Raw genomic sequence first — 57,671 nt, 5'->3', positions numbered from 1 at the left:
GATATTGTATTTTTGCCTGCATAAAACTTAAACCATTTCGTGATAGCACTCTCGTTTGTTAAATAAGTTAATAAGGATGATTAAAATGGCAATTGATCTGTTAAGAGGTGACGTCCAGAGTATGAATGGTCGATAAGGTTATATTAAAGTTTATTTAGTCAATAACGCTTCAATAGATAAATGAAAAATAATGTTAACCATTTTTTCACCTGTTAAAAATTAATTTTTATCAATAATATTATATATTAAATATACTATATTATTATCTAGCGTTAAATTTTATAAGTGTGTTAATAATAATTGATTGGAGGTTTGAATATGTGAGTTAAATATTAATTGTTAATAAAGACCAATGGTCATTATATAATATAAAGGAGTATAACAATGAAAATGCTCAAGGAAATTATTTTATTATGAACTTATTTAAAAATGAAAAAAATATAGAAGGCTTAACGCAAGACAACTTTCCAGGTGTAATGAAAGTAGTAAAAAAGGTCAGTTTGGCCGCCATGATCGGCAGCGCTCTCAGTTTATCTTCTATAGTTTCTGCCTCGCAAACATCACCAGAGATATCCCCTCCACAGAAAATGAACATTTTGTGGTTAGTCATGGAAGATACAAGCCCTAATGTATTGCCAGTTTATGGTGATAACACGATAGAAATGCCAACTATTAGTCAATTAGCGGCTGAGGGCATTAAGTATACTAACGTATACTCTACAGCAGGAGTTTGTGCGCCAAGCCGTGCTGGCTTGGCCACAGGTATACATCCTTCATCGTTTGGTGCTAGTCATATGCGTACTAATGCGCCTCCTAGACCTGCTGGTTTACCACTCTATGACGCTATACCACCTGCAGAAGCTAAAATGCTAAGTCAATATATGCGTGAGGACGGCTATTACACCACAAATAATTATAAAGAGGATTATCAATTTTCTGCGCCTAAAACGGCGTGGGATGAAAGTGGACGTTTCGCTCACTGGCGCAATCGTCCGGAAGGTCAGCCGTTTTATGCGGTATTTAATTTTACCACGCCTCATGAATCAGGTTTGTTTGACCCATATGGTATAAGAAAAGTAGAGTATCGACATTATTTTTCTGATGATAACGAACGTATTGCTAAATTACCTGAACATCAGATGGAAAAAACCACAGGGAGTGACACACCAATACATTTACCGCTAGATACTGTTTTTAATATTCCGCCATATCTGCCTGATACTGATGCTGTACGTCGTGATATGTGGAAAATGTATAACAATCTTGCCGAAACCGATAAGCAAATGGCTGCAGTTTTACAGCAGTTAAAAGATGATGGTTTGTATGATAATACTATTATCTTCTTCTATGCCGATCACGGCGGTCCTTTGCCTAGACAAAAACGTTTAATCTACGATAGTGGATTAAAAGCGCCGCTGATTATCCGTTATCCTGATGGGATGAATGCTGGCCTAGAAGACGATCAAATGATCAGTTTTGTTGACTTTGCACCTGCCACTATGGCGATTGCTGGTTTAACGAAGCCTGAATATATGCATGGTCGTGACTTTATTTATAATACAGAACCAAAGCGTAATTATATATATGCTGCAGCAGATCGTTTTGATGATCAGACTGATGCAATCCGCGCAGTAAAAGATAAGCGTTTTAAGTACATTCGTAACTATCGTCCAGAGCAAGGCTATTATTTACCAATTGCTTACCGTGAAAGAATCCCCACCATGCAAGAATTATTACGCTTGTTGAAGGTTGAGGGAGGATTAACATCCGCGCAAGCGCAATGGTTTAGAAAGACTAAAGATAAAGAAGAATTGTTTGACACACTAAATGATCCCCATGAATTGCATAACCTATCGGCCGATCTTAAATATAAAGCGACATTAGATAAGCTAAGTGCTCAGATGGATCGCTGGTTAGCAGATATTGGTGATCAGCCGAATTTACCAGAAAGAGAGTTGATTGCGGATTTATGGCAAGGTCAAGACAGTAAACCCAAAACGCAACCGCCAGCGGTCACTATTTCAGGTGGTGTTGCTCATATTAGTTCGGCAACGGAAGGTGCTAATATTGCGTATAAAGTTATCAGTAATGGGTATGAACCAAAAACTTGGTTGGTGTACAAAGCGCCAGTACAATTAAAAGCAGGTGAACAGTTAAAAGCTGTCGCTCATCGTATAGGGTATCAAGAGAGTGACGTAGTTAGTGAAAAACTTGTACCATAGCCAAAATACTTAGCAGATGCTGATATTTGCTATAGTAAATCCTGAACAAAACAGGGCGATTAAAGTGACGTAATTCGTACATAATGAGCACGGCTAAGGCATTGTAATCGCTGATTTTAACAGCACTGAATGATTTTTAACGTTCAGTGCTGTTATTGTCTTCGGCTTGACCAAATAGCGGGATTCGCACTATTTTGAAAGCTTATTCACCTATCGCTCTTAAGTTGGCTTAATTACGTTACATATCTCTGACTTTCTATTGCTTCTTTCTGCCCCTGCCGTTTGCCAGCAAGGCCCTTGTGTTTCGGATTCACTTCCCCTTAGCTGGGCGGATTTAGTTTTATAGATGTGGATAGTTTATGAGGTCTAGAGGTGTCCTAAGTTTATGACGCAAAATAAATCTATTTTATTCTACAGAATTGATGGTGCCTTTTTAGAGTTTTTGAAAAAATTAAATATAACAAATGAGTGTAAAGCAAATTAACACCATCAATACCTTTGAAAAAATGCATTGATAGCAAGCCGACCTTGTTTTTTCTTAAAGAACATTATGATTAAGTTAAAATAATTTAAAATGTAATTATAAATTAACTACAACAATTGGTTATGATTTTTTAGTTTTAAACTTAAGTGAAATTAAATTTATCAGTGGGAAACTAGTTTTTATCACGTGAAGGTTGTCACAATTAATACTTATGATAATAGATAAATGAAAAACAGTAACTATTGGTTTTATATTTATAGTTTACACTATTTTTGTATGGTTGATAGCAGTTATGGAATGTAAATAATTATATTAATGTAGCGAAAGGATTGAGTTTTTATGGAAAAATTAAGAATAAGAGAGAAAATCGCATATGGTGCTGGAGATGCGGGTTGCGCATTTGTTTGGCAGACGGTTATGCTTTTTTTGGCCTTTTTTTATACAGATGTATACGGTTTATCTCCAGCACATATGGGAACGATGTTCTTAATTGTAAGGATACTCGACGCAATAACAGATCCATTAATCGGTTCACTTGCTGATAGAACCAAGTCAAAGTTTGGTAGGTATCGACCTTACTTGCTTTGGGTTGCTATTCCATTTGCAATCTCCTGTATTCTTGTCTTTTATACTCCAGATTTTGGGGAAAGAGGTAAGTTGATATACGCGTATGCGTCTTACATTTTTCTTACGTTAATGTATACAATGATTAATGTACCTTATTGTGCAATGGCGAACACGCTTTCTAGCGATTCAAATGAAAGAACGAGTCTACAATCATATCGATTCACAATGACGTCCATTGCAGGATTAGTTATTGTGCTATTAGCAATGAAGCTTGTAGACTATATTGGTGGTGGGAATTTGCAATTAGGATATATCGGTGCTATGTCCGTTATGTCCAGTCTTTCGGTAATTCTTTTCTTGTTTTGCTTCTTTAATGTAAAAGAAAAAATTGATGTTCGACAGACAAAAAGTGGGAACTTGAAAAGTGACTTGAAACATTTATCAAAGAACCCGGCTTGGAGAGTATTATTCATACAGAACATCATAATGCTAGTTGGTTTTGTACTCAAAGATGCGGTTATTATTTATTATGTCGTAAGTATCTTGCAACGACCAGATCTAGTCGTTTTATTTATGGTTCTAGGTAAGCTAGCAGGTGTTTGTGGTGCAATGCTTGCTGTACCTCTCTTTGGAAAGCTTGATAAAGTAACAGCTTATCAGCTTATTAATTATGTCATGGGTATGTTTGCCATTTTGATATTCTTCATTCCGAGTAATCAGGTGAATTTGATAATTGTTCTAATGGTTATTGTTAACTTTCTTAAAATGGCGGCTAGCCCATTTTTATGGAGTATGATGTCGGATGTTGTTGACTATGAAAAGCACCTTTCAGGACGCTCTCTTGGTGGTGTCGTCTTTTCGACCAATCTTTTTTCTATTAAGTTTGGTGTGGCGTTAGGTGGTGCAATGCTAGGGTGGTTATTAGCTTTGGGTGGTTATGTTGGAGGTGCAGAGGTTCAGGCTCAAAGTGCTTTGACTATGATCAACGCACTATTTACCCTTATCCCGGGTGTTATTTTTATTGCTGTAGCAGCTATGGTTAATTTCTACCCACTGACTGAGCAACGTGTTAACGAAGTTAAAAAGAGTCTAGAGTCAGTTAATTAATCGTGTAATCTAAAGTTGAAAGACCAGGACGCGCTTGGGTTTATATTGTTAGCAAGTGAAAATGTTAACGTTAGAGTTATTTTTTGTTTTATGTATTATTTACTTTAAACTAGCTCGTGCGACGTCCTTGGTTGAAATTATAGTATAATATTAATTATTTTTTAGTTTTATAGTTAACGCAGGGTTAGTGATGAGAAATATATTGGGTAAAGGAGTTTGTGATCCACATATAAGAATCTTTGATGGGCGTGCTTATATGTACGCGTCTCATGATTTTTCAGATAATAATAACGACTTTGTCATGAAAGACTGGTGGGTTTGGTCCTCAAATAACTTGGTTGACTGGCAGTTAGAGAGTGTCATATCACCGGAAGATACCTATTTATGTGGACCAAGTAATGGATGCTGGGCAACAGACGCTGTTAGAAAAAATGATCTATATTATTGGTATTTTTCTGACGTCAGAGAAGGTATAAAGCAAATCGGTGTATTGGTTTCTGAAAATCCCACAAAAGATTGGAGGGATCCATTAAAAAAACCGTTAATTTCAAGTGATGATTTCGATGAAGGATATGATCCTGCTATTTTTCAAGAAGAGGACGGGTCATCATATTTGGTATTTGGTGCTTTTGATTACTACATATCAAAACTGTCAAATGATATGATTTCTTTAGCAGAGGAACCACGGAAGATAGAAATAATCAGTCCAAGAGGGCCATATGGTGAATCTACTGATGATAAAGCTTTTCTTCACAAACGCGGAAAATTTTATTATTTATCGTGGGGGTGTTTTTATGCAATGGCGGAGAATGTTTATGGTCCTTATGAATATAAAGGCGTTATAGTTAGAGAGGACTTGGTTGAAGAAGATTTTAAAAAGTATACTTGGCCCAATGGGTTAACTCAGGGTCGGCACGGATCGTTCTTTGAATGGAATAATCAGGAGTACTTTACTTATTGTGATATGAGTCAAGGTTTAGGTAATCGATACTATAGAGATAGTTGGATTAGTTATGTTAATTACAGAGAAAATGGGGAAATTGAACCTATAGTAATTAATAGCGTTGGCGTTGGTAGGTATGAACCTGATAGGGGTAAAATACTAGCTTGCAATTATTTTAAATCTACAAATACAAAGAAAGTGGAATGCCATAAAGGATTTGCAGTTCAACTGAACGACGGTGAATCATGTCTAGCATTTCCAAATATAACTAGCAATCAGTGTTTTAAAGGTTTAAAAATTGATGTTATTGTTGAATATGAACTTCATTGCAATATTACGATCAATGTTCACTCTAATAGCGGTTCTGAAACTATAATTAAAAGTATATGTATTGACGACTGCTTTGAAGGTGATATAGAGATTACTTTTGATAATCCTCTGAATATAGATAGTGTAGAGCTGAACTTTTCTGGTGAAAGCATGCTTGGTATGAAGATATTTTCTCTATCATTTATCTGAATTCTTATAGAAAAACAGAATTATGAGGAGACAATTTAGCTAAATTCCGGAGTGCCAAGACCATGAGTTAACAGTACCCGCCCTATGTTTACATGGGGAAGTATTAATGAGTGACGTTCTATGGAGGTAAAGAGTCGATGTCAGGCCCAGGTTGGGTTAACTCTTCCACGCACTTAACTGGTTAGTCGAACTGGATCGCCCCAGAACATGAAATGTTGCAGCCATCTACAGGATACTATCCTGATAATTTTCCTACTGATTACTTATCCTGCTTCGGTTTCTGCTGAAACAGATTACTTTGTCGGTGGTGGTGTTGGTTACCAAAATGATAGGTTAGATGGTGCAAGCTCAACAAATGGTGAGGATGCTTTTGTTCACCTGAATGCTGGCCTAACGATAGACTCGCAGCATAGAGTGATGGCAAACTATAGCTACAAGGATACGTTTTCACAAAGTCTATTTTATGCTTCATACGATTACCTTTATGATTTAAATAATAAAGTATCGCTGAATGGTGGCTTTTTAGTAGGGGTTGGTTATAACGATATTGCTGATGAAACGTCTTTAGACTTCGTTAGAGGGGTACAAGTTGGTGCATCGTATCATATTGATAGGAACTGGAGCGCCGATTTGACTTATCGCTACATTCACCAAGACTTTGATGAAGAGGATGTAAAAATAGAAAATACCCATCAAGTTGTTATTATAGCTAATTATCATTTTTAAGTTTGGCCAATAATTTATGACGCGGGTTGAAAACAGGGAAGGGTTATGGTTCATTACAAAGCTGTTCACGATATAGAAAATCAAACCTATTTTGTCGATCTTGTTGAGGGTTATAAAGCAAAAGTAAGTTATCAAATTTCCGGTAACGTTCTAACTCTCGATCACTCCTCGGTGCCTGAGGCTCTAAGAGGAAAAGGTTATGCAAGTGTAATGATGGAAGCGGTCTTGAGTAAAATTGAACAAGAAGGTTATACGGTTATCCCCGTATGCAGCTATGTTATTCACTATATGAAAAAACATAATGAATGGCAGCATTTGTTGGCAAAGAAGGAGCCTTGATATAAAGGTTGTTTTAAAAAGATGAAGCTGTCTTGTATAACACTTATGATGTACAAAAGCCCTGCTCAATCGAACAGGACTTTTGGTATAGGCCGTTTTCAGCCGGCGTTAGCTTGCTTGATACTCCGGGTAGTCAAGTAACCCTTTCTCTGCGCCACCAAACAGTGTTTCTGGATTGTGTGCTGCAAGTGGGTAGCCATTCATGATGCGGTTAGGCAGATCAGGGTTAGCAATGAATGGGCGACCGAAGCCAACCATATCAGCTAAGCCTTCATTGATCGCTTGCGCGGCTTTTTCAGTGTTGTAACGGCCTGCGTAGATGATCGTGCCTTTGTAAGCTTCGCGAATAGCATGCTTAAAAGCTTGCGGTGTATCGGGGGCATCGTCCCAGTCAACTTCGGCAATGTGGACGTAAACCACATTCAGTTTGTTCAATAATGCTGCGGCTGCGGTGTAAGTTTCAACGGGTGTATTATCAACTGTACCGTTAAGCGACGTAAACGGGGCAAGACGCACACCTACACGATCCGCTCCAATAGCATGGCTCATTGCTTCAACGACTTCACCTAAGAAACGCAGGCGGTTATCGATAGAGCCGCCGTACTCATCAGTACGGTTGTTGGCCTCTGAGTCAATAAACTGGTTCACAAGGTAGCCGTTTGCAGCATGCAGCTCAATACCGTCAAAGCCAGCTTCAATGGCATTGAGAGCCGCTTGGCGGTACTCACCAATCACATGTACTATATCGTCTTTTGTCATCTCGCGTGGTTCAACGACATCGACAAAACCCGGTGCGTTGTTACCGTCATCAATGAAGACTTTTACGTTCTCAGCTTTTAGGGCTGAAGATGAAATAGGTTGCTGACCACCGATGTTGGCGGGGTGGGTCACTCGGCCAACATGCCAAAGCTGCGCATAAATAACGCCGCCTTTTGCGTGAACGGCATCTGTGACTTTTTTCCAGCCAGCGATTTGCTCTTTGGTATAAATACCCGGTGTCCAAGCATAGCCTTGGCCCATTTCAGAAATCTGGGTACCTTCAGCAATAATTAGACCAGCATCGGCACGCTGAGCATAGTATGTTGCCATCATATCATTAGCGATATTACCCGGCTGAGTTGCACGCGAACGAGTCATCGGTGGCATAACGATACGGTTTTTAAGTGTTTCATTGCCAAGGCGCATTGGCTGAAATAGTGTATCTTTCATCTCTAGTACTCCAACCTGTATTTATTTGCTTGTCTGAATAAGTTCGATAGCGTAGCCATCTGGATCTTTTACGAAAGCGATGTGAGTCGTACCGCCAAGCATCGGACCTGGTTCTCGCGATACATTGCCTCCTTGGGCTTTGATCTTGTCACAGGCTGCGTAAATATCGTCAACACCTAAGGCTAGATGGCCGAATGCATTACCTAGTTCGTAAGCGTCGGTATCCCAGTTATAGGTCAGCTCAATAGTTGCGCCGTTTTCTTCATAGCCAACGAAAACCAGTGAGTAACGATATTCAGTATTTTCAAAACGATTCAATACCTTCATACCCAATATCTTGGTGTAGAACTCAATAGATTTATCAAGGTCGGTAACGCGGATCATGGTGTGGAGAAATTTCATATCGCACCCTCTGTAGTGACGCTGAACTAACTAGCATGTGTCGTTTGGTTTGAAAAACCAATTTTGATGCCGCTACTATAGCGAGGTGGAGAGAGGAAGTTAAATTATCATTGGTTATACTTTTGATAATTTAATTTTATTAAATTAGGTTTAACTATCAATAAAGGAGGATAATGCTGTTACCTGGGAAAAGAAATTATTGAAGTGGTTATGATTATCTGCAAAGGAAGTTGGGCGACAGACGCCACCCAACATTTAGCTACCCCTTCATCGTTTGAATGACCTTGTCAGGGAAGCCGAAATACTTTTGTGTACCATCATTGTCGAGCAATAGACAGCTGGTGGATGCTGCGATATAGGCTTTGTCATTGGTGGTATAGATCACCGTGGCATTGGCGAGCTTTTCAGTAAATAGCTTATTGATGTACTTGGTGTACTCTTTCTCCCCTCCGACGAAAGGCTCATCGATAATAATGATGCCCTGATCGTAGCTACCTAGGCCCAGAGCCATCCGTAGTAACTGCTGGACACCATTAGGCAACTGCTGAACAAATTCCGACGACATCTGTGTTTGCAATCCATCGGGTAGCCAGGGGTGCAAGTTAAAGAACTCGATGGTCTCCTCCATCTGTTCCTTGGAAATGACACCATCATGAATAATGAAGTTTGATTCCAACGTGCCATCGAAGATATGCAGTTCGAAAGGAATGTAATTGATGGCTTTTCTATAGCGAAAATTGTTGAATTGTTTGATGTTATAGCCATCCAGTAAGACATTTCCTTGATAGCGCTCTTCCAGCCCTGCCAAAATAGTCAGTAAGGTGGTTTTCCCTGAGCCAGAGCCCCCAGAAACCGATATTTTATCGCCGGGCTGAGCGGAGAAGGCCAAGTTGGTGAGCCCCGTTGCCGCTCCTTGATACCGGTGGGTCAGGCCGGAAATGCTGATGTTCCCTTTAAACCGACGGATTGGCGGGCTGCTTTCCAATGAATGACGATCATCGTTAAGTGACATTAACGCGTTTATCTGTGTGCTGGCAGATTTAATGGTTTTGAATTTGGTTATCGAATTGTAGATCCCCATTATTGGCCCCAGCGCCTTCCAGACCAATATGATGATTGCCAGCATGGCACCGGCATCGGTCTCTCCTGCCATAACGCCAATAACCGCAGTAACAATACTGGCTGTGCCAATAGCCTGTATTAACCCTTGGCCCATTGCTTGGATCTTGCCATTGGTTACCGATACGCCTTTGGCATCCTCCAAGCTTTGCTCATGAGCTGCTTGGAAGCGCGATCGGATCACCCTGATGAGCGGAAGCCCTTGAATGCTACTGATACTTCTTAGCAACTCATTCCACTGATAAGACACCATGGCGTTGGCTCGAGAGCTTTTTGAGGTGGCTTGAGTGTAGATGTAGCGAGCGTATACACAGAAAAACAGCATCAGTGCAATCCCTGCCAGCACGGTGAGCGCGGCTGTGCCCGAGATAATAGTGATGGCCATAATAAAGATGATCACAAATGGCATGTCGAAATAACTAAGCGAAGATTCTGCCGTGACCAGCTTTCTGAACTGGTCGATGTCTTTCAATCTTGCCAGCTGAGAAGAAACTCCAGCGGATGACGTCATAGAGTAGGGGAGCCATAACAACTTACTGATAACATTGCGTGATATATGGGTAGCGAGATCTTTGCCTGATGTTGCCAAAATATTCATTCGCATTCGTTTGAAGGCGTATTCAGACAATGCAAGAAAGACAGCAAACCCAGTTAGCCAGAATAACGTTGACTCTGAGCCCGAGCTTAAAGCAAAACTGTAAACCCCCATGATAAAGAACGGTTGCATTGCACCTAACACGTTAATGATTAAGCTCAATAGCAGCAGGCTTTTGATTTCACCGTTGTAGCGATAGAACGCGTATTTTATCCAGTTGGATTTGTCCTGAGACTCCGGTGGCGGTTCCCGAAATATTTTCGAGTAATTTGAAATTTCACACACTGTGCAGCTGTCGTTTGTCAACAGGTGTTCAATGACGACATTGTTGCGGTAATCAAACAGTTTGGCTTGACCATTTTCAATACCAAGGAAAATGGTGCAGACGTTATCGAACTGGACAAAAGCCGGTGTTGAGACACTCTCAAGCTGATGCATAGTGGTTAATTGCCGAACATTACACTCGTAATCAAGCCGTGACAGAGTGGCGGCAAAACTGTCGACATCTTGGCTTTTGGGAACGAAGGCATCACTGAGGATCTCGGGGGTACCTTCCCATTGAAGAGTCACTAGGGTATAGGCCAAACCAAGCAAAGTGGGTGATCCTTTGTAGCGTTCCTTGAACTTGGCAGAGCCAAAGTCGCCCAGCCGCTCATCGATATTGCTGAAATCAATTAATACACTCATGCGGCAACCCTAGAAACAAGTTTGTGGCGGACCAGGCGGGGATCGAGCTGCCCCAATTTATTGCTGACGATAATGCAGATGAAGTTGTTGGCTTTGGGAGTGATACAGGCGAGTAGCAAGCGTGCAAACTGTTCGTCATATACCATATCAATATCGTCGATTAGCAATACGGGTTTATTACTCAACAGCGCTCTCACGATGAGCAGAGCAAACAGGACTTGGCGTGAGAATGGCAGCTGGCTATGGCTTGAAATCTTGGTATAGAAACCGTTTTTAAGGCCATCAATTTTATGCTTTATGGCGAGGTTTTCACAGAGTGAAAAGGCTGCGCTATTAAGGTGAGGTTGGAAGCAGGTGAGATTGTCAATAATTGTCCCTTCGACTAACGCGGAGTTTTTATCTACCTTGATAACGTTGCTTCGCCATTCCCCGTAGTCAATGTCATCGGCTAGCTTGTCATTATTGATGATAAAAGACAGGTTATCATCGTGGCTATCACGGGTAAGGCATCGTAAGAGGTGACTTTTACCACTGCCGCTAGAACCGGTAAGTAGATTGATTTCGCCGGTTGTCAGTGACATTGCCGGGATACCCACCGTTATATCGTTTCCTGTTGGCGCGACAGATACCGTGCGGACAACGTCTTCGTTGTGTGAATAATGATTGAATGATTCCAGCTCGATCACCTCAGCAATGCGTTTAACATTGAGTTGATTGGTTCTCCAGCGGCTAAGTGTGCGCATCACTTGTTGGTAGGGAGCGAAGTAGCGGTTAGTCAGCAGAATGACGGCGGCCATTACCCCTTGGCTAATTTCCATGTTGATGACCGCTAATGCACAAAGAACGACGACAATGGCGACCGAAAGTTGCTGTATTACGTTGAGGGTGAGGTTGAACGACGACTCCAAGCGTTCATAGGTAATACTTTGGTTCTCCCGCTCACCGATCATTTCAACCATCACGCTTTCAATACGGTATTCCATGGTGCGGCTTTTAATATCCAATGGGTTTGATACTATCTCGATGATTTTAGAATTTGTCAGTCCCTCGATATCTGAACGTTGGGAAAGTACGTCGACGCGACGTTGTGACAAGTGGCGGGCAGCAAAAAACAGCACGGTTGATGCAGCAATGAGTGCTAATCCTGCCCAGAAATTGATCAGCAGAATAATCAATACCGTGATGGCGCTGGTACCAGCGTTGATCATGGCTTTTATCGTTTCACCGCCGAAAAACTGCTTAATATCGGAAATGGTGGCGATACGCTCTAAATATTCCCCCATTTCCAATCGGTTGAAGCGCTCAATATTGGCAGCACAAATGGCTAAGAAAACCCGGTTGGTCAATTGGCCTTCAAAGCGCTTCATGATTACGGAAACTAAATGCTCTTCTTGTCGCTTGAGTTGGTAATCGAGATAAATGGCGAACAAAATGATGGCAAATAGCAGCATCAGTGAATTGGTTGACTGATTTGGTAAGATGCGATCAAAAATGATCAAGATCGAAAAAGGCAGCACCAGGCCCAATAGGGTGGTCATTAAGGTTGAGAATAACAAGTATAACTTGTCTAATGGACTGATTTTACGAGTAAATGGTTGGCTTTTCATTACTTACTCCGTCATTGGACCATCAGGTGAAGTGGGATTGGCGATTGCGAGCTGTCATCATTCATTGGTGACATTTGCTCGGCTATCTTGCCGACCGTGGCCATATTGAGGTTACCGATCCGCTCGTTGAGTTGAATGAGGTTGATGACATAGTCATACCGGGCACTTTCATAATCTCGGATGCTGCTATACAACTTACTCTCAGCTGAGAGCAGGTCAGTAATGGTGCGGGTTCCTAATTTGTGAGCTTTTTGGATACCGATATACGAGGCGTAGTTGGCTTGAATTATGGTGGTCAGGCTGGTGAGCGATGCCGAAAAATCGTTGATGTTATATATAAACTCTTCAAACTGCTGTTGGCTGGCGTTTTTGCTATCTTGTAGATCGATTTCAGTTCGGTCGATATCAACTTTATTCTGTTGATAACGGTAGTAATCACGGCCACCATTTAAAATTGGTACATCTAGAGTGAGGGTGTATACCGTCTCTTCCGTTACTCCTTTGTCAGGATACAGCTTGGCTGATGCATCATTGGTATCGTCATAGGTATAGCCAATGCTGCCTTTAACGGAAGGAACGAAAGCTGCGCCAGTTTCTTTTAATACTTGCCGGCTTCTGGTGACGGCTTGCTTGGCAATTAACAAGCTGAGATCTGACGCGTACATAATATTGTTGAGCTCAGTCTGACGACTTGGAGGAATAGCTCCAAATTGTATGCTTGATTGCAGATCGAAATCCGGTTTGAGTGGCTGCTGAACAATATTGGCAAGGCTATTGAGTATGATGCGCTGATCTTTCTTAAGGGTGCGTAAACTGTCAGCGGTTCTTTCTTTTTGGGCTAATACTTCATAGCGTTCGGTGCCTGCGACATTTCCTAATTCAATGTTCCTGCTGATAAGCGTCAGCCGAGATTCAGATGATTCCAATTCAGCTTGAGTCGCTCGGATCTGGGCTCGGTTTTTCAAATATTCGAAATAGGTGGTAGCAGCTTCGCGGATAATTTGTTGACGAGTCTGTTCTGTCCTGAGCGATTCAATATCTATATCGGTCTGGGTATTTCTATGTGAGTAGATGTCCCCGAGATCAAACAGGCTTTGGGTTAAGGTTACATTCACGCCGTGATTGTTGTAGCTATTGTTGGCATTGCCACCATTGTATTGATGAGTGGTACCATCATTCCAGTTGGTATTGGCTGACACATTAAGCGAAGGCAAGAAGTTCCCTCTGCTAATATCCAGCTCATATTCAGTCGCAGACAAATTTGTTTGGGCGCTACTTAATGACAGATTACGCTGCAATGCTACATCGACCACATTGAGTAGATCGGCGGCGTGTGCCGAGACGCCCAGCGACGCACATACCGAGACTGCTAACAATGCACTGGCAGGATTAGCAGATTTTCTTAATAGCCATGTATTTTTTAATAACTTTGATAATTTCATCACTTTTATACGGCTTACTGATGACATAGTCCATTCCTGCTTCAATACATGACTTGTGTTCGCTGGCGCTGGTCAGTGCGGTGGCGCCAATAATTGTGGCGGGATTGAAGACGTCCAAGTCTTGCTCCCGTTGGCGGATAAGTTTTGTGGCTTCAATACCGCCCATACCGGGCATAATACAATCCATAAAGACGATATCTGCACCGTGCTCTTTCATGTATTCCACGGCTTGTGCACCATCACTCACGGTAAGGGCTTCATAACCTTGTTTGCTAAGCAGCTTTTTCAATAAAAACTGCTGAACTTTGTCATCTTCAACAATAAGGAAGGCATTTTGTGTTTGCTCGTTGGCTTCCTCAGTCGCTTGCATGGCCTCTGTGAGGTTGGGAACGAGTTCATGAGCAATGAAAGGGGTAAAGAAAACACGGTCAACATACTCATGAGTATCTTGTACAGTGCTTGATTCAGAAGCCGCTAAAAAGAGTTTGGTCTTGGTGCTCTTTTTTAGCCTGGAGTGCAAGGTTTTGCAGAAGGACTTCAGTTGAATGCCCTTGATGGTATCGGTAATGATGATCCCGTCGAAATCATTGATCCGAGATAAGGATTTAAAAATATCGTTCGCCGAACGGATAATTTCAATCGTTGCGCCATACTGCGATAGCATCTTAGACATAACGTCAATTTGCAGCTGGGAATCGGTACAGATCATCAAGTGTTTGTTTTCTAGTGATCGCTCAACCTGATGGAAGCTTTTGGGCGTTATATCGATGCCAATACGGAGCTTGTGCATACTGCTTTGTTGCTGAACGTGGTTATTATCCTGCAGTGGAAGGATCAAATTGGATGTCAGCCAAGTAGACTCAAAACGGGTCACTTTGGTGAGAATGGCTTTTGACCACTCATCATTAATCCCGCTTTTCTCGTCGACGAGTTGCCAATTGGCGCTTTTTATATCGTGGAGGTTTAATGTGTTCGTGGGCAGGAAAACGATTTCAAACACCAGCCTAGATTGCTCTACCTCATTGGCCGCTTCGGTATGAATGTGGAATAGAATATGCGGTTCATTCTGGGCTGAGATAGCATTGGAAAGCTGCAAAAAAAGTACCCAGAATAAACTCGTTGGGTTGCCTTCAATGTCACCGGGTAAGTGGCTGCCTAAATGGCATTCTAAATGACGCTGTGAGTGCTGGGTTTTAGCAGTGAGGTGAACCAGTAACTCCGACATCAAAGGGAGGAAGCTAACATTACTTGAAGTAGCGCTGTTACCTCCGGATATCAGGCGATTATAGTTATCCGCTAATTCAGATAATGTATTGGTGGCTAAGGTGATATCACGAGCTAATACTGCACCATTTTCTCCCGCCTCTTGGGCAATAAGTCTTACTCCTCCTTGGATTGTGTTGGTCATGCCGCGGATTTCGTAACCAATTAAGGCATACAGCTGACGATATAGGTCAGCATTGCGTTTTTGCTGTTCAACATCTTGATACATGGTTGAAAGATTTGCAAAAATTCGTCTCTGTTCGGGGGGAGTATTGATGTCGTTGAGCATTTGAGTGATCTCATTGGCTGAGATGTGCTCAAGTTGGCTTGCTAGCTCACTGACGCCTGATTGTGCCTGTTGAGATTGGGATCCTTTTCGCTTTGTTGTTGTCATCATGAGCAACAATAGAGCGCAAAGAACGAGGTTGAAACCGAGGAAAACAATCATTGAACGGAAGAAAAGGGTTTGCTGAGCTTGTTGAACGTCATTATTAATGGCGACTATCAAGTTTTGCTGTGACGCTTGAAGAGCAGGCAGCAGCTGAAGCAGCGTATTTTGAAATTGTTGGTAGTCGCTAGTTGCGTTGAACTTGGCAATAGCAAGCTCAAGCTGAGGGTAAAGCACATTACCGACCAAGCTGACTTTGATTTTCTCTGCTGAGGCTACCCGCTTAAAGTACGCAATATCTTTCTGCAATGTATCAACTTGCAGGTCAATCGCTGTACTTTCGGTACAAGATGCATATTGGCAGCCACTTATTGTCGTCAGTACTGTTTGGGTTGTTCGGATTAGTTGGTGGCTGCTACTAACCAAATCTGAATGTAACATGCTGTTATATTCAGATGCTTGGTTATGCCATTGCAGGCCAATGACCATTTGGCTAATAACACCTATTGCCATGAATGCGGCGATAAATCGAATTGTGGCCTTCCTCGATACTTTCACTACTGCTTACCTCTCGTCAAATGCATCTTCCATGGCGCTGACCACTGGCTTCAAGGCGTAATCAATCGCGTAGCGTGAGCCTGTTTTAATGTCGGCCGTAAATTCCATATAAGGTGACAAGGTGTATGTCGCCCCGCCGTTTTCCAGAAAGTCTTTCTCAATGGTAATTTGGGCAATGTAAAATTCGTTTTCTTCTTCTTTGTATGAAGAGCGGCTGATGGAATTGATTGTGCCGCTGATAAAGCCATATCTAGCAAAATTGTAGGTATCAAACTTGAGTTTGACTTCCTGCCCGACTTCGACGAATCCCAAGTCTTTCTTGGCGATCTTCGCTTCTGCATGCAAAGTATTATGAATAGGTGAAATATCGGCGATGCTCTCGTTTGCAGGGATCACAGCAGATTTAAAATTGAAATGAATCTTATCGACTATGCCATCAATAGGGGAGTAGACAGTCAGGCGCTCAACTTTATCAGTATACTGAGGAAGCTGGGCTTTCTTGAGGGAAAGATCTTTTTCAAGTTGGTTAATTTGGGCTTGATAACCGGCATTCCGACTCGCAATGGTGTCTTTCAATTGCTTTTCTAACCGATCAAACTGAAACTTCTCGTTCATGACGGCTTCTGATAAGTTTTCTATCTCCCTTACCATATTGGCCTCTTGTACTTGCATGTTAAGCACATCGATATAAGAAGCCATCTCTTCTTTGTAAAGGGTCTCTTTGATGTTTAACTGTTTTTCAATCAGACCAAGTTGCTTCCGCGAACTGGTTATGCGTTTTTGCATGGAATTAATCAGTTTTTGCTTATGTTCAATATCCAGTGCGATAAGCGCTTGGTTAGAGTTGTTTTTCTGAAATTCTTTTTGCCAAGACTCGTTGTATTGAGTGATCAGCTGTGGGAAAGTAGAGTAAGCAGAATAGTCTGGTTCGGCATGGTGAATGAGCGATAAGTAACGAATGATATCCATCTCAAGACTGGCAATATCCAGTGTTGCGGACTCAAGCTGGGTGTTTCTATCGACCGAACGTAATTGGGCAATAGGTTGTCCGGCAAAGACATAATCACCGGCTTTTACCAGCATCTTATCAAGGATCCCTCCTTCAAGGTGTTGGACCCGTTCAATATCAGAATCAAGAAGTACTTCCCCTCGAGAAGATACAACGATATCTATCTTCGCTTGGGCGGCCAATATAATGAGCAACAGTACAATCATAAATAGCAATAACAGCGACTTATGCATTGTTGTCATTGCACTTTGGATATATAAGCTATCGTCATTGTCAGCATCTTGACTGTACTTTGCCTCCACGAGCGCATGCTTGATATGCTTCTCTATTCCCATTGCATCGACTCCCTGAAGCATGGCTGGCTGTATTCAATAACAGTGTTAATTAGCTAGAGATAATGACTCGACTTGAGAGTTTACGTTGGCAACCTCAGCCAACACATTGTCTATAAGATCCTTGCTCGGCAGTTGTCCTTGCTTACAAAGTCGCTCAATCGTTTCTAGTTGTTGCGAAGCATTGTCTTCACACAAAGTTAACAATACGCCTTTTAAAGAGTGAACAGCTTGATATAACCCTTCAATATTTTTGCTAGCATATAATCCTGTTATAAGCTCAATATCCTCACCATGTTCTGCACCGTAGAGGTCTATAATCATAGACATCATCTCTTCGTCGCCATCCATAGCTTCGGTGAATGCGTTGTAATCTATCATTTCTTTTACCTATAGCTGTTGTTACACCCAAGTAACTGAAAAAACAAAGTTTGCTACTAATAATGTATGGTCTAGCTTGAGCAAGAATACAAGCTGATTTTGTTATTGAATGTTTGTTTTATTGATCAGTATCTCATCATATAAAATCAAGAAACTGAGATTAAGTGTGAGTTATCTCTCTATTTTTCTAAATAATTGAAAAGGATTTGTTAATGGCTTGCTGTTTCTACCTGATTGGATCTATTCATAGAGTTAGAAAACTCTTAATTGTATAGAATCACTGACACGGGTATGGAGGCAAGTCATGGCTCAGGACAATCAGCAACAGGACAAAAACAACCCTCTTAATGATGCGGTAGAGCATAATGCTACACCTGATGGTAATACCGATGAGCACCGTGCCCAAGATAGGCAAAATCAGCAAAATACCATGGCGGCAACAACGGCTACCGGCGCTGATGCCGCAGAACAGAATGATCAAGTTAGCAATGAGTCGGCTGAATCAAATCAAGGTAATACCGAAGATGCTGGCGGTCAGCCTAGTGCAGAAGCCTCCGGTACAGAGGGGAGCAGCGGGAGCCAAAGGCAATCTGGTAAAGTAGATTCAAGTGTTCAGGGTGGTGAGGCGCAGCAAGATGACGGTAATGTCGAGGGCAGTAGTGCTACTCAGTCGGTAGGAGGGGGGACACAGCAAGGGTCGCAATCGCAGTCTGATGGCGAGGGACAAAACAGAGCCAGTCAAGACTCAAACGAACAAAGCCCGCAACCTCAACAGGCTGGGGGTAGTGCTCCTATGGCCTCGGGCCAAAGTGTTGAGCCCACATCATTCGACACTGAAACAACCAGTGAAACTTTCCAAGTTGACGTTGCTAATGCAACCAGCAAAGAAATGGTGATTGATGGTGATTATGATACCGAGACAGTCTCTGAGACTTTTGAAATTAAAGTTGATAATGTCAATGATGAAGTGGAGATTGACGAGCAAGCCAAGCCCATTTTCGAGACCAGTGAAGATGGCCAGATTGTTATCAGTGAAGCAGAGCTACTTGCCAATGCCAGTGATGTAGATGGCGATGCTCTCAGTGTATTAAACCTCTCTATCGCCAATGCTTCATTTGAGATCCAAGTTGATCCGGATACCGGTGAAAGATCGTTCGTTGTTACTCCAGATGAAAACGTAAATGGAGAGCTGGCGATATCTTTCGATGTGACCGATGGACAAGGGAGTGAAGTTGCTTCATCAGCCATGCTGAATGTCGCTGCGGTAAACGATGCTGCCGTGGTTGGCGAAACCAATGTCGATGGCACTGAAGATACTGCCATTACTTTCACCCAGGCTATGCTGCTGCAAAACGCCAGCGATGTGGACAGTAGTGAACTGACCGCCGTTAATCTGCACATTGACCCGCAGTACGGCACCCTGGAAGACAACCAGGATGGTACTTTTACCTTCACACCAAAAGACGATTTTAACGGCGATGTGCCGTTCACCTTCGAAGTTGACGATAACGATGGGTCAGTGACACCCGCTTCGGGCACGTTGGATGTCGAAGCAGTCAATGATGTGCCGGTGTTTGCTGAGACGTCTTACACTATCGCTGAAGACGGTTCGATTACTCTTTCTGAAGCCTCATTGCTCGCCAATGTTACTGATGTCGATAACGATGTGTTGAGCATTAGTGATATCAGTGTTGAGGGTAACGGCACGGTGAGCCGTGATGAAGAAACCGGTGACTGGACCTACACCCCAGACGCTGACTACAGTGGTGATGCTGCACTGAAAATCACTGTCAACGATACCAAGGTGGATGCCGTATTTACCGCGCCGGTGACTATTACGCCAGAAGCCGATGAGCCTTCATTAACCGTGTCACTGACAGACATGAGCTTGATTGATTACGGTGTTGGGCAAGATACAGCCTTGACCGGTTGGTTTACGGATAACGCCAACAATCATATCGAAATCCACCAAGACACGGTTTATGGTGTGGGTGACAACCGCGGTGGGGTGATTGAGCTTGAAGCCAACACAGGTGATGAATCCAACCTCTATACCAATCTGGATGTTAAAGCTGGCGATGTGGTGACATTGGAATTTGATATGTCGGCACGTAAAAACGCCGAGGGCGAAGATTCACAAGTCGATATCTACTTCGAAGGTCAGCTGATAGATTCCTTGGCGCCAGAGGATATTGGTTGGAATCACCATAGCTACCAATTTACGGCAACCACTGATAATCCCAAGTTGGAGTTTGACTCCCCAGATGACAACAGCCTGGGTGGAGTTCTTGATGCCATAACTGTGGTCAAAGAGGTTGCAGAAGATCAACCTACTCCGCTCAATATCGAAGCGGCACTCAGTGATACCGACGGCTCTGAATCATTGGCTTCGCTGGTCGTCGATGGCTTACCTGAAGGTGCGATATTAACGGATGGCGATAAGATATTTATTGCCGATGATGACAACAACAGCGTGGATATCAGTGGCTGGGATGTCGGCCAGTTATCTTTCCAAGGGGGTGAAAACTTTCATGGACCAGTGTCACTGAATGTAACGGCAACGTCACTTGAAGACAGTACCGCGGATGATGATACGCCTGAAACAGCCTCGACCACGGCGACGCTCGACTTCACAGTGGTGCCGGTGAATGATCCGGTTGTTATTGATGAATCGAGTCCGCTGCAATTTAACACTGACGAAGATACTCAGATAGTGATCACCGAAGCGGCGTTGTTAGCTAATGCCAGTGATGTTGATGGCGATGATTTGTCGGTGGTGAACCTCAATATTACCAATGCAACTTTTACTACCGTGGTGGATCCTGAAACTGGCGAGAAGTCCTATCTAGTGACGCCAGATCAAGATGTTAACGGTGACTTGGCGATGAGTTTCAATGTGACCGACGGGGAAGGCAGTCAGGTCGCTTCAGGGGCAACACTACAGGTTGCAGCCGTGAATGATGCCGTGGTAGCGGAAGATGACAGTAGTCTTCCTGGTAGCGATGCGCCAAGCATTGCGACCTTCGGTGCTGATGTAGAGCCTAGTGCGATTGAAGTTGAAGAAGATGGTCAGCTGATTATCAGCCCGTCCGATTTATTGGCTAATGATACCGATGTTGATGGTGACGAGTTGACCATTACTGGTGTTGAAGCGACAGATGATACTCACGGCACGGTCGAGCTGGATGAAAACGGCAATGTGGTGTTTACACCTGATGCTGATTATAACGGCCCAGCCTCCTTCACTTATACCGTAACGGATGGTCACGATACCTTTGATACGGCCACTGTGACGGTGGATGTGCTTGCGGTCAATGATGCTGCCGTGGTTGGCGAAACCGATATCGATGGCACTGAAGATACTGCCATTACTTTCACCCAGGCTATGCTGCTGCAAAACGCCAGCGATGTGGATAGCAGTGACCTGACCGCCGTTAATCTGCACATTGACCCGCAGTACGGCACCCTGGAAGACAACCAAGATGGTACTTTTACCTTTACACCAAAAGCCGATTTTCACGGCGATGTGCCGTTCACCTTCGATGTTGATGATAACGATGGGTCAGTGACACCCGCCTCGGGATCCATCGCTGTTGATGCGGTTGCCGATGCGCCTGAACTATCAGTGACAGATGGAGATAATAATGCAATACCGGGTAATGTCGTAGACACTGACCCTGATGAAGTCATTGAGCTAAATATTGCCGCTAACTTAACTGATCAGGATTTGTCTGAAACGCTCAGTGTAACTATTGATGGCGTCCCTGAAGGTGGTGTGCTGAGGTATGACGGTCAAGCCGTTTTAGATTCGCAAGACAATGGATTGACCAGTTATGTCGATACCGAAGTGACGGTAACCTTCGCTGGAGAGGGGGCAGGCTTCAAAAACTCAGTGGGGTATTATCGTGTCGATGAAGACGGCAATATCTCTGATGTTGAATTGGTGTATGACAATGCCTCTCAGGTGAAAGGTGGTGGTGATTTGTTGCCTGGCGAGTCATCGTTCAGTTTTGAACTAGATCAAGGTGACAGCTTTAATATTTTTGTTATTCCGAACGGCTTCAACAAAAATGACTTTGATAATCTCGGAGAGGGGCATTTTGAGTTCCGTGACCAAGATGGTAACCCTGCTACTATGTCATCAACCGATCCGCAGTTAGTTTTTGCTGGCGATGATGGTTCAGAAACCGTGATTCGCAGCCAGTTTGGTGATGCTATCTTCCATGGTGGTAGTAGTGAAAACCTCAATCAGGATAATTTCCAACATACGCATACCACTCTGAATGATGATGGACAAATTGTCTACGGTATTGAAGACTGGTTAGGTGGCGGTGATCGTGATTACGATGACTTCATGTTCACTATTGATATGGGGGAAGAAAACAGCACTATTTTCCGTGGTGAAATACTCTCCGATGGTGAAACCCCGATTGTGTTGCCAACCGTTGCTTTGGAAGAGACTATCCAGTTGCAGTTGCCAGAAGACTTCAATGATGAGTTTGATCTGGTCGTTGAAGCAACAGCAACAGAAATTTCAAATGATGATTCGGCTTCGACGGCGCAAACTATCCATGTGGATGCGAGGGAGTTTGCACCTGAGGTGACAGGGCCTGCTAGTGCTTCGACAGATGAAGATACCACCATCACCATTACTCAGGATGCGTTGCTTGCTAATGCATCGGATGCTGATGGGGATGCAATGGTTGCCCAGAACGTAACAACCACCCACCCAGGTGTAGAAATTGTCGATAATGGGAATGGTACTTTCGATATTACGCCGCCGCAGGACTTTCATGGGGATATCATTCTTTCTTTTGATATCACCGACGGTGAATTCACTACGCCAACCCAGATGGAATTGACGGTCGACCCTGTCAATGATGCCGTGGTAGCGGAAGATGACAGTAGTCTTCCTGGTAGCGATGCGCCAAGCATTGCGACCTTCGGTGCTGATGTAGAGCCTAGTGCGATTGAAGTTGAAGAAGATGGTCAGCTGATTATCAGCCCGTCCGATTTATTGGCTAATGATACCGATGTCGATGGTGACGAGTTGACCATTACTGGTGTTGAAGCGACAGATGATACTCACGGCACGGTCGAGCTGGATGAAAACGGCAATGTGGTGTTTACACCTGATGCTGATTATAACGGCCCAGCCTCCTTCACTTATACCGTAACGGATGGTCACGATACCTTTGATACGGCCACTGTGACGGTGGATGTGCTTGCGGTCAATGATGCTGCCGTGGTTGGCGAAACCGATATCGATGGCACTGAAGATACTGCCATTACTTTCACCCAGGCTATGCTGCTGCAAAATGTATCAGATGTTGATAGTGCTAATTTCTTGGCGATAAACCTTCAAATCGAGCCTGAGTATGGGAGCCTTATAGACAATAAAGACGGTACATATACTTTCACACCAAAAGATAATTTGAATGGTGATGTGCCGTTTAGTTTTGAAGTCGATGATTGTGATGGGGCGATTACACCTGCATCTGGAACGCTAGATATTGGAGCTGTCAATGATGTGCCGGTGTTTGCTGAGACGTCTTACACCATCGCTGAAGACGGTTCGATTACTCTTTCTGAAGCCTCATTGCTCGCCAATGTTACTGATGTCGATAACGATGTGTTGAGCATTAGTGATATCAGCGTTGAAGGTAACGGCACGGTGAGCCGTGATGAAGAAACCGGTGACTGGACCTACACCCCAGACGCTGACTACAGTGGTGATGCTGCACTGAAAATCACTGTCAACGATACCAAGGTGGATGCCGTATTTACCGCGCCGGTGACTATTACGCCAGAAGCCGATGAGCCTTCATTAACCGTGTCACTGGCCGACATGAGCTTGATTGATTACGGTGTTGGGCAAGATACAGCCTTGACCGGTTGGTTTACGGATAACGCCAACAATCATATCGAAATCCACCAAGACACTGTTTATGGTGTGGGTGACAACCGCGGTGGGGTGATTGAGCTTGAAGCCAACACTGGTGATGAATCCAACCTCTATACCAATCTGGATGTTAAAGCTGGCGATGTGGTGACATTGGAATTTGATATGTCGGCACGTAAAAACGCCGAGGGCGAAGATTCACAAGTCGATATCTACTTCGAAGGTCAGCTGATAGATTCCTTGGCGCCAGAGGATATTGGTTGGAATCACCATAGCTACCAATTTACGGCAACCACTGATAATCCCAAGTTGGAGTTTGACTCCCCAGATGACAACAGCCTGGGTGGAGTTCTTGATGCCATAACTGTGGTCAAAGAGGTTGCAGAAGATCAACCCACTCCGCTCAATATCGAAGCGGCACTCAGTGATACCGACGGCTCTGAATCATTGGCTTCGCTGGTCGTCGATGGCTTACCTGAAGGTGCGATATTAACGGATGGCGATAAGATATTTATTGCCGATGATGACAACAACAGCGTGGATATCAGTGGCTGGGATGTCGGCCAGTTATCTTTCCAAGGGGGTGAAAACTTCCATGGACCAGTGTCACTGAATGTAACGGCAACGTCACTTGAAGACAGTACCGCGGATGATGATACGCCTGAAACAGCCTCGACCACGGCGACGCTCGACTTCACAGTGGTGCCGGTGAATGATCCGGTTGTTATTGATGAATCGAGTCCGCTGCAATTTAACACTGACGAAGATACCCAGATAGTGATCACCGAAGCGGCGTTGTTAGCTAATGCCAGTGATGTTGATGGCGATGATTTGTCGGTGGTGAACCTCAATATTACCAATGCAACTTTTACTACCGTGGTGGATCCTGAAACTGGCGAGAAGTCCTATCTAGTGACGCCAGATCAAGATGTTAACGGTGACTTGGCGATGAGTTTCAATGTGACCGACGGGGAAGGCAGTCAGGTCGCTTCAGGGGCAACACTACAGGTTGCAGCCGTGAATGATGGACCTGTAGTGAGCGAAAACCTCAGTTATACCATTGATGAAGATGGCACCATCACACTGAGTCAAGATCAGCTATTGGCCAATGCCACCGATGTTGACGGTGACAAACTGACGGCGGAAAACCTTCAGCTAGAGGGGGCGGGCGTTGTAGAAAGAAACGATGATGGCTCCTACACCATCACGCCTGATGAGAATTTCAATGGTGAACTCAACCTAACCTTTGATGTTACTGATGGCTTAGAGACCGTCTCGACTGGTTTGGATCTAACTATCAATGCGGTTAATGACGAGGTTGTTGCAGCGGATGACAGCAGCATGTCCGCGCAAGCACCGCAGATCCGCCTTGATGCTGCACCAGAACATGGTTCGGTGCAGTGTATTAATGCTGAGGGTGAGTGGGAAGATATGGTCGTTGGCCAAGAATACCCTGCTGATGCTCAAGTACAGTACGTACCTGATACCGATGAAGTGCAGTCAGGCACTCGTGATATACGGGTGGGGAGTTTTGATAACGATGCCTCGACCACCGTCTTTGATGGCACTGCCAACGTCGAAGATTGGGGAGTGGTAAATGGTGATAGCGCTGTTTTTCAGGAAGATGGTGTGACGATCACCACTCAGGTTAGCTCTGGAGAACTTGAGGCATGGAATGGCGCTGGAACGTCGGTGGGTGCGGGTATTGGCAATGATAGCCGTAATGGCCTTAGCAATGATGAAATACTGACCGTTACCGTTGAAGGGGAAGATGTAAACCAAATCACCTTCCAGCTCGATGGGCTTGGCGGTTATTTTGATGAGAACAGTAGTAAAGCGACTGAAGTTATCATCAAAGCGTACGATGCAGAAGGCAATTTGATTGACGCCCAAGGCGGATATCGTGATTCCGGTGAATTACAAGATACCTATGCTTTTACCACTGATGTGCCGGTCCATCATTTTACTCTGGGTACAGAAGGCGGAAGCGGGACATACGTTGTCCAGAACATGACTGTTTCCCGTACCATGTCTGAAGACATTCAGATGACCACCATACAAGGTGATGGTAGCGAGATAGCTAATACGCTTTCTCTGGATCTAAACCACAGTACTGCCGATCAGGCAATGGATGTCACCGAGCAGCTGGTAGAGGTACAAGAGGGCATTACAAGTCGTGCGATCGAGGTTGATGAAGATGGACAGCTAGTTATCAATCCAACAGATTTACTCGCCAATGATACAGATGCTGACGGCGATATATTGTCTATTACTGCCGTTGAGGCAACAGAGGATACACACGGCACTGTCGAATTGGATGAAGACGGCAACGTCGTTTTCACCCCTGATGCTGATTACAACGGCCCTGCGTCCTTTACCTACACGGTCACCGATGGCAATGGTTCATTTGATACGGCGACGGTTGCTGTTGATGTTAAGCCAGTTGAAGATTTGCCCGTTGCACCAACGCTGAAATTGGGTGTTGATGAAGATCAGGTGCTGGAAATTGACCCTGCGTTCATATTAAGTCAAGCGACTGATGCCGATGGCGATGACCTTACGCTCGAAAGTTTGTCATTGAAGCAGCCGCCAAATGGTAATTTGCAACTGCAGCAAGACGGTATGTATCACTTGATCACACCGCCTGATTTTAATGGCTTGATAGAGCTGGATTATTCAATTTCAGATGGTGAAAACATCGTAGATGGTGCCCTCAAGGTTGACGTTATGCCTGTCAACGATGCACCTTTTAATGGCGGTAATGCCCACCTAACGACATACGAAGACGGTGGCTTCACTTTCAGAGCAGAAGATATGCTGGACTTGTTCGGCGATGTTGATGGTGATGATCTGGTTGTCTCCCGCGTTATTACCGTTGACGGTGAAGATGCCGGCGAGGTTGAAGAAAACGAGGACGGAAGCTGGACCTATACGCCATCTGATGATTATTCCGGTATCGCTGAGCTGCAGGTCGAAGTGAGCGATCCTAGTGGTGCGACAACGGTTTTGGATATGCCTATCTATATCCGCCCGGTCGCCGATGGGGCTGTGATCACCACAGATCATGAGGGGCCACTAGTCTTCGATGAAGATACTACCGGATTGCTTGGTTTGAATGTTGATATGCTCGATGCTTCCGAGCAATTGAGTCACCTAGTAATTACTGGCTTCCCTGTCGGCTTTGTCGTAAGTGATGGTGAGAACACCATTACGATCACCGAGCCCGGTCAGGTCGTTGATGTGACAACCTGGAGTTTCGATGACTTGTCACTCACACCGCCAGCTGATTTTACCGGCAGTTTCTTCATTACTGTTTCTGCGACTACAGCAGACTATGGCGATGAGTCATCCAATGCGTTGCCTGAGTCAACAGAAGCCTATGCTGACTTTGATGCTACTCAGGGTGAAACCCTCGTGCTGACAATGGATGACTTGTTAGGCATGGCAGAGGGATTAGAAGCTGCTGATGGTGATGAAGTTCAAGGTGTCCATTTGATTGATCGCACCCAAGGCGAGTTGGTTGATAATGGCGATGGAACATGGTCATTTACCCCAGCCGAGAGCTTTGAAGGGCAGGTTGACTTTGCTTATCAGGTGGAGCAAAACGGTAGCTTGGTCGATGTGCAAAGTAGCATTGCTGTTGTTGCTGCAGATGCGGGTGAAAATGATGTCAACTCTGCACCCACGGTTGATGCCATTGTGACTACCGAGCTTGGTTCTGGCAATGATTTGACCTTCACCGATGCCGATATGCTTGCTCAGCTAACTGATGCTGATAATGACGAGCTAACCATTGAATCTGTTCAATTGGTTGGTGGACAAGGTGTGTTGGAAACTAATAGTGAGGGGCAGTATACTTTCTCACCAGCACAAGGATTCGTCGGGCAGACTCAAATTGCCTATGTTGCGACAGATGGTGAAAACAGTATTCAAACACACTTCAATGTTGATGTTGCTGAACCGGAAGCCTCTGATTTCGTGCTCGATGAAATGGGCTCACTGGAGCTGACACAAGCTGATTTATTAGCAGCCTTGAATTTAGGTGATGAATCGACAATCACTGGCGTTGATTACCATGGTGAACAAGGTACGGTAGTAGAAAATGGTGATGGTTGGTGGGTTTTCTGGAGTGATGATGACTTTACCGGCCAATTGCCACTTGAAGTCACATCAACTGACGGGGATGCAACTTCTGTTCATCAAATCACTCTTGATGTTAATGAGTACCAAGACCAAGAAGCGAGTCTTGAGTCGGCACAGCCTGATGTTGACTCACAACAGAATGTTGATACTCAAACTACGATTAATGAAGACGCTTCAGATAGCAATGACAGTTCGGACAGTGATGATGCTGGAGGTGAAAGTGATCTAACCGCAGCGCCGGGCAATAATGTGCATTTAGAAATCCCTGATGATGTGGCAGAAAACCCTGATGTGACTCAGGTCGAAATCAGTGAACTTCCTGATGGGGCAACTATTGCCAATGCATTACTGAACAGTGATGGTTCCTATACGGTTAGTGGTAATCTATCCAAGCCGCTTCTGATGAAGTTATCAGATGAGTTTGAAGGTGAGGCGACTATTCAGTTTGAGGGGCAAACCGATCTGGGGGCGGCTGTTGAAGGGGCATCGGCAACAGTGACGATTGATGTTGATGACGAGCATGCGATGCAAGCCAGTCAGGGCAAAAATGCCAACCAACCAGAGATGCAAGATGAGCAAGGACAAAATGGCGATTGGACTCAGGGGGATAATAGTAACCAAGGTGTTGATGTGATGGATGATAGTTCATCGTATGACAATGACACATCAGGCTCCCAGCAGGATGATTCAACTGTTTTGGATGAGAATGTTTAATGAAAGGCGGTTACACTTAAAGTCGATGAGTCATCTGACCTAAATGATCAAGCCAGCATGTATGCTGGCTTGTTTTTTATCGTAATGATTTATACCAATCTACATAAATATTTGCCTTGATAACAAGGATTTTTCCAGTGCAAATATTTGATCAACTACTTATCTAGATTAGTATTAAATACTTCAGTTTCAGGGTAAAAAGCATACCAAGCGAACCAATATAGCAAGGTACTGGGGAGATTCTGCCCTTGGCTGTCTGTTATATGAGCGGATAGATTGTGAACATCCCAGTGAATGGTGAGCATTTGCTCTTTAAAGCGATAGGTGAATTTGGCTTTTCCTTGCTTCTTAAGTTCTGCAAACGGAAAAGCAATGACTCCGTTTTTTCCTTTGTATCCCATCACGGTTTCCTTTGAACCGTAGATGGAGGGTGCTTGATTTGCAACAGGGAAGTAAAGGCGCGGTGAGCGGCTGTAACCGGCATAGGGATCGCGTTGGTAGTCGCGTTGATAACCTGTATTTGTCGATAACACGTCTGTGCCAGGGTGCAGTTGCTGCCATTTTCCCCAACGGGTCAAGGTGAGAGGGTACTGGGTTAAGTGTTTTCCAACGGACTGGCCGGACACCGCCATTCCTTTGATTTGTGACCACAATGAATCAGTTTGATGGTCATACAGGAGAACGTCAGAATTATAGAGTAAGCCTGACACGCCAAATGTTAGGTGCTGGCCATTAAGTGTGGCTGAAAACGCCATTCCCGAGCCACAGAGCGGGCAATAACTGACAATAAACCGTTTTTCATCTATTTGATCATTCACGACTTCATGCCAGTTAAGGATCTTAATAGGATAAGCACGGTATTTCCCGTTGATCTCAATGCCAAGTATAGGGTCTTTTGATGACATGAAACGGGCTTGTTTGGCTGAGACAAAATGGGGGCGGAGAATAGCTGGAATCCCGTCCTTCCCCGGCCCGCCAGACATAATCTCTTCTGTGGGAACAGATGAGTTAGATAAATTAAAGCCGTTAAGCGATGCTGCCTGCATGCTTAACGGTAGAGTGAAGATAAGTCCGTATAAAAGAAAAGCAATAAGCTGTTTCATTAACCCCTCCAATGCGCTTCAGATATAAAGACCGCACGGAAGAGAGATTCTTACAAGTCCCCAGGAATTTTATCCCTACAGCCTTTTGAAGTGTCTTGGGTACTATTCTTTAACGGCAAAAAAGCGTTGTCGGTATTGCTCTGGCGTGCATTGTGCGTGGCGCTTGAATAATGTGATAAATGGTGAAGCTTGGTGGTAACCTAACGTCAATGCGATCTCTTTGACAGATGAGCCCTTTCTCAGCAAATGCAAAGAAAATAAAAACTTCCTTCTCTGTCGCCATTCAGTAAAACTCATCCCTAGCTTGTCTTGGCAGTGTCTGGCCAATGTTCGTTCTGTGGTATGAAGAACTTGAGCCCAGTCCTTCAATGTCTTTTCTGACATCGGTTGGCGCTCTAGTTCATTAAGGATAGGCTTTAGGAGTTTGTGGTTACTTGTCGGGAGAAACTGCTCGTGCTCTTCAGCTTGATACACTTGGTCGAGTAGAACGTTGATGAGCCTTTTATCTTGATCGGACTTCGCGACGGTGAGCTGGCGGGCTTTCAGATCGTTGATGATCGCTTCCATGATCGGACTGACTTCCAGTAAGCATGGGTAATCTGGAAGTGGAGAAGCCAGCGGATGAGTGATATTCATCGAGCAATAATTCAGGCTGCGTCGCATAAAGCTCTCGTGCTCAATCCCCGCAGGAACCCATACCGCATACTGTGAAGGTGATAGAAAGCGTTTATTCTCAGCCCTAAGTTCTAAGATACCACCATTGATGATTTGTAGTTGCCCCCATGGGTGGTTGTGGTTTGGGGTGGTCGTGTTGGGCAAAAACACTTCATGGCCAAAAAAAATCTCTGCGGGTGGATTGTCGTTATCAAAAAGTGGCTGATAGATCGTTTTCATTTATTAGGGCTTAAGCAGGATCATTTGTGGGTATACAGTAAACGCCGTCGTTGTGGAAGGCAATGAATACATCATGCAGTGCGCTATTAAACGGTAAGTCTTAAAACCTAACTAAAATAGACTGTGTAGTGACTAGGTTTGTTGACACGAATTACACTCATTGATTGGGAGGTAGATGATGACAGCGACTATTGAGGCCTTTTTTCATAATCCAACATCAACATTAAGTTATGTCGTTTATGACAGGGCGGGTGGGCACTGCGCGGTGATTGATAGCGCTTTAGATTTTGATTTATCCTCTGGTGTGGTGAGTACAGGGTTTGCCGACCAAATTATTGATTTTATAAGGTCAAACCAACTTAGTCTCGACTGGATCTTAGAGACTCATGCCCATGCCGATCACTTAACGGCAGCCAGTTACATAAAATCTAAGTTAGGTGGAAAGATTGCTGCGGGGCATCATATTGATGATGTACAAGCTACCTTTGAATCAATACTTGAGATGGAGGACGACAAGGCTGACGGCGATCACTCTCGCACTCGCTTTGATCACCTATTTCAGGACAAAGAAGAATTTTCTATTGGTATGTTAACAGCTGCTGTTATCGAAACGCCAGGGCATACCAGTGACAGTGTCACTTATCTTGTGAATCAAAATGCGTTTATTGGTGATACCTTATTTATGCCTGATTTTGGTTCCGCACGCTGTGATTTTCCGGGAGGAGATGCGAAGCAATTGTTCGAGAGTATTCAGCGAATTTATGCGCTTCCTGACTCAACTCGATTGTGGGTTTGCCATGATTACCAACCTGGTGGCCGGGAATTGAAGTATCAAACGACGGTTGCCGAGAGTAAACAAGATAATATCCACATAAAGGGAGAGACCCTAGAAAGTGAGTTTGTTCAGTTTCGCTCTGAGCGTGATAAACAGTTAAATGTGCCTAAATTATTGTACCCCTCTGTGCAAGTTAATATTCGGGCTGGCCAACTGCCTGATGCTTTTATCAAAATCCCAATATCGAAGACATTTTGACGCTAGTAGAAGGTAGGGGGTCTAAGTATTTATACATTGAAGCGTGATTTTTTATTATGATGTTTGTATTTCAATTATAAGGGTTAAATATTTTGATCATTTATAATGAAAACGTTCAAATTGTTTTGTCAGTTAATTGTCAATTCAGCGTTGGTTTATTGAGTTGATAGTTGCTGACGCATAGAATCGCCTCCAGAAATGGAGAACATCATGTCAATTTTTAAAACCTTACCTGTACTAGCAGTGGCGACCTTGCTTTCTGCGTGTGGAAGTGACAGCAGTAACGATTCTACCCAGTATGCCAAAGTCTCTTTTAGCGTATCTGATGCACCCGTTGATACTATGTCTGAAGTGATGGTGGCCTTCGATAAAATCGAGCTTCAGCATGAAAATGGCAATAGATATATTATCGAAGTGGATGAGGATGATGATGGCTATGGTTATCAAGGGATTGATTTACTTGATTACCAAGGAAAAGATTCTGCATTGATTGTGACAGATGAAGAGATTCCTGTTGGTCAATACAAAAGCATGATTTTGCACATCCTTAGCGATGAGTCTGCATCATATAGTTGGGTTGTTGAATCCGGTGGCGGAAAGGAAAATCTTGGCGTACCAAGCTCAAAGTTGAAACTCGGTGGTTTTGATGTTTCAACTCAGGCAGTCCAAAGCTTTACACTTGAATTTGATCTTCGGCAAGCATTGGTTGAACGTGGTGGAAGTGGCAAAGGTTATCATCTGAAACCTAATGGCGTTAAAATTGTTGATAATGATGCGGCTTCTTCGCTGTGGGGTAGTGTCGACCTCAATCTATATGATGGCGATCTTTGCTTGATTAATGATGGTTTTGTTTATTTGTATCAAAATCATGGCTTATGGGGTAAGCAACTGAGTGATAATGCAGATTCTGAATATTTACCAGATGGTTATGTAGCTCCATATAGTTCAGCCCCTGTTGTATGGAATGATGAAACTAACCAATTGGAATATGGTTTTGGGTTTATTCCTGCTGGTGAATATACCGCTGCTTTCACATGTAATGCTGCGGATGATCATCCAGAAACATTTGATAATATTCAAATTGCTAACCCTGAAGAGCAAAGAGAAGAGGTCATCTTATATCAAACGAAAGAAACTCGTTTTGACTTCAAAATTTAAAAAAGGGCCAACAGGCCCTTTTTTCGTTCCAATCTCTCTATAGAGTACCCAGGGGGACCCTGCGGCCTTCTTCGGGATATGCCAACACGAGTTTGATCAGTGAAGCGCTGAAAACCGTCCAATTCTCGGGGACCGGTATTGGCCTGCCTGCGCTTCTATCAACTCCAGCCTTAGTGTGAAAATTTTCGCTACCAGTGTCCTTCAGACTGCGTATTTCTGGAGGCGAATTTGATACCCGTCGTTGATTGAACCTATGGGGCTTGCTAGATCTAGATTTTGTATTAAAACTATGGGAGTTTATCGAACGAACTACTTATAATACCGACCAATACCAGAAGTTGATCAGTCATTACTGCGTAATGAAAAGATCAATTACTTACCCAGATTGATATGAATTGATAAATAGGTGCGAAAAGAGGCGCTCATGCCAGAGAAGTTGTTGTCGGTTATTGATTTCTTTATAGAAAATAAAATGTTGCTCAGCCTACTGATCATCGCATTCGTTTTGATGTTCAGACGGTTAGTCTTGAAGCAAATACGCGGAGACATTGCGTTTGTTTCTGAGCATCAGCGTAAGTGGATGTCACGGACAAAAAACGGCACCTTCATCTTGATGGTGGTTGTGTTATTCATGCTTTGGCAATCTGAAATCAGCGAATTTGCTCTATCTGTGACAGCTATTGCGGTTGCGATAGTGGTTGCATCCAAAGAGATCATCCTTTGCTTTACTGGATCAATTCAACGAGCCAGTGCACGATCGTTCAGGATCGGGGACTGGATTGAAGTGGGCTCGCTGTGTGGTGAAGTGATCGAACACAATATGATGGCAACCGTGATTCAAGAAATCGATCTTCATCATGGTCAGTATCACTTTACGGGGAAAACGGCGACCCTACCAAACAGCATGTTTTTTACCTACCCAGTAAAGAACCTAAACTTTATGAAGCGGTATGTGTATCACAGCTTCAGTATTACGGTTAAAGAGTTCGTTAATCTTTTCGTGATGGTACCTGAGGTAATTGAACAGATTGAAATTCACTGCGAGGAGTTTATCGATGTTGCCAGGCGTTATAACGGGGTAATTGAAAAACACGCTGGTGTCGATCTTCCTGGCCCGGATCCGCATATCCATATCAGCACGACACCAACCGGTGAGCAGGTCGTGCATGTCATGTTGTTCTGTCCGACAGAAATGGCGACTCACCTTGAGCAGCAAATACGCGCAGACTTCATGCAGATCTACCAAGAAACCTTTGGCATGAATATGTTGAATGAACAGCGAAACCCAAAGGTGAGCTTTATGTAATCTGCTCAGATCGAGCTAATAGCTTCCTGAGCCCACTGTGCTTTTTATTATAAAATACCCTAGGCTATGACGGAAAGTTGTCTCTTGGTTACGGTGTTCGTGGTAAACTCCCGCGCTTCATGTAGAGGCGGCTCTACCATATTTAGTTAATGTACAATTAGAGGCGATTCATGCCATTCTCTAAACTTGGGCTCAGCGAGTCATTAACCCAAGCGGTTAATGAACTGGGCTACAGCAAGCCAACAACGATCCAGACCAAGGCTATCCCTGTTATTTTGCAGGGTAAAAACCTAATTGCAGCGGCGCAAACGGGTACAGGTAAAACTGCGGGCTTCGTATTGCCTATCCTTGAAAAATTAAGCCAAGGAAAGACGCAACGTAAAAAACGTATTCGCGCACTGATACTTGTACCTACCCGTGAATTGGCTATCCAGGTTGAAGAGAAAATCACCCTGTATTCTAAGCATTTAGGCCTAACGTCGCTGGCGATGTATGGTGGTGTGGATGAGAAGCAGCAAAAGCAAAGCCTGATTGATGGTGTTGATGTATTGGTTGCGACACCGGGTCGTTTGCTTGATATGTATGGTCAGCGTGCTGTTCACTTTGAAGAAGTGGAAACGTTAGTGCTTGATGAAGCTGACCGTATGCTGGATATGGGCTTCATCGAAGACATCAATAAAATTATTGATCGCCTGCCTGAGGAACTGCAATTCTTGCTGTTCTCAGCGACGCTTTCCAAGAAAGTACGTGACTTGGCAAAATCGGTGGTCGAAAACCCACATGAGATCAGTATCGCGGCGAATGAAGCGTCTAAATCTAATATCGAGCAGTGGTTAATCACAGTCGATAAAGATAAGAAGTCTGCGCTGCTTAGCCACTTGATCAATGAAAACCAGTGGGATCAGGCGTTGATCTTCATTGAGACCAAGCACGGTGCTGCAAAACTGGTTTCTCAGCTGGAGAAGCGAGGCATTGCTGCTGAAGCATTCCACAGTGGTCGTAGCCAAGCGATTCGTGTACAACTACTTGAAGATTTCAAAGCTGGTAAGATTAAATACCTTATCGCAACGGGTGTGGGTGCACGTGGTATTGATATTGAAGAGTTACCACGGGTGGTGAACTATGATTTGCCATTCCCAGCTGACGAATATGTCCACCGTATTGGCCGTACTGGTCGTGCTGACGCTTCAGGCGAAGCGATCTCGTTTGTGTCAAAAGACAACTTCAAGAACCTGTGTATGATTGAGAGCCGTTTGGGGCACTTGATTGAGCGACGTGAAGTTGAAGGCTTTGAACCTAGAAAACCCGTTCCGATTTCAATTTTGAATTACGTACCTAAAAACAAGCGTCAGAATAAAGATTAATTCAATCGCGGAATAGAATGACTAAGCCCTTGCCATTTGGTGAGGGCTTTTTTTTGCTTAGGGTTTTCATCAGTCACAGAAAATAACGCAGTCACCTGTCACACTAACATAAACTTAAAATAGTTTTTGCTGTTCGAAAGTGAAGGAGATAAGCATGAAAGGAAAATGTTTGTGCGGGGCTATTGAGCTAACAGCCGATGATCAAAAAGAGGGCGATGAGCCTGTTGCCTATCGATCGTCTAATTAGGCTGTAATACATGACAACTCAAAAGATCCCGATAAATACCTCGATTGTTTCAGGCGTCGCTTTGTCTGAAATCGATGGCGAAATGAAAATGCTGCTGATGAAGCGCGTAAAGGGGGGATATTGGTGCCATGTTGCTGGCTCTATCGAAGGGCAGGAAAAAGGGTGGCAGGCGATAGTGCGCGAGTGCTTTGAGGAAACACAAATCACGGTGTCTGAGCTCTACAATGCCCAGTTTCTTGAGCAGTTCTTTGAGGCTAATGTCAATGTCATTCAGATCATTCCGGTATTTGTGGTGCTATGTCCACCGAATCAGCCCATAACGTTGAATGAAGAGCATACCGAGTATCGCTGGGTTGGTCTTGATGAAGCTAAGGCCTTGGTACCATTTCCTGGGCAGAGACAAGTATATGATCATGTGTGGACATATTTTGTCGATAATGCGCCTTCAACGCAGATGAAAGTTAATATAAGTTAGTACGATAAAATAGTGCCTAATAGCGTGGTAGGAAAACAGAGTGAAACAGAGCATTGTAAACATTGCCCTTGTGGTTAAAGACTATGATGAAGCGATTGATTTTTATGTCAATAAGCTGAAATTTGAGCTTGTTGAAGATACCTACCAGCCAGAGCAGGACAAACGCTGGGTGGTGGTTGCACCGCCAAATTCCAATGGTGCGAGTTTGCTGTTGGCAAGAGCATCGAAGCCTGAACAGTTAGACTTTATTGGTAACCAAACAGGAGGGAGAGTCTTCCTATTTTTAAATACTGATGACTTTTGGTGCGATTATAATCGTATGGTTGCTGACGGTATTAAATTTGTCCGTGAGCCGAAAGAGCAAGACTATGGCACAGTCGCAGTCTTCGAGGATCTCTACGGTAACATGTGGGATCTTCTTCAATTAAACCCAGATCACCCGATCGCAATCCGCACCGACCGCTGAACTCATTTATCCGGGGTAGCTATGAACAAACAAGAGATTACTGACTTCCTCATGACGTTACCTGAAGTCGAGTTGGATTACCCATTTGGCGCTGACGTCATGGTATTCAAAGTACTGGGCAAGATGTTTGCGTTGCTATCGGTGAACGATGGAGTTGTCGACATTAACCTTAAAGGGGCGCCGGCAGATAATGAGGCACTTACTTCGATGTTTACCGCTATTCGCCCCGGATACCATATGAACAAAAAACATTGGGTAACGGTGTCGGTGACAGATGAAATTGAAGATGGAATGTTGAAAGGCTTGATTGACCGATCTTATGAACTTGTGGTCGCTAAATTGAAAAAATCCGATCGGGAAAGGTTAGCGATTCAACGTTAGGTCGTTAGAGTCGATGGCGTGATACCCAACTACAGAGTGTGCTTTCTAGAAGCATTGACGACTGCGGTTTATTGTAATGGCTCGACTTGATGTGGAATTGTACCGACTTGTTAAGCTCTTATAAGTGGGCTGATATGCTTATACTGAGTTAAAGATTAACAGTAGTAAAAGGAAGTCGACGATAGATGGCGTATCCGTTAGAAACAGACAGGCTGATACTTAGGCAGTGGAAAAGAGACGACTATCCAGATTATGCTAACCTGAATGCTGACCCCACTGTGATGCAGTACTTCCCTGCCGTTTTATCTCAGCAAGAAAGTGATGCCCAAGCGGCTAGGATCACCCAGCTTATTGCTGAAAGAGGGTGGGGTTTCTGGGCCGCTGAATTGAAATCAACTGGAAAGTTTATTGGCTTTGTTGGCTTACACAGCCAAGATCTGCACTCGGGTATTCCCAATGCGCCGTTTGTCGAAATTGGTTGGCGGCTGGCTAAAGTGCACTGGGGCAAAGGTTATGCACCTGAAGCGGCAAGAAAGGCGCTGCAATATGCGTTTGAGCAATTGCGGGTACCGAGTGTTTATGCGTTTACCGCTTTACCTAATACGCCCTCTCAACGGGTTATGGACAAAATCGGTATGGTAAATATTGGGCAAGATTTTAATCACCCGAAGCTACCGCAAGGGCATAGCCTTCAGCGTCATTGTTTGTACCAAATCACTCAAGAAACGTGGTTAAAAAAAACGGTAAAACTGAGAGTTCAATGAGGAAGAAATATGGCTGGTATTACTGATCTACAAGAGTTATTGAAATCGATGGCTCCTGAACTGAAAGCTGGGGAATATGTTTTTTGTACCGTGGATGGTGAGTTAGATAAATATGTGGGGTTGTCACCGATTGCTACTTTTTCCGAGTCAGAGGGGTTAACTCTAGTACTCAGTAAGGATAATGCTGATAGGGGCAATCTGGCTTATGAAGCAACATTTAGGATGATTACGTTAACCGTTCACTCTAGCCTTGAAGCTGTTGGGTTAACGGCAGCCATTGCCAGTAAACTCGCGGAGCAAGGGATCAGTGCCAATGTGATCGCAGCGTATTACCACGATCACGTGTTTGTTCAGAGTGAGAAAGCGGATGAAGCGTTAGTAGCGCTAAAATCATTTTCTTCTTGAATATTCATTAGCTTACACTCAGTTTCAGAAATAAATCATAATGAAAGGACTCTACATGACAAGAATATACCTATTTGATTGGGGAGACACCTTGATGGTCGACTTTCCACAATATCAGGGCAAGATGTGCCACTGGCCTGAGGTTCAGGCGGTACCGGGAGCACTTGAAGCCTTGCGACGGTTATCTGCAAATACTCCCATTTATATTGCGACGAATGCCGATGACTCATCGACAGAAGATATTAAGTTGGCATTTCAACGTGCTGGGCTTGCCAAGTTTATTAGTGGTTATTTCTGTAAGACCAATATGGGGATTGCCAAAGGTAACCCAGAGTATTTTCATCGTATTGTACTGGAACTAGATGTTGAACCTCATGATATTACGATGGTTGGCGACAGCTTAGAAAATGACATACAGCCAGCAATTGCTGCAGGCCTGAATGCGATTTGGTATTGCTCAAAAGATCAGCAGTGTAATGATAGGCAATATGAACAAATTAGAGTGTTGGAAGAGCTGAATTAGTTAGGAAATATTTACTGGCTGGCTACCTCTGATAATAAATCATTGGGGGATGCAGTGAAATTTTGCAAGGTTTGTGCTTTTCTACCTTTTGATTGACCTCTTGAGCGTGGTTGAGTGGCGTATTAAGATTAATGATAAAGCCCAAAGCCGTTCCCACTTTCCTTATTAAAGCTGATAATCTGAACTAGGTATAATTCGCTACTAAGATTTTAGTTGCATAATTTATTCGAACAAGATAAACCGAAAGAAAAGATGTTGTATGGTAGGGCATCAGCTACAAGATATACATACAATAAGTAAAAATGCTATTTCCGTTCCATTCTGGTTACTTCCAAAGATTTTTTTTCTTTTTTACTCAATGATTTAATATTTATAACACTAAAATAGTGTAAAGTGCCCCCAAATGAACACTATTTGATTACTACAAAAGGCTTCAATTTATGGACATCAGCTTCATTATTCAAATGGCACTCGTTGCATTAGTCGTAATTACTATATCTAGATCGGTTAGATTTGTGCCACAAAATCAAGCTTGGATAGTCGAGCGGTTTGGTAAGTACCAAGGTACAAAAGAGGCTGGATTGAATTTCCTAATACCAATGATCGATGCTGTTGCTGCTAAACAGAGTTTAAAGGAGCAGGCTTACGACGTACCAAGCCAATCTGCGATAACAAAGGATAACATCCAGTTAATCGTTGATGGTATTTTATATTTTCGAGTTTTAGATGCATACAAAGCCACCTATGGGGTTGAGGATTACGTCTTTGCTGTAACACAATTAGCCCAAACAACGATGCGTAGTGAGATCGGTAAAATCGAGCTGGATCAGACATTTGAAGGTCGTGAAGCACTGAATAGCAAAATCGTCAACATGATAAACGAAGCAACTGTTTCGTGGGGTGTAACTGTTCTCCGTTACGAGTTATCTAATATAACACCACCTGAGTCAGTGATGAGCTCAATGGAAAGTCAGATGCGTGCGGAACGCGAGAGAAGAGCTAAAATTCTTGAGAGTAACGGTCAAAAAGAAGCCCAAATTAATGTCGCTGAAGGCGAGAAGCAATCACGTGTTTTAGCTGCGGAAGCCGAAAAACAAGAACAGGTTCTTGCTGCAGAGGGTGAGGCACAAGCATTGATTGCAGTAGCTAACGCTCAGGCAGAAGCACTGAGGCTTGTCGGTGAGGCCGCTGCAACTGAAACAGGGCAAAAAGCTGTAGAGTTGGAACTTGCAACAAAAGCTATTGAAGCAAAACGCGCTATCGCTAAAGAATCATCAGTTGTGCTACTACCTGATAGTTCGACAGAAGCCGGGTCTTTGGTTGCCCAAGCGACTACCATTCTATCTGCAATGAAAAAGTAAATAACTTATAGTACGAATAAGAGGTAATTAATGGGATTTGAACAGTACATAGCTGAATGGTTAATTGCTGCTGGCATTGCGCTAATTATTATTGAAGTTGCGCTGCTAGGAATGTCGACTATCGTGCTACTTATTGGTGGTGTATCAATGATATTGGTTGGGTTATCCCATCAAGCCGACTTAGTTCAAACCACTAATTTACCCATTACTTTGGCTATTACTATTGCAGTACTTATGATCTTAAGTTACCGGCCATTGAAAAAAATTCAAAATAAAACAGATCATAAAGTTGTACAAACTGAATTTTCTAATTTTAGCTTTTACTTGGAATCAGATGTAAACCCAAATAGCGAAACAACTTATAGGTATTCAGGTATTGAATGGAAACTGAAAAGTAAAGTTCCTATTTCTGCAGGATCAGAAGTTAAGGTTGTTAAAATGGACGTTGGTGTTATGTGGATAGTACTATCCGAGTAACCACTCAACATATATAAAACTAACGAGCTAGGGTTAAGTACTCTAGCTCGTTTTTTATGAATAAATGCCAATACTGTACATTTATTTAAACGAGTTAGACTTATGCCAACCTACATAAATACTTGATCAACTACTAATCCAGATTGGTATTACGATAATTTATTCGTATTTCATCAAATGAAACAAGGGTGCTGAGAAGGGTTTTTCCCCAAATGAGTTTTGGGGCATTGACGAATTGAGCTTGTTACCACCCTTGTTGAATTCGAGTCACAGACTGTCGTTCACTTGTGGTGCCGGGGTTGTCAATTGACCGAGCCATCAACATTGGATAGGTAGGCGGTCTTACTGTCGTTTCCAGTAACATACACTATGATCCCACCAGCAATAGGTTTAAGTAATGGTGTGTCAGAGCTACCGTTACATCCGAATAATAGTGATGATGTTGCAATTAGAGCTGATTTTTTCATGGTTTAAATATTTGTTTTTTATTGGTGTACTCGCTATTTCGTTTACTACCATTAATTTATCGGCTTTATGTAGTGACTGGATTAGAAAGCGGGGAGTAGGTCATCGCGTCTAGAGTTTCTGTTATACCTGAGGAGAAAATATGATTAAGAATACAGTTACAACTTATGGTAGCTTTGCCAAATGGTTTCATTGGTTGATAGCTCTATGTTTCCTTGCCGCGTATGTGATTGTGTATTACAAAATTTGGTTTTTGGATAAAGACGATGCATTGTTTCGTCCGAGCCTGAATATTCATGCTGCAGTAGGGTTTAGCGTACTTCTATGGGCCTGTTTGCGTGTGTGGTGGAGGTTTTTCAATGTTCAACCTCAGATGCCACCAATGCCAAAATGGCAACAAAAAAGTGCTCATTGGATGCATTGGCTACTGTACTTCTTTATGTTCGCAATGCCAATTTCAGGTTGGTTTGGGTTTGGCGGTTCAATTGACTACGGAATTTTCCAAATCCCCACATTTAATGAGACTTGGCTGGGTCAGTGGATTTTGGCATTGTTCAATACCGACTGGGATACCTGGGAAAAGAAATGGGACTTTTTCCACAAAGACATAAGTGGTGCTTGGGTGCTCTGGATCCTAATTGCGGTTCATGCTGGCGCGGCACTATACCATCACTTCGTGCAAAAAGATAATACTCTTACGCGCATGTTGCCGAAGAAAATAAATAAGGCTGAGTAAATTTCTAGAATATGCCTTTATGCTGCCTCTGAATATGACAGATAGTCGTCACATTAATGACAAATGTAATGATACAAAAGGGGGCACAGCTATAGGTATAAATAGGCTATGCAGAAGAAAAGTCATTCAGGCACTGCGTTCAGCTGTGCCTGATTGTGTTTTGGGGTACCAAAAGGTTTCCGAAGGATATAAATAAACCCTCGGCGTCACTTTTTCTGTCCAGAAATGAGTTTTGAGAGAAAAGTCATTTCTGGAATAAACTATTGTCTCTCATGATGATTGAAAGTAATTAATTGATATTAAAGGTGTTTTAAAATGGTGCAAGTGCACTACCTCAGTGCTCTATCATACAAGGAAAGTGTCTCATAATTGATATATCGTTCTTTAATTTATTGAATTTATTGAATTTTATATGATATTTTCTGGTTTTTGTGAGTGATTACATTGTTCTCTATTCTTGCTCTTAAAATATCTACAGTTGGTATATGGTTTGCAATTTACTTATTATTGTATAAGTAATAGGGAAAACTTATGAAACTGAAAGCCTCTTCTCTTTTTGTAATATTAGCACTAACAGGTTGTAACGGATCATCAAGCAATAATAATAGCGATGAAAAAAACTTAATTGACTTTTCTCCAGAAGAAGCTTCGATTTCATATATTCATTCTGCTTTAAAAGCAGGTAATCATACCTGTGAGCAAATTATTAATACCTATGTTGAACGGATTAACGCAATGGATCGCAAAGGTCCTGAACTCAATGCGATTATTAGCGTCAACGAGGCTGCAGTGGAACGTGCCAAAAAGCTTGATGAGAACTTTAGTGAAACTGGAATTACTGGCTCTTTGCATTGTATTCCAGTGACAGTCAAAGACAACATCAATACATCGGATATGCTAACAACGGGTGGTGCATTAGCTAATAACCAACCAGAGACGGATGCCTTTATTGTCGAACAAATTCGCCAAGCTGGCGGCATTATTCTAAGTAAAGCTAATCTCCATGAATATGCTTTTGGATATAGAGGTGGAAGCTTGCTAGGAGGAGTGCCTCGTAATGTGTACGATCTTGGTAAGGGGCCGGGTGGTTCTTCTTCGGGCACAGGTACTGCTGTGTCAGGAAGTTTGGCATTGGTTGGTATAGGTACTGATACTGGAGGATCCATTCGCGTTCCTTCTAGTGTCCAAGGTCTGATTGGTTTACGCCCATCAATGCGTTTATTGTCACAAGATGGCATTATGCCGTTGGCCCCGTTTCAAGATACAGCAGGCCCAATGTGTCGTTCCGTCTCTGACTGTGCAACATTTCTTGAAGCTATGACTGGCTACGATACAAGCCAATACAGTGGTCAACGAAAAGAGTTTGCGGTTGACTCTGAGCTGATGGGCAACCCATTCGAATATATGGTGGTGACGGGGGCGGTTGACTATGAATCTTACCTCGATAGTCAGGCATTATCTGGTGCTCGAATTGGAGTGGTCAGAGATCTATTTGGTAGCGGAGAGTCAACCGACAACCAAAACGTTCAAAGTGCGATGGATGCGGCTTTGGATAATATGGAAAAGCTAGGGGCAATAATTGAAGATGTGGCGATCCCAGATCTGAATATCATACTTACAGATTACGTAAGTTTGTCTCGTTATGAATTTTCATACAGCTTAACTGAGTACTTAAAAAGTTGGTCTTCAGCAATAGATAACCATTACAGCTCTTTCGAAGAAGTATATAGCAGTGGTGAATACCTTCCATCAAGTGCAGGTAGTTTCGACTTCTATTCTCAAATGGGTCAAGATCGTTGGAACAACGATGTTTATTTGAAAAACGTACATGAAAGGCCTGATTTCGTGCGTTATAGAGTTTTGAGAGCGCTGGATAATAAGGATGAAAATGGCGATTACCTAGGGCAGAGATATGATGTGCTTATCTACCCGACTATTAGCGGAATTGCGGGAGACTGGGGGGGAAACCCTACCGAATCGGGATCTGCTAACCGTTTGAGCCCATTTACTGGCTTCCCTGCTTTGACGATGCCAGTCGGCTATGTTGATTCAGGCTCTGGTTCATCCCTGCCTGTTGGGTTAGAGATGTTGGGGCGAGAGTTTGATGAAGGTACTTTGCTTGCTTTAGCATACTCTTATGAGCAGGCTTATTCACCTCGTGTGGAACCACAACTTGATGCATCGATGACACCGCCACCAGTGCAACAGCAAGGTATACTACGCACTCCGGCCTACAATGAAAAAATGATGAACTAAATTTATTTTTATAGGTTTAAGCATAAAGTCGTCAAGGCGACTTTATGCTTGACAGGTAAATATTGAAATTTATATGTCATATTCTAATGTCATGATATTAAACGGTTAAGATCCTGATATGTTTACACTTTTATCTTATTTCTATTTCCTTGCAATATTTGATAGTGAACTTGTTATTGAGAGCCTCAAAAATTGAATAACCATTTATCAATGAATGGACACGGTATGCTTACTCTTTTTATGGGATAACGGAGTTACAAAATGATGAAGGAGGCAGCATTAACGCCAATACAGGATGAATTGGCGCTATAACATCGAGTTATTTATTTAAGTCTGTCACCGTGACTCATATAGACAGATCAGGAACTAGCACCGGAAATATGGTGTTGAAAGGATTATTAACTCTAGATATAAATAAGGACGTTTATGTTGATTCAAGAAATAATTGGCTTGCTTGTCATCGCAGTAACAGTATATGCCCTGATCAAACAGTATGAACCACGCACGGTTTTACTCATCGGCGGTCTCGTATTGGCTTGTGTATCGTTAGATCCAATGTCGGCATTCGATAGCTTTGCCAGCCGAATGACAACGGGATCGCTGATAATGGCGATTTGTTCGGGGATTGGGTTTGCCGGGGTTGTCAGTGCCACTCGGTGTGATGAGCACCTTGTCGGTTTACTCTCTAAGCCTTTATCCAAGATGGGGGTTTTTCTTGTTCCAGCGGTAACGGTTGTCACCATGGCCGTCAACGTTGCTATCCCCAGTGCGGCAGGTTGTACAGCCAGTGTTGGTGCGGTACTTATCCCATTTGCTATTCGCGCAGGTGTTGCACCGGCAATGGCAGCGGCGTCTGTCGTCATAGGTACTTTTGCTTCGTTTGGTAACCCCGATCTCAGCCATAATGTTTTCATCAGTGAGCTAGCAGGCCTAGATAACCCTGTTGATGTCGTTTTACAAAACGCAAATAGACTTTTTATGTTGTGCGGGCTGACTGTTGTGGGAATTACCCTAACGGCATTTTGGCGTAAAGATATCAGCAAAGTGGTGGATAACCGTGCCTTGCAGTTTGAAGAAGGATTTCGCCCAAGAGTGCTACCTGCTATGGCACCGTTTTTGCCTTTAGTGATCCTTTTTGGTGGACGTACCGTGTGGCCGGCAATAGAAACACAGGTACCGCAGGCTATGTTGATCGGGACTGTCGTTTGTATCCTAGTGACTGGCAATCTACGAAAAACGGAAAAGGTGGTCACTTCCTTTTTTGATGGTGCGGGACAAAGCTACGGTACTGTGATGGGGTTGATAATATCGGCAACCGTGTTCAGTACGGGTTTGCGCAGTGTCGGTTTGGTGGACAGCCTGATTGATATTTTGACGCAGTATACGGAGCTGGCTCGGTGGGGCGGCTCGTTGGGACCGTTTCTATTGGGTGTGATCTCGGGCTCTGGTGATGCAGCGGCATTCGCGTTCAACGAGGCCGTCACGCCTTCATCCGAGCAGTTCGGTATGACTATTATCGATCTTGGGACGTTATCTAGTTTATCTGGTGCGCTTGGAAGGACAATGTCCCCAATAGCAGGTGCAGTGATTTTAGCGGCAGGGTTAGCGAAATGTTCTCCGATTGAGATAGTTAGGCGAACCGCTCCAATTATGGTCGTATCGGTAATGGTTACCGCCGTCGTGTTTGTATAAGTAAGGAGGCAGATGTGTTTATCGATAAATCATTAAAGGGAGAGAAGTGGTTTTTAGACGCATTTTCTCAGATTAATCACTATGGTTTGACAGATGAAGGGATGAATCGACTTGCTTACTCAGACGTTGATGAACACGCTCATCATGCCTTGGCTGAATTTGCTCAGTCACAAGGTCTCAGTGTTCGCTGGGACCTCATGGGTAACCTGTACTGTAAACGGCGTGGTCGTAACTGGACTGCACCGCGTATTGCTACTGGCTCACACTTGGATACGGTGCCCAATGGCGGTCAGTACGATGGTGTTGCTGGTGTTCTTGCAAGCCTCTATGCCTTACTTCAATTTAAAGATTTTGAATTAGAGCATGATCTGGAACTGATCGTCTTCAGGGCAGAAGAGTCGAGCAGATTTGGGTTTGCCTGTATGGGCTCAAAAAACATGACGGGTCAAGCCGATTATTTAAAATGGAAATCGAACTCTGATAATAAAGGCATGAACGTGTTTGATGCGATGAGAGCGCTTCAGTATCCAGCCAAACGAATTTCGGATAGCGCGCTTAACCCATCTAAATATCACGCCTTTATTGAATTACATATTGAGCAGGGCCGCGTTTTAGAAACGTTAGGTGCACAGATAGGCATTGTTGAGGGTATCGCTGCGCCTAGTCGTTACCGTGTTGATGTGACAGGCCACAGCGATCATTCTGGTGCAACACCAATGGGCATGCGGCAGGATGCTGTTGTCGCGAGTGCCAAAATTATCGCGAAGATATCAGAGTTAGCTTGTGCTGAAGCTAGTTATGGGTCAGTCGGGACAGTCGGCAGGATGCAGATTGCCCCGAATGCTATCAATGTGATAGCGGGTGATGTTGAGTTTTATGTAGACATCCGGGGTGTAGATGTCGCCTCAATTGAACGCATTATTAACGGATTTAAAGATTACGCCCTTACCGTTTCTGAAACCGAGAAAGTGCGAATTGAGATCAGTGAGTTGTCACATGATAGGCCTGTTGTACTGAGTACTGAGCTTGCCAGCATTACGGAGTTATGTGCCATTAATGCCGATCTCAATTTCATCAGGATGAACAGCGGAGCTGGCCACGACGCGATGTACATGTCTCAGGTTATGCCTGCTGCGATGATATTTGTGCCATCAAAAAACGGTATCAGTCATCACAAGGAAGAGCATACCGAGCTATCTGATATTGCGACTGCAGCAAATCTGCTTGTGGACATGATACGCATGATAGATGAGCGGGACCGTCGTTTTAAGTTTGAGCTATAGGTTGATAATTGAATCAAGCAAGGAAGTGAAATTGTGTCGAAATGCTGTTAATCCCAATTACGCTCGGGGACGTTGTGAGAAGAAAGTAATAGGGCTCTATAACCTTCTGGATTGTTCTCAGAGACACTGTGACCGATTTGCGGTTAGGGCTACCTGTGTAGTGAAGGACCCTCAGATAAAAGGTATTGAGCTTCTTGAACACGGAGAAGTGCAGGGTGTTTGCTTTGGATAGATGGCCTTTATGATTGACCTTTTGAGTGACTTCTTGATTGACCTCATGACAGGTATTTACCGACACATTCCGAGTCGTGGGCTTTGAGTGTGAAGTGGGTTGTCGCATAGCCTGAATCCTAAAGATTACAGCGACCTACCTTGTTAACAAAGGGTTAACCTGCATCTTCTTCCCCATCACTTTTTGGCTAACCCGTCGCTAAATGCTATCCTTCGTGCCAGTTATAGCGTGATATCCGGAAGTAAGATGAATTTTAACCGTATTGTGTGTTTTGACCTCGAAATGTGCTGTTGGAACGATGGCCGCGAGTCCAGAACAGGTGAGATCATTGAGATTGGCGTTGCAGAGCTTGATCTGAATAACGGTGAGATTGTGCGCCGAGCTCAGTATTTTGTAAAACCGGATAATGATGAAGTTTCCCCCTTCTGTACCGAGCTGACAGGCATTAAGCCTGAGGTGGTTGATAAAAATGGTAAGCCACTTGGCCATATTTTGAAATCAGTTGAGCAGAAGTTCGGTGGCCGACATAAAATCTATGCCGCATGGGGGCGTGATGACATCATTCTTCGTAAAGAGTGTGAAGAAAAAGGTCTGAAAGTGCCATTTGATGAATACTTAAACTTGGCGACTTTGTTTAGACTGCAGCGACACGTCACAAAAAAGCGCTGCGGACAGCGAGCAGCGATGGATATGGTGGGTATCGAATGGGAAGGGCGTCAGCATTCTGGTTATGATGATGCCTATAATTTAGCTCGATTAGCCAAAACACTTTTTCTTAACGATTAAAGAAAAGGTGGCATTGGTCGCTTTGGTTATCTAGTGGTGGGAATGTTCCTTAAAGGACATTTTTGACGTGAAAAATAGAATGTATTTTCGATAAGATTATAATTTTTCAATGTTTTATCCAAAAAGTTAATTGACAAATAAATCAATATAGCTAACATTATGCAAAAATATAAATATGCAAGTTGTTGGTTATGGATTTTACAACGTGTCAGATTCCGGTTCGGAATAGACTCAATATGGATGAGTTTCCCTCCTCAGATAAACTCAATGAGCAACGTTCATGTGAAGAACTCATTCGTTGGTGGAATGTCCCTTATGTGGATGAGCTAACCTACGAGGAGTCAGGGGAAATAGGTGTGTGTGTACTCGATGGTGCAACTTGGGATGGGCCAAGGTTGATATCTGAGCACGCTACATTTGAGGAAGCAGTTGCGGCTGCCAATTTTTATGTCAATCATTCTGACCTATGGCGCCGGTTTAAAGAGCCCTATCAGCCAGTGGCAAAAGTAGATCACTTAATTGATATGAGTTCTTTCATACATGGCAAATTAGCAAAGATGGATGAAAAGCAGCTATTTAACTATATGTTCCATTGGCTTCCTGATTCTAATCAAGTCAATGTTGAGCTTTCCTTGACCGATTAATCATATTAGAACATGGCGCAATAATGATTTTGCGCCATGCTACTTATCAAGGTTACATATATTAAGTCGTGGATATCTAGGTAGTAGTTATTAAGGTGGTCGCTATTAAGGTTGAAGCTATCAAGTAAATCTTATATTCATTGTTATTTCAGCCCGAAAGACCAAGTTCCCTTTAGTATCTTTGATCTCTACGGGAACAAGTTTGTCTCCTTCCGTTTTCCAATCGATATTATCCCCTTGTGCATGTGCAGTTAGATCCGTTTTGGCTTTCTTTAAATACTCAACGGTCATTCCTACAGGGATCCAGCGACTTTTTATTGGTACTGAAACATCTGTCATCATTCCACCTGCCAGTTCAGCCATGTTGCACATTGCTATGGCATGTACAGTATTTAAATGATTTGTTACCCGGCGGCGCTTTTTAATGGTGACCTCTGCATAACCGGGTTGCAATACTGTCACCTTGGGTTTGATTGAACCGAAATAAGGGGCAAGACGGCAGACAACAAAGCTGAACAGCTTGTCACCAAAGGGCAGGCGGTTCATTTGGTTATAGATCTTGAGGTTTTTACGCATTGAAATGTCCTTTTTCAAAGTGGCTGAAGGGCATACTGTAGTTATAGTCTGGTCGGACCAGAATGCAAGCATAAGCTGAATCCGGCAATTTATAGAGGGGAATTCAATTCTGTTAATACTAGCCATTAATTTCCTGTGAGATAGATCACTCTTTCTTTTGGGGAATTAATTGGATAGTAAATAATGTACCCTGCTTTTTTTGTTTATTTTTCAAATTATTAAATGGTTTTCTGTGTCTTTCAAAGCAGAGGGAGTTGCGTGGATTTTTAGCGTAACGATACAAATGTCTGACAATAGACTCACTATGTCTGTTTAGAGATATTTATTTGTAAGGTGACGTGACACAATCCCCACGTAATCAATTTAAAAGGCAAACCATGTTCTACTTATTTCCTCTATTGACTGTCATTATTTGGGCAGGGAATGCCATCGTTAACAAATTGTCGTATAGCGTGATTGATCCTGGAGCAATCTCTTTTTATCGCTGGTGTTTTGCCATGATGGTATTAACCCCCTTTGTCATGCCTTCTGTATGGCGCAAGCGTAATCAAATTAAACCGCACTTATCTAAGCTGGCATTCTTAGCTTTGCTGGGCATGGTGCTCAACCAGTCGCTGGGTTATTTTGCTGCTGCGACGACGACAGCGACCAATATGGCACTTATTATTTCACTTGTGCCCTTGATCAGTATGTTCCTGAGCGTACCGATACTAGGTCAACGTTTGTTACCTATTGCTATGGTTGGCGCAGTACTATCGCTGGCTGGTTTGGTGTTTATGCTAGGTCAAGGTGATGTCAGTACGCTGACGTCTCAAGGTATTAAACAAGGTGATGCTCTGTTGATGATCGCAGCCTTTGTTTATGCACTTTACTGCGTTTTATTGAAGCGTTGGAAAATGCCATTGAATAATTGGCAGTCTGTTTATGTACAAGGACTATTTGCTGTTATTTTGTTAACGCCAATGCTGATTAGTAGTGAGCGAATGGCGATCACCGGTGAATCATTGCCCTTGATCATGTATGCCGCGCTGCCTGCTTCTGTATTGGCACCATGGTGCTGGTTGAAAGGTATCGAAATATTAGGTGCTGATCGGACAGCCATGTTCATGAACCTGATGCCAGTCCTTACAGCTATTATTGCCAGTGTCACATTGGGCGAGCAGCTAGCGGTTTACCACTATATTGGTGGAGGTATGGTGCTTTCAGGGGTTATTCTGGCTCAGCGTAAACCAAAGCCGGTATCAACCGACAATATGGCCACCGCCTAGTCTCACAATGAGAAAACAAGAAACAGGGTTGCAGCAGGCAACCCTGTTTTACATTCTACCCATCGCCCATCGCCCATCGCCCATCGCCCATCGCCCATCGCCCATCGCCCATCGCCCATCGCCCATCGCCCATCGTCTTTTTTCCTAGATTGTCGACAATCTATACTAAGGTCTAATACATTTTGTTAACAATTAACTTGTAAGTGCGGCTTTTTAGCGCTAAATTTGTTCAAAAGTTAACAAGTTGTTGACAATCAAGATGAGTAAACAAGATTTGAAATTGAAAAGTGTCGACAGTCACAGTGAAAAAGAAGGCACTAAGTCAGAAAACCTGACTGAGCAGTTGATTGATCAGATTGTGAGCGGTAGTTATCCGGCAGGTAGCAAGATTTCAGAGCCAGAATTGGCTAAGCATTTCGGCGTAAGTCGCGGACCACTTCGTGAAGCAATGATGCGCTTAGAGTCAATGGGATTGGTTGAACGTATTCCACATGTCGGTGCACGGGTAGTTGCCTTAAGCCAAGAAAAGCTCATTGAGATCTATTCGGTGCGCGAAGCTCTTGAAGGTATGGCAGCAAGGCTTGCCTGCGAATATATTACAGACGAAGAACTTATCGGATTAGAAGAGTTGCTCGATGCCCATCATCAACATATAGAGCAAGTTGAAGGTGCATCGTATTTTCATCAGCAGGGGGATTTTGATTTTCACTATAGGGTTATCAAAGCCAGTCGAAACACCAAGCTGATCAGTTTGCTTTGTGATGAGCTTTATCACTTGTTGCGAATGTACCGATACCAGTCGCAGCGTTCTCATTCTCGTCCAGAGCAAGCCCTAAAAGAACACTTCCATCTTCTTGGCGCGTTGAAAGAGCGTGATGCGGAGTTGGCCGAAATGTTGATGCGGCGCCACATTATGCGAAGCCGTCTATTAATTGAACAAAAATTGAAGCAGGATAAGGAGAAAGTCTCATGAGTCCAGGGAAACGCTTCCGCCAAGCGGTTGCCAACAATAATCCGTTACAGATTGTCGGTACGGTCAATCCGTATTGCGCGATGATGGCAGAGCAAGTGGGTCACCAGGCGATATATCTTTCTGGCGGCGGGATAGCTAATGCGTCATACGGCTTGCCAGATTTAGGTATCACTACCTTGAACGATGTGGTGGAAGATGTCCGTCGTATCACCGCTTGTACGAATCTACCTTTAATGGTTGATATTGATACTGGATTTGGCGGTGCATTTAATATTGCGAGAACCATTAAAGAAATGGAGCGTAGTGGGGCCGCTGCTGTCCATATGGAAGATCAGGTTGCACAGAAGCGCTGCGGACATCGCCCTAACAAAGCCATTGTTAGCCAGCAGGAAATGGTCGATAGAATCAAGGCGGCTGTCGATGCCAGAGTTGATGAAAACTTTGTAATTATGGCACGTACAGATGCACTGGCTGTCGAAGGAATGGACTACGCAATTGAGCGAGCACAAGCCTGTGTTGAGGCTGGTGCGGACATGATATTCCCTGAGGCGATAAATACATTAGAGCAATATCAACAGTTTTCAGACTCAGTAAACGTCCCCATTTTGGCTAACATAACCGAGTTCGGACAAACGCCTTTGTTTAGTACCGATGAACTTGCCGAGTGCGGTGTTGATATGGTGCTGTATCCACTGTCTGCATTCAGAGCGATGAACCTAGCGGCGCTGAATGTTTACCAACATTTATTAAAAGATGGTCACCAGCGTAATGTCGTTGATCAAATGCAAACCCGTGAAGAGCTTTATCAATATTTGGGTTATCACGACTACGAACAAACCTTAGACAAACTATTCAAGCAGCCTTAATAACGAATTTAAGCTAAAACTAATAATAAATATAGAGACAGGGTGGAATAATCTCTTGGCGCCTCTTTATCTATAAAAAGAATGGAAATAAAGAATTACCTAAAAAGAGCACACTCAAATTATTCAATACGTGAACTCAACTAAATAAGGAGTCTGCTATGACTGCTATAGCCGTAGCTGATGTAAAGAAGGACGGAAAAGAATCTAAAGATAGCGCCATTAGTGGTGCAGGGTTGCGAGGGCAAAGTGCGGGTGTCACGGCACTATGTACAGTCGGTCAATCGGGTACCGGGCTTACTTATCGTGGCTATGACATTACCGATTTAGCCAATAACGCAGAGTTTGAAGAAGTCGCATATTTATTATTAAAAGGCAAACTTCCGAATAAACAAGAACTACAACAATACAAACAAGCGTTAATTGGGTTTAGAGGCTTACCTGAAGCATTAAAGTTGGTATTAGAAACGATCCCTGCTGATGCCCATCCAATGGATGTAATGCGAACTGGTTGCTCCATGCTTGGCAATATTGATCAGGAGCTGGATTTTTCTCAGCAAGATGAAAAAACTGACAAGCTGCTGGCGATGCTTCCGGCGATTATTTGCTATTGGTACCGCTATAGCCATGACGGTGTGCGTATTGATACCGCTAAGGGCAGTGAGGATAGCATTGGGGGCTATTTCCTCGAAATGTTAACAGACAAATCGCCGTCGGAGCTGCATAAGCAGGTCATGCATTGTTCGCTGGTTCTGTATGCCGAGCACGAATTCAATGCCTCTACATTTACCGCCCGTGTTTGTGCCTCAACACTGTCTGATCTTCACTCCTGTATAACGGCTGCTATCGGTAGCTTGCGTGGCCCCCTTCACGGTGGTGCCAACGAGGCTGCAATGGCAATGATCGAACAGTGGCAGACACCAGATGAAGCCGAAGCTGGAATCATGGAGATGCTAGCCAACAAAGACAAAATTATGGGCTTTGGTCACGCGATTTATCGTGAATCTGATCCCCGCAATGCTTTAATTAAAGCATGGTCGGAAAAACTGTCTACCGATGTTGGTGATACGCATCTGTATGCGGTATCTGAGCGTGTTGAACAGGTGATGAAGCGGGAGAAAGGATTATTTTGTAATGCCGACTTTTTCCATGCCTCGGCTTATCACTTCATGGGGATACCGACCAAGCTGTTCACCCCAATTTTCGTTATGAGCCGAGTAACTGGCTGGGCGGCCCACGTATACGAGCAGCGCGCCAATAACCGGATTATACGGCCTAGTGCGGATTACGAAGGACCGGAGCATCAGGACTGGCTGCCGATTGAAGCGCGCAGTTAACGCTTAAATCAGACCTTGGGATAAATCAATGTCTTCGACATCTCAAGGTCTGCGAGCAGAACATTCACGGATGTAGATTATGACTATGAATACCAAATACCGTAAGCCTCTTGTTGGCAGCGGGCTTGATTTCTTCGATACCCGAGAAGCCGTCAATGATATATCGCCCGGTGCTTATGAAACCCTCCCTTACACGTCACGCGTATTGGCTGAGCAATTGGTCAGACGTTGTGAGCCTGATTCGCTGACAGATTGCTTGAAACAAATCATCGAGCGTAAGCGCGATCTTGATTTCCCCTGGTATCCAGCACGAGTGGTTTGCCATGATATTTTAGGGCAAACAGCTTTAGTCGACTTAGCGGGGCTGCGGGATGCGATTGCGCTGCAAGGTGGCGACCCGGCAAAAGTGAACCCTGTGGTGGAAACGCAATTGATTGTCGACCATTCTCTGGCGGTTGAACATGCAGGCTTTGATCCTGAGGCATTTGATAAGAACCGTGCAATCGAAGAGCGCCGTAACGAAGATCGCTTCCATTTTATCGAGTGGTGTAAAACTGCCTTTGAGAACGTTAGCGTGATCCCCGCGGGTAACGGCATCATGCATCAGATCAACCTGGAGAAAATGTCGCCCGTGGTGCAGGCCAAGAATGGCATAGCCTACCCGGATACGTGTGTCGGCACCGACAGCCATACACCGCATGTCGATTCCTTGGGGGTAATTGCCATTGGTGTCGGCGGGCTTGAGGCAGAGACTGTCATGCTGGGGCGTCCTTCTATGATGCGCTTGCCGGATATTGTCGGTGTTAACCTGACCGGTAAACGCCAACCGGGTATTACCGCAACAGATATCGTGTTGGCGATTACCGAGTTCCTTCGCAATGAGCGTGTTGTTTCATGCTACTTAGAATTTTTTGGCGAAGGGGCACGTGATCTCACCATTGGCGATAGGGCAACTATCTCAAATATGACGCCAGAATATGGCGCAACGGCGGGGATGTTCTATATCGATGAGCAGACCATTAACTACCTCAAGCTCACTGGCCGTGACGAACAGCAAGTTGCACTGGTGGAGCAGTACGCCAAGCAAACCGGTTTATGGGCCGACTCGCTCGATAGCGCCGTCTACGAACGTGTACTTGAATTCGATTTATCCTCAGTGTCACGCAATATGGCTGGACCCTCGAACCCTCACCGTCGCTTACCAACATCCGAACTTGCCTCACGTGGGATTTCTGGTCAGTGGGAAGAGAAGGCTGGCGAACTGCCGGATGGCGCGGTTATTATCGCGGCTATAACATCTTGTACCAACACCAGTAACCCACGTAACGTTGTCGCAGCCGGTTTGTTAGCCAAGAAAGCCAATGAATTGGGCTTGGTACGAAAACCCTGGGTGAAGTCTTCCTTTGCGCCGGGCTCTAAAGTGGCAAAGCTGTACTTGGAAGAAGCCGGATTGCTGACTGAAATGGAAAAGCTGGGCTTCGGTATTGTAGGCTACGCCTGTACCACCTGTAACGGCATGAGCGGAGCTCTGGACCCTGCTATTCAGCAGGAAATCATCGAGCGTGATCTCTATTCAACCGCTGTCTTGTCCGGTAACAGAAACTTTGATGGTCGTATCCACCCTTATGCTAAACAAGCGTTTTTGGCGTCACCGCCTCTGGTGGTTGCCTATGCGCTAGCGGGGTCGATTCGTTTTGATATTGAACGAGATTCGCTTGGATCGGATAGCCAAGGTAACCCGATATACCTTAATGACTTGTGGCCGAGTGATGAAGAAATTGATGCGGTTGTCAGCCAGCATGTTAAGCCAGAGCAATTCAATCAAGTCTACATCCAGATGTTCAAACTGAATGACGAACAACGTAATAGCAACCCGCTGTATGACTGGCGTCCTATGAGTACTTACATTCGTCGACCGCCATACTGGGAAGGGGCGTTGGCTGGTGAGCGCACCTTGTCGGGTATGCGTCCATTGGCGGTATTGGGCGATAATATTACCACCGACCACTTATCTCCATCTAATGCCATTCTGGCCTCAAGTGCCGCGGGTGAATACCTCGCCAAGATGGACGTGCCCGAAGAGGATTTTAACTCTTATGCGACACATCGTGGGGATCACTTAACCGCTCAGCGAGCGACGTTCGCCAACCCGAAATTGTTTAATGAAATGGTTAAAGAAAATGGCGAGGTGGTGCAGGGCTCTTTGGCTCGGATCGAGCCGGAAGGCAAGGTGACTCGCATGTGGGAAGCGATTGAAACCTATATGAACCGCAAGCAGCCTTTGATTGTGGTGGCCGGCGCAGACTATGGTCAGGGATCGTCTCGTGACTGGGCGGCAAAAGGGGTGCGTCTTGCTGGTGTCGAAGCCATTGTGGCCGAAGGGTTTGAGCGTATCCACCGCACAAACCTAGTGGGTATGGGGGTGTTGCCGTTGCAGTTTAAGCCAGGTGTTGACCGCAATACTTTAGAGCTTGATGGAACGGAGTTGTACGACGTTGTCGGAGAGATCCAGCCAGGTGCAGATTTAGCCTTGGTCGTGACTCGTGCTAACGGTGAAAAAGTTGATGTACCGGTAACCTGCCGTCTTGATACGGCTGACGAAGTGTCGGTTTATCAGGCTGGTGGTGTATTACAACGTTTTGCTCAAGACTTCTTGGCTCAATAGGAGAGGACCATGACAAAATCAAACTCCTCATACCAAGCCCAATTACAGTCACAAATGAAAATTCCGGCCACTTATATGCGTGGTGGCACTAGCAAAGGGGTGTTCTTTAATTTGGCCGATTTGCCACCTGACGCTCAAGTGGCAGGCGAAGCCAGAGATCAATTACTGTTGCGGGTTATCGGTAGTCCGGATCCTTATGCCAAACAAATTGATGGTATGGGCGGGGCCACGTCGAGCACCAGCAAAACCGTCATTGTATCGAAAAGCAGCAAAGCGGATCACGATGTCGATTATCTGTTTGGCCAGGTCTCGATTGATAAACCTTTTGTCGATTGGAGCGGTAACTGTGGCAATTTATCTGCGGCGGTAGGACCTTTTGCGATTCATGCCGGTTTGATTGCCAAAGAACGTATTCCTGACAACGGTGTCGTTGCTGTTCGTGTTTGGCAGGCCAATATTGAGAAAACTATCGTGATACACGTACCTGTTGTGAATGGTTTTGTACAGGAAACGGGTGAATTCGTGCTTGACGGTGTGACCTTCCCTGCGGCTGAAATACAGGTGGATTTCATGGATCCGGCGGATAGTAGTGGCTCAATGTTTCCCACGGGAAATCTGGTCGATGATCTGGAAGTACCGGATGTTGGTATGTTCAATGCCACTTTGATCAATGCCGGGATCCCGACAATTTTTATCCATGCTGAGTCACTGGGCTATATCGGTACCGAACTGCAGGATGACATCAACAATGATGAAAAAGCATTGGCGACGTTCGAGCGCATCCGAGCTTATGGGGCATTGAAGATGGGGCTAATTACTTGTCTAGAAGAAGCTGAGACCCGCCAGCATACGCCGAAAGTCGCTTTTGTCTCCAAGCCTCAAACATATCTGTCATCGAGCGGTAAAGAAGTGGCTGGGTGTGATGTTGATGTATTGGTACGTGCGTTGTCGATGGGCAAACTTCACCATGCCATGATGGGAACAGCAGCCGTCGCTATTGCTTCTGCTGCCTGTGTACCGGGCACGTTGGTGAACTTGGCCGCAGGCGGTGGAGAGAGAGAGTCGGTGACGTTCGGTCATCCGTCCGGAACATTGAAGGTAGGTGCACAGGCCAAATTGTCGGAACAGGGATGGAGTGTCGAGAAAGTCATTATGAGTCGCAGTGCGCGCATTTTGATGGAGGGCTTTGTCCGCGTCCCCACGGCAGTTCTCGACAAATAGCATTTAAGTCAGCCTAAATAATACCAACCTACATAAATACTTGATCAACTACTTATCCA

General features: G+C 44.1%; 41 protein-coding genes. 30 read left to right on the top strand and 11 right to left on the bottom strand.

Annotated elements, in window-relative coordinates; genetic code table 11:
- Nucleotides 1–413 precede the first annotated feature (413 nt).
- From ACVA53_RS11355 to ACVA53_RS11335, 5 genes are all read left to right on the top strand, one after another.
- Entirely contained in the window at nt 414–2,222 is a 1,809-nt protein-coding gene (locus tag ACVA53_RS11355) for a sulfatase-like hydrolase/transferase (RefSeq protein WP_446505158.1), read from the top strand.
- Between the two features lie 823 nt (nt 2,223–3,045).
- Nucleotides 3,046–4,380 carry a glycoside-pentoside-hexuronide (GPH):cation symporter gene (locus ACVA53_RS11350; RefSeq protein WP_255044135.1) on the top strand — a complete coding sequence of 445 codons (1,335 nt, stop codon included), beginning with the start codon at nt 3,046–3,048 and terminating at the stop codon, nt 4,378–4,380.
- 190 nt (nt 4,381–4,570) lie between these two features.
- Nucleotides 4,571–5,842 (top strand): family 43 glycosylhydrolase, encoded by a 1,272-nt coding sequence (locus ACVA53_RS11345; protein WP_446505157.1) that lies wholly within the window; start codon nt 4,571–4,573, stop codon nt 5,840–5,842.
- A gap of 207 nt (nt 5,843–6,049) precedes the next feature.
- Nucleotides 6,050–6,568: an outer membrane beta-barrel protein gene (locus tag ACVA53_RS11340; protein WP_446505156.1), complete on the top strand. Its 519-nt coding sequence runs from the start codon at nt 6,050–6,052 to the stop codon at nt 6,566–6,568.
- 45 nt (nt 6,569–6,613) lie between these two features.
- Entirely contained in the window at nt 6,614–6,907 is a 294-nt protein-coding gene (locus tag ACVA53_RS11335; protein WP_446505155.1) for a GNAT family N-acetyltransferase, read from the top strand.
- A gap of 108 nt (nt 6,908–7,015) precedes the next feature.
- Here ACVA53_RS11335 and ACVA53_RS11330 read toward each other — a convergent pair whose 3' ends face one another.
- The 8 genes from ACVA53_RS11330 to ACVA53_RS11295 form a co-directional block, all read right to left on the bottom strand.
- Complete coding sequence (locus ACVA53_RS11330; RefSeq protein WP_446505154.1) at nt 7,016–8,116, bottom strand: alkene reductase; 1,101 nt, start codon at nt 8,114–8,116, stop codon at nt 7,016–7,018.
- 21 nt (nt 8,117–8,137) lie between these two features.
- Nucleotides 8,138–8,518, bottom strand: coding sequence for a lactoylglutathione lyase (gene gloA / locus ACVA53_RS11325; RefSeq protein ID WP_255044130.1), 381 nt, complete (start codon nt 8,516–8,518; stop codon nt 8,138–8,140).
- A gap of 259 nt (nt 8,519–8,777) precedes the next feature.
- Nucleotides 8,778–10,919: an ATP-binding cassette domain-containing protein gene (locus tag ACVA53_RS11320; protein WP_255044129.1), complete on the bottom strand. Its 2,142-nt coding sequence runs from the start codon at nt 10,917–10,919 to the stop codon at nt 8,778–8,780.
- Entirely contained in the window at nt 10,916–12,526 is a 1,611-nt protein-coding gene (locus ACVA53_RS11315; protein WP_446505153.1) for an ATP-binding cassette domain-containing protein, read from the bottom strand. Before ACVA53_RS11315 ends, ACVA53_RS11320 begins: the two co-directional genes overlap by 4 nt.
- 11 nt (nt 12,527–12,537) lie before the next feature.
- Nucleotides 12,538–13,995 (bottom strand): TolC family protein, encoded by a 1,458-nt coding sequence (locus ACVA53_RS11310; protein WP_446505152.1) that lies wholly within the window; start codon nt 13,993–13,995, stop codon nt 12,538–12,540.
- The gene (locus ACVA53_RS11305; RefSeq protein ID WP_446505151.1) at nt 13,916–16,177 is read right to left on the bottom strand and encodes a response regulator; all 2,262 of its coding nucleotides are present in this window, start codon (nt 16,175–16,177) and stop codon (nt 13,916–13,918) included. The genes ACVA53_RS11310 and ACVA53_RS11305 overlap by 80 nt, the downstream gene beginning before the upstream one ends.
- Nucleotides 16,178–16,183: 6 nt before the next feature.
- Nucleotides 16,184–17,521 carry an HlyD family type I secretion periplasmic adaptor subunit gene (locus tag ACVA53_RS11300; protein WP_446505150.1) on the bottom strand — a complete coding sequence of 446 codons (1,338 nt, stop codon included), beginning with the start codon at nt 17,519–17,521 and terminating at the stop codon, nt 16,184–16,186.
- 45 nt (nt 17,522–17,566) lie between these two features.
- Nucleotides 17,567–17,899 (bottom strand): Hpt domain-containing protein, encoded by a 333-nt coding sequence (locus ACVA53_RS11295; protein WP_446505149.1) that lies wholly within the window; start codon nt 17,897–17,899, stop codon nt 17,567–17,569.
- Nucleotides 17,900–18,203: 304 nt separating this feature from the next.
- On the opposite strand from ACVA53_RS11295, the gene ACVA53_RS11290 reads away from it, so the two are divergent.
- Complete coding sequence (locus ACVA53_RS11290) at nt 18,204–28,658, top strand: tandem-95 repeat protein (RefSeq protein ID WP_446505148.1); 10,455 nt, start codon at nt 18,204–18,206, stop codon at nt 28,656–28,658.
- A gap of 155 nt (nt 28,659–28,813) precedes the next feature.
- On the opposite strand, the gene ACVA53_RS11285 is transcribed toward ACVA53_RS11290, so the two are convergent.
- Together ACVA53_RS11285 and ACVA53_RS11280 are read right to left on the bottom strand one after the other, a co-directional pair.
- The gene (locus ACVA53_RS11285; protein ID WP_446505147.1) at nt 28,814–29,761 is read right to left on the bottom strand and encodes a DUF3179 domain-containing protein; all 948 of its coding nucleotides are present in this window, start codon (nt 29,759–29,761) and stop codon (nt 28,814–28,816) included.
- Between the two features lie 102 nt (nt 29,762–29,863).
- Entirely contained in the window at nt 29,864–30,655 is a 792-nt protein-coding gene (locus tag ACVA53_RS11280; RefSeq protein WP_255045049.1) for an AraC family transcriptional regulator, read from the bottom strand.
- 175 nt (nt 30,656–30,830) lie between these two features.
- Here ACVA53_RS11280 and ACVA53_RS11275 point away from each other — a divergent pair, with 175 nt between their 5' ends.
- From ACVA53_RS11275 to ACVA53_RS11190, 18 genes are all read left to right on the top strand, one after another.
- Entirely contained in the window at nt 30,831–31,688 is an 858-nt protein-coding gene (locus ACVA53_RS11275; RefSeq protein ID WP_446505146.1) for an MBL fold metallo-hydrolase, read from the top strand.
- A 210-nt stretch (nt 31,689–31,898) separates the two neighbouring features.
- Nucleotides 31,899–32,846, top strand: coding sequence for a DUF4382 domain-containing protein (locus ACVA53_RS11270; RefSeq protein ID WP_255045051.1), 948 nt, complete (start codon nt 31,899–31,901; stop codon nt 32,844–32,846).
- Nucleotides 32,847–33,270: 424 nt separating this feature from the next.
- On the top strand, nt 33,271–34,152 hold the full coding sequence (locus tag ACVA53_RS11265; protein ID WP_255045052.1) for a mechanosensitive ion channel family protein: 882 nt from the start codon (nt 33,271–33,273) through the stop codon (nt 34,150–34,152).
- A 170-nt stretch (nt 34,153–34,322) separates the two neighbouring features.
- The gene (locus tag ACVA53_RS11260) at nt 34,323–35,516 is read left to right on the top strand and encodes a DEAD/DEAH box helicase (protein WP_446505145.1); all 1,194 of its coding nucleotides are present in this window, start codon (nt 34,323–34,325) and stop codon (nt 35,514–35,516) included.
- A gap of 257 nt (nt 35,517–35,773) precedes the next feature.
- Entirely contained in the window at nt 35,774–36,238 is a 465-nt protein-coding gene (locus tag ACVA53_RS11255) for an NUDIX hydrolase (RefSeq protein ID WP_255045054.1), read from the top strand.
- A gap of 40 nt (nt 36,239–36,278) precedes the next feature.
- Nucleotides 36,279–36,704: a VOC family protein gene (locus ACVA53_RS11250; RefSeq protein ID WP_446505144.1), complete on the top strand. Its 426-nt coding sequence runs from the start codon at nt 36,279–36,281 to the stop codon at nt 36,702–36,704.
- Between the two features lie 21 nt (nt 36,705–36,725).
- Nucleotides 36,726–37,085 carry an MmcQ/YjbR family DNA-binding protein gene (locus tag ACVA53_RS11245; protein ID WP_255045056.1) on the top strand — a complete coding sequence of 120 codons (360 nt, stop codon included), beginning with the start codon at nt 36,726–36,728 and terminating at the stop codon, nt 37,083–37,085.
- 185 nt (nt 37,086–37,270) lie between these two features.
- Nucleotides 37,271–37,849 (top strand): GNAT family N-acetyltransferase, encoded by a 579-nt coding sequence (locus tag ACVA53_RS11240; RefSeq protein ID WP_446505143.1) that lies wholly within the window; start codon nt 37,271–37,273, stop codon nt 37,847–37,849.
- A gap of 9 nt (nt 37,850–37,858) precedes the next feature.
- The gene (locus tag ACVA53_RS11235) at nt 37,859–38,254 is read left to right on the top strand and encodes an ACT domain-containing protein (RefSeq protein ID WP_255045058.1); all 396 of its coding nucleotides are present in this window, start codon (nt 37,859–37,861) and stop codon (nt 38,252–38,254) included.
- 55 nt (nt 38,255–38,309) lie between these two features.
- Nucleotides 38,310–38,777: an HAD family hydrolase gene (locus tag ACVA53_RS11230; RefSeq protein ID WP_255045059.1), complete on the top strand. Its 468-nt coding sequence runs from the start codon at nt 38,310–38,312 to the stop codon at nt 38,775–38,777.
- Between the two features lie 440 nt (nt 38,778–39,217).
- Nucleotides 39,218–40,138 (top strand): SPFH domain-containing protein, encoded by a 921-nt coding sequence (locus ACVA53_RS11225; protein ID WP_255045060.1) that lies wholly within the window; start codon nt 39,218–39,220, stop codon nt 40,136–40,138.
- Between the two features lie 30 nt (nt 40,139–40,168).
- Nucleotides 40,169–40,615 (top strand): NfeD family protein, encoded by a 447-nt coding sequence (locus ACVA53_RS11220; protein ID WP_255045061.1) that lies wholly within the window; start codon nt 40,169–40,171, stop codon nt 40,613–40,615.
- 607 nt (nt 40,616–41,222) lie between these two features.
- Entirely contained in the window at nt 41,223–41,816 is a 594-nt protein-coding gene (locus ACVA53_RS11215) for a cytochrome b (protein ID WP_446505142.1), read from the top strand.
- A 531-nt stretch (nt 41,817–42,347) separates the two neighbouring features.
- The gene (locus ACVA53_RS11210) at nt 42,348–44,072 is read left to right on the top strand and encodes an amidase family protein (RefSeq protein WP_446505141.1); all 1,725 of its coding nucleotides are present in this window, start codon (nt 42,348–42,350) and stop codon (nt 44,070–44,072) included.
- Nucleotides 44,073–44,498: 426 nt separating this feature from the next.
- Nucleotides 44,499–45,764, top strand: a complete 1,266-nt coding sequence (gene dcuC, locus ACVA53_RS11205; protein WP_255043775.1) for a C4-dicarboxylate transporter DcuC — start codon at nt 44,499–44,501, stop codon at nt 45,762–45,764.
- 14 nt (nt 45,765–45,778) lie between these two features.
- The gene (locus ACVA53_RS11200) at nt 45,779–47,047 is read left to right on the top strand and encodes a M20 family metallo-hydrolase (protein WP_255043776.1); all 1,269 of its coding nucleotides are present in this window, start codon (nt 45,779–45,781) and stop codon (nt 47,045–47,047) included.
- Between the two features lie 478 nt (nt 47,048–47,525).
- Nucleotides 47,526–48,065 (top strand): 3'-5' exonuclease, encoded by a 540-nt coding sequence (locus ACVA53_RS11195; protein ID WP_255043778.1) that lies wholly within the window; start codon nt 47,526–47,528, stop codon nt 48,063–48,065.
- Between the two features lie 236 nt (nt 48,066–48,301).
- Nucleotides 48,302–48,709, top strand: a complete 408-nt coding sequence (locus ACVA53_RS11190; protein ID WP_255043779.1) for a hypothetical protein — start codon at nt 48,302–48,304, stop codon at nt 48,707–48,709.
- Nucleotides 48,710–48,829: 120 nt separating this feature from the next.
- Here ACVA53_RS11190 and ACVA53_RS11185 read toward each other — a convergent pair whose 3' ends face one another.
- Nucleotides 48,830–49,285 (bottom strand): hotdog fold domain-containing protein, encoded by a 456-nt coding sequence (locus ACVA53_RS11185; protein ID WP_446505140.1) that lies wholly within the window; start codon nt 49,283–49,285, stop codon nt 48,830–48,832.
- A 377-nt stretch (nt 49,286–49,662) separates the two neighbouring features.
- On the opposite strand from ACVA53_RS11185, the gene ACVA53_RS11180 reads away from it, so the two are divergent.
- The 6 genes from ACVA53_RS11180 to prpF all read left to right on the top strand — a co-directional run bounded on the left by ACVA53_RS11180 (nt 49,663) and on the right by prpF (nt 57,612).
- Nucleotides 49,663–50,553, top strand: coding sequence for a DMT family transporter (locus ACVA53_RS11180; RefSeq protein WP_255043781.1), 891 nt, complete (start codon nt 49,663–49,665; stop codon nt 50,551–50,553).
- A gap of 259 nt (nt 50,554–50,812) precedes the next feature.
- Entirely contained in the window at nt 50,813–51,526 is a 714-nt protein-coding gene (locus ACVA53_RS11175; RefSeq protein ID WP_446505139.1) for a GntR family transcriptional regulator, read from the top strand.
- The gene (gene prpB, locus ACVA53_RS11170; RefSeq protein WP_446505138.1) at nt 51,523–52,392 is read left to right on the top strand and encodes a methylisocitrate lyase; all 870 of its coding nucleotides are present in this window, start codon (nt 51,523–51,525) and stop codon (nt 52,390–52,392) included. The genes ACVA53_RS11175 and prpB overlap by 4 nt, the downstream gene beginning before the upstream one ends.
- Nucleotides 52,393–52,550: 158 nt before the next feature.
- Nucleotides 52,551–53,726: a bifunctional 2-methylcitrate synthase/citrate synthase gene (gene prpC / locus ACVA53_RS11165; RefSeq protein WP_446505137.1), complete on the top strand. Its 1,176-nt coding sequence runs from the start codon at nt 52,551–52,553 to the stop codon at nt 53,724–53,726.
- Nucleotides 53,727–53,805: 79 nt separating this feature from the next.
- The gene (gene acnD / locus ACVA53_RS11160; RefSeq protein ID WP_446505136.1) at nt 53,806–56,391 is read left to right on the top strand and encodes a Fe/S-dependent 2-methylisocitrate dehydratase AcnD; all 2,586 of its coding nucleotides are present in this window, start codon (nt 53,806–53,808) and stop codon (nt 56,389–56,391) included.
- A gap of 9 nt (nt 56,392–56,400) precedes the next feature.
- Nucleotides 56,401–57,612 (top strand): 2-methylaconitate cis-trans isomerase PrpF, encoded by a 1,212-nt coding sequence (prpF, locus tag ACVA53_RS11155; protein ID WP_446505135.1) that lies wholly within the window; start codon nt 56,401–56,403, stop codon nt 57,610–57,612.
- Nucleotides 57,613–57,671: the final 59 nt, after the last annotated feature.

The organism is Photobacterium sp. DNB23_23_1 (assembly GCF_052873815.1).
Note: the sequence above shows the minus strand (reverse complement) of the source record. Positions and strands in the feature narration are given on the sequence as shown.

Coding starts and splice junctions, on each gene's coding strand:
- ACVA53_RS11355 (WP_446505158.1), top strand. CDS start 414: ATGAACTTATTTAAAAATGAAAAAAATATAGAAGGCTTAACGCAAGAC.
- ACVA53_RS11350 (WP_255044135.1), top strand. CDS start 3,046: ATGGAAAAATTAAGAATAAGAGAGAAAATCGCATATGGTGCTGGAGAT.
- ACVA53_RS11345 (WP_446505157.1), top strand. CDS start 4,571: ATGAGAAATATATTGGGTAAAGGAGTTTGTGATCCACATATAAGAATC.
- ACVA53_RS11340 (WP_446505156.1), top strand. CDS start 6,050: ATGAAATGTTGCAGCCATCTACAGGATACTATCCTGATAATTTTCCTA.
- ACVA53_RS11335 (WP_446505155.1), top strand. CDS start 6,614: ATGGTTCATTACAAAGCTGTTCACGATATAGAAAATCAAACCTATTTT.
- ACVA53_RS11330 (WP_446505154.1), bottom strand. CDS start 8,116: ATGAAAGATACACTATTTCAGCCAATGCGCCTTGGCAATGAAACACTT.
- gloA (WP_255044130.1), bottom strand. CDS start 8,518: ATGAAATTTCTCCACACCATGATCCGCGTTACCGACCTTGATAAATCT.
- ACVA53_RS11320 (WP_255044129.1), bottom strand. CDS start 10,919: ATGAGTGTATTAATTGATTTCAGCAATATCGATGAGCGGCTGGGCGAC.
- ACVA53_RS11315 (WP_446505153.1), bottom strand. CDS start 12,526: ATGAAAAGCCAACCATTTACTCGTAAAATCAGTCCATTAGACAAGTTA.
- ACVA53_RS11310 (WP_446505152.1), bottom strand. CDS start 13,995: ATGTCATCAGTAAGCCGTATAAAAGTGATGAAATTATCAAAGTTATTA.
- ACVA53_RS11300 (WP_446505150.1), bottom strand. CDS start 17,521: ATGGGAATAGAGAAGCATATCAAGCATGCGCTCGTGGAGGCAAAGTAC.
- ACVA53_RS11295 (WP_446505149.1), bottom strand. CDS start 17,899: ATGATAGATTACAACGCATTCACCGAAGCTATGGATGGCGACGAAGAG.
- ACVA53_RS11290 (WP_446505148.1), top strand. CDS start 18,204: ATGGCTCAGGACAATCAGCAACAGGACAAAAACAACCCTCTTAATGAT.
- ACVA53_RS11285 (WP_446505147.1), bottom strand. CDS start 29,761: ATGAAACAGCTTATTGCTTTTCTTTTATACGGACTTATCTTCACTCTA.
- ACVA53_RS11280 (WP_255045049.1), bottom strand. CDS start 30,655: ATGAAAACGATCTATCAGCCACTTTTTGATAACGACAATCCACCCGCA.
- ACVA53_RS11275 (WP_446505146.1), top strand. CDS start 30,831: ATGATGACAGCGACTATTGAGGCCTTTTTTCATAATCCAACATCAACA.
- ACVA53_RS11270 (WP_255045051.1), top strand. CDS start 31,899: ATGTCAATTTTTAAAACCTTACCTGTACTAGCAGTGGCGACCTTGCTT.
- ACVA53_RS11265 (WP_255045052.1), top strand. CDS start 33,271: ATGCCAGAGAAGTTGTTGTCGGTTATTGATTTCTTTATAGAAAATAAA.
- ACVA53_RS11260 (WP_446505145.1), top strand. CDS start 34,323: ATGCCATTCTCTAAACTTGGGCTCAGCGAGTCATTAACCCAAGCGGTT.
- ACVA53_RS11255 (WP_255045054.1), top strand. CDS start 35,774: ATGACAACTCAAAAGATCCCGATAAATACCTCGATTGTTTCAGGCGTC.
- ACVA53_RS11245 (WP_255045056.1), top strand. CDS start 36,726: ATGAACAAACAAGAGATTACTGACTTCCTCATGACGTTACCTGAAGTC.
- ACVA53_RS11240 (WP_446505143.1), top strand. CDS start 37,271: ATGGCGTATCCGTTAGAAACAGACAGGCTGATACTTAGGCAGTGGAAA.
- ACVA53_RS11235 (WP_255045058.1), top strand. CDS start 37,859: ATGGCTGGTATTACTGATCTACAAGAGTTATTGAAATCGATGGCTCCT.
- ACVA53_RS11230 (WP_255045059.1), top strand. CDS start 38,310: ATGACAAGAATATACCTATTTGATTGGGGAGACACCTTGATGGTCGAC.
- ACVA53_RS11225 (WP_255045060.1), top strand. CDS start 39,218: ATGGACATCAGCTTCATTATTCAAATGGCACTCGTTGCATTAGTCGTA.
- ACVA53_RS11220 (WP_255045061.1), top strand. CDS start 40,169: ATGGGATTTGAACAGTACATAGCTGAATGGTTAATTGCTGCTGGCATT.
- ACVA53_RS11215 (WP_446505142.1), top strand. CDS start 41,223: ATGATTAAGAATACAGTTACAACTTATGGTAGCTTTGCCAAATGGTTT.
- ACVA53_RS11210 (WP_446505141.1), top strand. CDS start 42,348: ATGAAACTGAAAGCCTCTTCTCTTTTTGTAATATTAGCACTAACAGGT.
- dcuC (WP_255043775.1), top strand. CDS start 44,499: ATGTTGATTCAAGAAATAATTGGCTTGCTTGTCATCGCAGTAACAGTA.
- ACVA53_RS11195 (WP_255043778.1), top strand. CDS start 47,526: ATGAATTTTAACCGTATTGTGTGTTTTGACCTCGAAATGTGCTGTTGG.
- ACVA53_RS11190 (WP_255043779.1), top strand. CDS start 48,302: ATGGATGAGTTTCCCTCCTCAGATAAACTCAATGAGCAACGTTCATGT.
- ACVA53_RS11185 (WP_446505140.1), bottom strand. CDS start 49,285: ATGCGTAAAAACCTCAAGATCTATAACCAAATGAACCGCCTGCCCTTT.
- ACVA53_RS11180 (WP_255043781.1), top strand. CDS start 49,663: ATGTTCTACTTATTTCCTCTATTGACTGTCATTATTTGGGCAGGGAAT.
- ACVA53_RS11175 (WP_446505139.1), top strand. CDS start 50,813: ATGAGTAAACAAGATTTGAAATTGAAAAGTGTCGACAGTCACAGTGAA.
- prpB (WP_446505138.1), top strand. CDS start 51,523: ATGAGTCCAGGGAAACGCTTCCGCCAAGCGGTTGCCAACAATAATCCG.
- prpC (WP_446505137.1), top strand. CDS start 52,551: ATGACTGCTATAGCCGTAGCTGATGTAAAGAAGGACGGAAAAGAATCT.
- acnD (WP_446505136.1), top strand. CDS start 53,806: ATGACTATGAATACCAAATACCGTAAGCCTCTTGTTGGCAGCGGGCTT.
- prpF (WP_446505135.1), top strand. CDS start 56,401: ATGACAAAATCAAACTCCTCATACCAAGCCCAATTACAGTCACAAATG.